The sequence below is a fragment of the Streptomyces sp. NPDC057743 genome (assembly GCF_042798755.1).
GTDB lineage: Bacteria > Actinomycetota > Actinomycetes > Streptomycetales > Streptomycetaceae > Streptomyces.
The window spans coordinates 282,031-339,114 of sequence record NZ_JBHVJX010000004.1; the positions used below are offsets into that span (position 1 = coordinate 282,031).

Below are 57,084 nucleotides of genomic sequence, written 5' to 3' on the forward strand. Positions count from 1 at the left end.
TGACCACCGGCAACGGGGAGCTTCGCGCCCGGACCGCGGGGAGCTGAGGCCGGCCGACTCGCCGCGCCGGCCTAAGAGTTGAGGGGTGACCGGGCCCATCTGGCGTGCGCGGGGCGGTGTTTCACGTGAAACGCCGACGGTTTCACGTGAAACACCGCCCCCTTGCCCCGCGTTGGGGCTTTACTCCTCGCCCTCCAGCTCGCCCTCGGTTTCCAGGAAGGCTTCCCGCAGCGCCGCCAGCGTCTCCGCGTCCGGCTTCTCCCACATGCCGCGGGACTCCGCCTCCAGCAGGCGCTCGGCGATGCCGTGCAGCGCCCAGGGGTTGGCCTCCTGGAGGAAGGCGCGGTTCTCCGGGTCCAGGACGTAGGTCTGGGCCAGCTTGTCGTACATCCAGTCGGCGACGACGCCGGTGGTGGCGTCGTAGCCGAACAAGTAGTCCACGGTGGCGGCGAGTTCGAAGGCGCCCTTGTAGCCGTGGCGGCGCATCGCCTCGATCCAGCGGGGGTTGACGACCCGGGCGCGGAAGACCCGGGAGGTCTCCTCCACCAGCGTCCGGGTGCGGACCGTCTCCGGACGGGTCGAGTCGCCGATGTACGCCTCGGGGGCCTTGCCCTTGAGCGCCTTGACGGTGGCGACCATCCCGCCGTGGTACTGGAAGTAGTCGTCGGAGTCGGCGATGTCGTGCTCGCGGGTGTCGGTGTTCTTGGCGGCCACCGCGATGCGCTTGTAGGCGGTCTCCATCTCCTCCCGGGCCGGACGGCCCTCCAGCCCGCGCCCGTAGGCGTAGCCGCCCCAGACGGTGTAGACCTCGGCGAGGTCGGCGTCGGTGCGCCAGTCGCGGGAGTCGATGAGCTGGAGCAGGCCCGCGCCGTAGGTACCGGGGCGGGAGCCGAAGATCCGGGTGGTGGCGCGGCGTTCGTCCCCGTGCGCCGCGAGGTCCGCCTGGGCGTGGGCCCGGACGAAGTTGCCCTCGGCGGGCTCGTCGAGGCCGGCGACGAGCCGCACCGCGTCGTCCAGCAGGCCGATCACGTGCGGGAACGCGTCGCGGAAGAAGCCGCTGATGCGCAGCGTGACATCGATGCGGGGGCGGCCGAGCTCGTCGAGCTCGATGGCCTCCAGGCCGGTGACCCGGCGCGAGGCGTCGTCCCACACGGGGCGGACGCCGAGCAGCGCCAGCGCCTCGGCGACGTCGTCGCCGGAGGTCCGCATCGCGCTGGTGCCCCACAGGGACAGGCCCACGGACTGCGGCCAGTCGCCGTTGTCGTCGCGGTAGCGGGCCAACAGCGAGTCGGCGAGCGCCTGTCCGGTCTCCCAGGCGAGCCGCGAGGGCACGGCCTTGGGGTCGACGGAGTAGAAGTTGCGGCCGGTCGGCAGGACGTTGACCAGGCCGCGCAGCGGCGAGCCGGACGGGCCGGCCGGGACGAAGCCGCCGTTCAACGCGTGCACCGCGTGATCGAGTTCGGCGGTGGTGGCGGCCAGTCGCGGGACGACCTCCCGGGCGGCGAAGTCGAGGATCGCGGCGACCGCCTCCGGGTGGCCCTCGGCGACCCGGGAGGCCGCGGCCGGCTCCCAGTCGGCGTCCTCCATGGCCTGGACCAGGCCGCGGGCGACGGCCTCGGCGTCGTCGGCCGCGGTCCGGGTGGCGGCCGACTCGTCCAGCCCGAGCGCCTCGCGGAGCCCGGGCAGCGCGGAGGTGCCGCCCCAGATCTGCCGGGCGCGCAGGATCGCCAGGACGAGGTTGACCCGGGCCTCGCCGGCCGGGGCGGCGCCCAGCACGTGCAGCCCGTCGCGGATCTGCGCGTCCTTGACCTCGCAGAGCCAGCCGTCGACGTGCAGCAGGAAGTCGTCGAACCCGTCGTCCTCCGGGCGCTCCTCCAGGCCCAGGTCGTGGTCCAACTTGGCGGCCTGGATCAGCGTCCAGATCTGCGCGCGGATGGCGGGCAGCTTGGCCGGGTCCATCGAGGAGATCGCGGCGTACTCGTCGAGCAGTTGCTCCAGGCGCGCGATGTCGCCGTAGGAGTCGGCGCGGGCCATCGGCGGGACGAGGTGGTCGACGAGGGTGGCGTGCACCCGGCGCTTGGCCTGGGTGCCCTCGCCCGGGTCGTTGACCAGGAACGGGTAGATCAGCGGCAGGTCGCCGAGGGCCGCGTCCGGGCCGCAGGCGGCGGACAGGCCGGCGTTCTTGCCGGGCAGCCACTCCAGGTTGCCGTGCTTGCCGAGGTGGACCATGGCGTCGGCGCCGAAGCCGCCGTCGGCGGCGGGCGTGGCGATCCAGCGGTAGGCCGCCAAGTAGTGGTGGGAGGGCGGCAGATCGGGGTCGTGGTAGATCGCGATCGGGTTCTCGCCGAAGCCGCGCGGCGGCTGGATGAGGATCAGCAGATTGCCGCGGCGCAGGGCGGCCAGCACGATGTCGCCCTCCGGGTTCCGGCTGCGGTCGACGAACATCTCGCCGGGCGGCGGGCCCCAGTGCTCCTCCACGGAGTCCCGGAGCTCCTGCGGCAGCGTGGCGTACCAGCGGCGGTAGTCGGCGGCCGGTATCCGGACCGGGTTGCGGGCCAACTGCTCCTCGGTCAGCCACTCCTGGTCGTGGCCGCCGGCCTCGATGAGGGCGTAGATCAGCTCGTCGCCGTCGCCGGACGCGAGCCCCGGGACCGGCTCGGTGCCGAAGTCGTAGCCCTCGGCCCCCAGGCGGCGCAGCAGCTCGACGGCGCTGGCCGGGGTGTCCAGGCCGACCGCGTTGCCGATCCGGGAGTGCTTGGTGGGGTACGCCGACAGCACCAGCGCCAGCCGCTTCTCGGCGGCCGGGATGTGCCGCAACCGGGCGTGCCGGACGGCGATCCCGGCGACCCGGGCGGCCCGTTCAGGGTCGGCGGCGTAGACCGGGAGGCCGTCCTCGTCGATCTCCTTGAACGAGAACGGCACGGTGATCAGCCGCCCGTCGAACTCGGGCACCGCGATCTGCGAGGCGGCGTCGAGCGGCGAGAGCCCCTCGTCGTTCGCCTCCCAGTCGGCCCGCGACCCGGTCAGGCAGAGCGCCTGGAGGATCGGCACGTCCAGGGCGGCCAGCGCGCCGGCGTCCCAGGACTCGTCGTCGCCGCCCGCGGACGCCCCGGCGGGCTTGGTGCCGCCGGCCGCCAGGACGGTGGTGACCAGGGCGTCGGCCGCGCGCAGCTCCTCGATCAACTCCGGCTCGGGGGCGCGCAACGAGGCGACGAAGAGCGGCATCGGGCGGCCGCCGGCCTCCTCGATCCGGTCGCAGAGGTCGTGGACGAAGCGGGTGTTGCCGCTCATGTGGTGGGCGCGGTAGTAGAGCACGGCCACCGTCGGGCCGGTCGCCTCCGAGGCGGGGCGCTCCAGCGGGCCCCAGGACGGCGCGGCCGCGGGCGGCTCGAAGCCGTGTCCGGTGAGCAGCACGGTGTCGCTGAGGAACCGGGCCAGTTGGTCGAGGTTGGCCGGACCGCCGTGCGCGAGGTAGGCGTGCGCCTCGGCAGCGATGCCGACCGGGACCGTGGACGCCTCCATCAGCTGGGCGTCGGGGGCCTGTTCGCCGGTGAGGACGACGACCGGGCGGTGCTGGTCCGCGGCCAGCAGCACGTCCAGGCCGTCCTCCCAGGCGCGGATGCCGCCGAGCAGGCGGACGACGACGAGGTCCGCGCCCTCCAACAGTCCCGGGAGGTCGGCGACGTCGAGGCGGGCGGGGTTGGCGAGCCGGTACGGCACGGGTCCCGTGGCCGCGCGGGCACTGAGCAGATCGGTGTCGGAGGTCGACAGCAGCAGGATCACGGCGCAGCCCTTCCTCGGGGATTCCACGCCCCGGGTGGTCGTATGGACGGCGGGAGTTCCTGGCTCACCCGGCGGTGGCCGGGTTCACAGTGGCGGGACCGCGCCGGATTCTCACCGGGCTTCCTCCCTTGGCGCCGTCGCTGGCGTCCGGCGGGTCAGCCGACCCGCCGACCTGCATAGTAAGGGCTGCGGCCGAGCCGCGGGAGCGCGCCTGGACGGGCCGCCCGTGCGCCCCCCTCGCCACGGTTCCGGGATCCGACGCGTAGGTATGCTCGCCGCCATGCCGCCCTCCCCCTCTCGACGCCCCGACCGGGCCGGACCGCCCGTGCGGGACCGCGGTGACGCCTGCCCGGGAGCGCTGCGGCTGCACTCCGCAGCCGACGGCGAACTGGCCCGAGTCCGGTTGCCGGCAGGGGACTTGACGGCATCGCAGGCCCGCGCGCTGGCGTACGCCGCAGAGCGCCTCGGCGACGGGCACCTCTCGCTCACCTCCCGCGGCAACGTCGAACTCCGCGGCCTGCCCGACGGGTGCGGCGGCCGCCTGGCCGCCCTCCTCGCCGACGCCGGACTGCTGCCGTCGGTACGTCATGAGCGGATCCGCAACGTGCTGGCCTCGCCGCTGGCCGGGCTGGACCACCACACCCCTTCCGACGTGCGGTTGTGGGCCCGGAGCCTGGATGCGCTGCTGTGCGCGAGCGAGCCGGCGACGGCCCTTTCGGGCCGTTTTCTGTTCGTCCTGGACGACGGGCGGGGCGATGTGGCGGGGCTCGGCGGCGATGTGACCTTGCTCGCAGAATCCGGCCGACGGGCCCCGGCGGGCACCGCGTTCGCGCCGGGGGCGGCGTCCGGGTACGGGGCGCTGCTCCGCGTCGGCGCGGACCCGGCGGCGCTGCGGATCGCGCCGGACGACGTCCCGCGGGCGGCGCTGATCGCCGCCGAAACCTTCCTGGCCGTCGCGGCGGAGAGCGGCAGCGGCGCCTGGCGGGTCACCGAACTCCCCGCCACGCGACCGCTCACCGCCCATGACGTGCGCGGCGCGCTGCGTGCCGCGGGCATCACCGCCGAGCCCGCCGAGCCCGCCGAGCCCGCCGAGCCCGTCGCGCACGCGAAGACGCCCGGCCCGCGGCCGACGGTGCCGTACGCCGATGCCACCGTCCCCGGCCCGGTCGAGGGCCCGGACGGCCGCCGCGCCCTGGTGGTCCTGGCGCCGCTCGGCCGGCTGACCGCGGCCCAGTGGCGGCTGTTGGCCGAGGTCGCCGCGGTGGACGGCTCCGGCGCGCTGCGCCTCACGCCCTGGCGCGGCATCGTCGTCCCCGGCCTGCCGGCGGACGCGGCGGAGGGACGGCTGGGCGAGCTCGCCGCCGCCGGTCTGGTCACCGACCCGGCCTCCCCGTGGCGCGGGGTCACCGCCTGCACCGGCCTCCCCGGCTGCGCCAAGTCCCTGACGGACGTGCGAAGCGACGCATCGGCCGCCCTCGCCGAGGGCCGGCCCGTCCCGGCGGACGCCCCCGCCCCGCCCGTCGGCCCGCCCGTCCACTGGTCGGGCTGCGCACGGCGCTGCGGCCATCCGCACGGCGCCTGGACCGACGTCCTGGCGACGCCCGACGGCTACCGCACCACCGCCGTGCACCCCAACTCCCCTGCCCCACAGGATGTTTCACGTGAAACGCCCCGGCAGGGCGCCGTTTCACGTGAAACACCTCCGCCGGGCCCGGCTTCCCACGAAGGGGCCGAACCCACCCCGGAATCACGGGACTTGGCACCCCCCTCCGACTCCCCACACCCCCCTTCCACCCCACAACCCACGACCCCGAGGCTCCAGTGACCGCGTTCGACTACGAAAAGGACGGGGCGGCCATCTACCGCCAGTCCTTCGCCACCATCCGCGCCGAGGCGGACCTGTCCGAACTGCCCGCCGACGTCAGCCGGGTCGCGGTCCGCATGATCCACGCCTGCGGCATGGTCGATCTCGTCCGCGATCTGGCCTTCACCCCGGGCGTCGTGGCCAGTGCCCGGGCCGCGCTGCGCGCCGGTGCGCCGATCCTGTGCGACGCCACCATGGTGGCCAGCGGCGTGACCCGCAAGCGACTGCCCGCGGACAACGAGGTGTTGTGCACCCTCGGCGATCCGGCCGTTGTGGAGCTGGCCGCCCGGATGGGCACCACGCGCAGCGCCGCCGCGCTCGAACTGTGGCGGGACAAGCTGGAGTGCGCCGTGGTCGCCTTCGGCAACGCCCCCACCGCCCTCTTCCGGTTCCTCGAAATGATCGAGGAGGGGGCGCCGCGCCCCGCCGCCGTCCTCGGCATACCGGTCGGCTTCATCGGCGCCGCCGAGTCCAAGGACGCGCTGATCGACCACCCGTCGAAGCTGGAGCACATCGTGGTGCGCGGGCGGCGCGGCGGCAGCGCCATGGCCGCGGCGGCGCTCAACGCCCTGGCGAGCGAGGAAGAGTGAGCGTGAGCGAGCAGCAGTCCCCCAGCGGTGCGCCGGACCAGCCGGCCGCGCAGCCCCCGCGGCACACCGGGCGCCTCTACGGCGTCGGCCTCGGCCCCGGCGACCCGTCCCTGATGACCGTGCGGGCGGTGGAGGTCATCGCCGAGGCCGATGTGGTGGCGTACCACAGCGCCCGGCACGGCCGTTCCATCGCGCGCTCCATCGCCGCCCGGCACCTCCGCCCGGACCACATCGAGGAGGCCCTGGTCTACCCGGTCACCACCGAGTCGACCGACCACCCCGGCGGCTACCGCGGCGCCCTGGACGAGTTCTACGAGGCGGCGGCGGCGCGGCTCGCGGCCCACCTCGACGCCGGCCGCACGGTCGCGGTGCTCTCCGAGGGCGACCCGCTCTTCTACGGCTCGTACCAGCACATGCACAAGCGGCTGGCGCACCGCTACCCGACCGAGGTCGTGCCCGGCGTCACCTCGATCAACGCCGCCGCGGCCCGGCTGGGCACCCCGCTCACCGAGGCCGACGAGGTGCTGACCGTCCTCCCCGGCACGCTGTCCGAGGAGGAGCTGACGGCCCGTCTGAGCGCCACCGACTCCGCGGTGGTGATGAAGCTGGGCCGCACCTTCCCCACCGTCCGCCGTGCTCTGGAGCGCTCCGGCCGGATGCCGGAGGCCCGCTATGTCGAGCGCGCCACGATGGCCGGGGAGCGCACCGGCGCGCTCTCCGACGTCGACGCCGACAGCGTCCCGTACTTCTCCGTCGCGGTCGTCCCCAGCCGCATCGCCACCGCGACCGAGGAGCCGGAGCCGGCCGCCACGGACGCCGGCGAGGTGGTCGTGGTGGGCACCGGCCCGGCCGGGCCGCGCTGGCTCACCCCGGAATCCCGCGGCGCCCTGGCCGCCGCCGACGACCTCGTCGGCTACGCCACCTACCTGGACCGCGTCCCGGTGCGCCCGGGCCAGCGCCGGCACGCCTCCGACAACAAGGTCGAGTCCGAGCGCGCCGAGTTCGCCCTGGACCTGGCCCGCCGGGGCCGCCGGGTGGCGGTGGTCTCCGGCGGCGACCCGGGCATCTTCGCGATGGCCACCGCGGTCCTCGAAGTGGCGTCCCAGGAGCCCTACCGCGCCATCCCGGTGCGGGTGTTGCCCGGTGTCACCGCCGCCAACGCCGCCGCCGCCCGCGCCGGCGCCCCCTTGGGCCACGACTACGCGGTGATCTCGCTCTCCGACCGGCTCAAGCCCTGGGAGGTGATCGCCGAACGGCTGCGCGCGGCAGCCGCCGCCGACCTGGCGCTGGCCCTCTACAACCCCGGTTCCCGCAGCCGCACTTGGCAGGTGGCCAAGGCCCGGGACGTCCTGCTGGAGCACCGCGCGCCGGACACCCCGGTCATGCTCGCCCGCGACATCGGCGGCCCCGAGGAGTCGCTGCGCACCGTCCCGCTCACCGACCTCGACCCCACCCAGGTCGACATGCGCACGATCCTGCTGATCGGCTCGTCACAGACCCGGCGGGTGCGGCGCGACGACGGTACGGAGGCGGTCTGGACGCCGCGGCGGTACCCGGAGCGCTGACCGCTCACGGGGCGTCAGCCGAGCAGCGCCCGCACCCACGCCACCGCCGCGTCCGGCTCCGCGGCCACCGGCACGCCCTCCGGGACCGGTGGCCGCTGGACGACCACCACCGGCACCCCGGCCTCCCGGGCGGCGGCCAGCTTGGGTGCGGTCGCCGCGGCGCCGCTGTCCTTCGTCACCAGGACGTCGATGCGGTGGCGGCGCAGCAACTCCCGTTCCCCGTCGAGGGTGAACGGGCCGCGGTCCAGGAGCGTGGTCATCCGGGGCGGGTGCGGGGGCTCGGGCGCCTCCACCGACCTGACCAGGAACCACTGGTCCGTGAGGTGGGCGAAGTGCGCCAGGCCCATCCGGCCTGTGGTCAGGAAGACCCGGCCGCCGAGCGCGGGCAAAACGGCGGCGGCCTCGGCGAGGGAGGCGACCGGGTGCCAGACGTCGCCGGCTTGCGCGCCCCAGCCGGGGCGGCGGAGCGCCAGCAGGGGAACATGGGCACAGGCGGCGGCCCGGGCCGCATGGAAACTGATCGTGCCGGCGAAAGGATGGGTGGCGTCGATGAGCGCGTCCACCGCGTGCTCCCGCAACCAGCGGGCCAGGCCCTCGGGGCCGCCGAACCCGCCGATGCGCACCTCCCCGACGGGCAGCCGCGGCGCCGCCACCCGCCCGGCCAGTGAACTCGTCACCCGCACCCCCGGCTCCACCGCCAACGCCGCGGCCAACCGACGGGCCTCCGTGGTGCCGCCGAGGACCAACACATGGCGGGCGGGGTCATGGACGGGTGTGGACGACATGAGCGGCGGGATCCTCCGTGGGTGAAACGCAACCGAAGGGTACGGGAGGCCGCAGCGCACAGCTCGCGCGCACCGGACTGCGGCACGGGTGGACCACCGGGTCGTGCGCCACCGCGGCCAGCACGGCCGCCTACACCGCGCTGCTGAGCGGCGAGTTCCCGGACCCGGTCACCATCACGCTGCCGAAGGGGCAGACGCCGGCCTTCGCGCTCGCCATCGAGGAGCTGACCGCCGCCGGGGTGGAACCGGCCACCGCCATGGCCGGGGTGGTGAAGGACGCCGGGGACGATCCCGATGTGACGCACGGGGCGCTGGTGCGCGCCACGGTGCGGGCGCTGCCGGCCGGCAGCGGCGTGGTCTACCGGGCGGGCCCCGGCGTGGGCACGGTCACCCGCCCCGGACTCCCGCTGGACGTCGGCGAGCCCGCCATCAATCCCGTACCGCGCCAATTGATCCAGGAGCATCTGACGCGCGTCGCACAGGCGCACCGGGGACCCGGCGCGAGGGCGGACGTCGAGGTCACGATCTCCGTCGACCACGGCGAGGAGATCGCGCGCAGCACCTGGAATCCGCGCCTGGGCATCCTGGGCGGGCTGTCGATCCTGGGCACGACCGGGATCGTCGTGCCGTACTCCTGCTCGGCGTGGATCGACTCGATCCGGCGCGGGGTGGACGTGGCCCGGGCCGCGGGCCGGCGGCACGTCGCCGGCTGCACCGGCTCGACATCGGAGAAGGTCGCCGTCGCCCTGCACCACCTGCCGGAGGACGCGCTGCTGGACATGGGGGACTTCGCGGGGGCGGTGCTCAAGTACATCCGCCGCCACCCCGTCGACCGGCTGACGATCTGCGGCGGCTTCGCCAAGCTCTCCAAGCTGGCTGCCGGGCACCTGGACCTGCACTCGGCGCGGTCCCAGGTGGACAAGGGCTTCCTGGCCGAACTGGCCCGGCGCGGCGGTGCCGACGAGGCGCTGGCGGAGGCGGTGGCCGACGCCAACACCGGCCTCGCCGCACTCCAGTTGTGCGCGGCGGCCGGTGTTCCGCTCGGCGACCTGGTGGCAGCCACGGCCCGGGACGAGTCGCTGGCCGTCCTGCGCGGCGCGCCGGTCGCGGTCGACGTCATCTGCATCGACCGGGCGGGGCTGGTGGTGGGCCGGGCAGAGCCGCGGGGGCCGGGGACCTAGCGCGGCCGGCGCGGGGTTTCACGTGAAACCCCGCGCCGGCCGACCAGGATCGATCCGGCCCCCGCTCCGCGCCCTCGTCACATCCGCGGCAGCGTCTCTCCGGTGCCCATACCGTCCTCGCGGCCGGTGCCGTTGGAACGGCCCATGTCGTCCGCGCGGCCGGCGCCGCGGCCGAACTCGTCGTTGCGCTGCCCCGTCCGGCGCTGGTCCTCGCGGGCACGGCCCATCCGGTCCCGCACGCAGTTGGCGTCCCCGCCGGTGAGCGCGCCCAGCACGGTCCCGAGGGCGCAGGCGGTCATCTGGATGGGGCTGTCCTTCATCCGGGGCGGGGTGTCCTTGCCGTTGGCGCTGGCGACGGTGCTACCGGTGAGGGTCAGTAGGGTCGCGGCGACGACCGCGCCGGCAGCCATTCTGGTACGCATCGTGGATGTGCTCCTTAGCGTCGATCCCCCTTGGGTGTCGACGCTTCCTTACCGGCGTCCGACGGCAGGAAAACGGACTTTCACCCCGATGCGGTCATACAATTCAGTCGGACAGGCCCGCGGCGCACGGCTCTTGACGCCGCCTCAGGCGCCCTCGGCACACGGCGCGTGCGGCCGCTCCCGCTCCGGCGAGTAGAGGTGACTGTCGCGGAACTGCTCGGCGCCCAACGTGCGACCGACCATGATCACCGCGGTCCGGACCACCCCGGCGGCCTTCACCTGCCCGGCGATGTCGCCGAGCGTGCCGCGCAGGACGAGTTCCTCGGGCCGGGAGGCCATCGCCACGACGGCGGCCGGGCAGTCCGCGCCGTAGTGCGGCAGCAGCTCGTCCACGATCCGGTCCACGTACATCGCCGCGAGGTGCAGCACCAGCAGCGCGCCGCTGCGCCCCAGGGTCGCCAGGTCCTCGCCGTCCGGCATGGGCGTGGCGCGCTGGGCGACGCGGGTGAGGATGACGGTCTGACCGACGGTGGGCACCGTCAGTTCGCGGTTGAGGGCGGCCGCCGCCGCGGCGAACGCCGGCACGCCCGGCACGACCTCGTAGGGCACCCCCGCCGCGTCCAGCCGGCGCATCTGCTCGGCCACCGCGCTGAAGACGGACGGGTCGCCGGAGTGCAGCCGGGCGACGTCGTGGCCCTCCTCGTGCGCGCGGACCAGCTCCGCGGTGATCGCGTCCAGGTCGAGCTGCGCGGTGTCGATCAGCCGCGCCCCGGGCGGGCATGCGGCGAGGAGTTCGCGCGGCACCAGGCTCCCCGCGTAGAGGCACACCCCGCAGGAGGCGAGGGTGCGGGCGCCGCGCAGGGTGATCAGGTCGGCGGCGCCGGGGCCCGCGCCGATGAAGTGAACGGTCATGCTGTCGGTCTCCTGGGGAGGTTACGAGGGGTCCTGGGGGCGGGACGGCGCGGCGGTCCCCTGCGGGCCGGGCTCCGGTGCGCCGGGGCGCGCGGGCTTCACCGCCGACCACTGGGTGACCGGCATCGCCTGCCGCCACCCCGTGAAGCCGCCGACCGGCACCGCGTGGGCGACCGCGAGCCGCACCAACTCGCCGCCGTGCCGCCGGTACCACTCGGTCAGCAGCGCCTCGGACTCCAGCGTCACGGTGTTCGCGACCAGCCGGCCCCCCGGGGGCAGCGCCTCCCAGCAGGCGTCCAGCAGCCCCGGCGCGGTCAGCCCGCCGCCGACGAACACCGCGTCCGGCACCGGCAGTTGGGCCAGCGCGGCGGGCGCCGGCCCGTGCACCACCTGGAGGTCCGGGACGCCGAGCGCCCGCGCATTGCGGCCGATCCGGGCCGCCCGCGCCGCGTCCCGCTCGACGCTGACCGCCCGGCAACTGCGGTGCGCGCGCAGCCATTCGACGGCGATGGAGCCGGAGCCGCCGCCGACGTCCCAGAGGAGTTCGCCGGGCGCGGGGGCGAGCGCGGCCAGCGTGGCCGCCCGGACATGACGCTTGGTCAACTGGCCGTCGTGCTCGTAGGCGTCGTCGGGGATCCCGGGCACGACCGGCAGCCGCGGGGCGTCCGGCTCCCGCGCGCAGTCCAGCGCGATCACATTGAGCGGATCGCCGGCGGGCGCGTCCCACGCCCGCGCGGTGCCCTCGACCAACCGCTCGCGCGCGCCGCCGAGTTGCTCCCACACCCGCATCCGGGTCGGGCCGAAGCCCCGCGCCCGCAGCAGCGCCGCGACCTCGCCGGGCGTCGTGGCCCCGGCCGACAGCACCAGCACCCGCCGCCCGTCGTGCAGCGCCCGCACCAGGTTCTCCGCGGGCCGCCCGACGAGCGTGACGACCTCGGTGTCCTCCACCGCCCAGCCCAACCGGGCGCAGGCGTACGCCACCGACGAGGGGTGCGGCACCACCCGCAGCGGCCGCCACACCGCCGGGTCCTGTGCCATCACCTCGGTCAGGGTCCGCCCGATCCCGTAGAACATCGGGTCCCCACTGGCCAGCACGCAGATCCGCCGCCCGGCATGCGCGGCGAGCAGCCCGGGGACCGCGGGCCGCAGCGGCGAGGGCCACGCCACCCGCTCGCCCGTGCACTCGGCCGGCAGCAACGCCAACTGCCGCGCCCCGCCGATCAACACCTCGGCCGCGCCCAACTCCCGCCGCGCGGCCGGCGCCAAACCGTCCCAGCCATCGGCCCCGATACCAACGACGGAGAGCGGAAGCGGGGGAGTCACGGCGGAGTACCTCGGGGCGCGAAGGGGGCGGGTCGGCGGGGCGGAGCCGTCGCGGGGGACGGGTGCCGAACTCTACTGACCGGCCGGGCCGCCGCGGTTTCGGGGGAGGCCCCATGCGCCCCGGCACGTCCCAGTGCGCCCACCCCGCGCCCTCTTGCACACGATGCGCAATAAGTTGCTATTACTGTCCGGGGGCCCGGAACGAGGCGGGCCCGACCATGGACCGGGCAGCGCGCGAGGGGGATCCGCGCGCTGTCCGCTTTTTCCCGCTTTCCCGCCCGCTCGACGGAAGCCAGCGCACCGCGAGCCGGTCGCCGATCCCGGGCACCACCTCGCGTGAAACCGCACGCATGTTTCACGTGAAACCGGGCGCCTCCCGCAACACGCCGGACGTCCCCTCCGTGACCGGATCGCGCCACCGCCCGCGCACTCCCGCAACACACCGCCCTGACCAGGCACGATAGCCCGTTCGACGGTAATGACAACGGTCACCGGTGCAGCCTTTGGATCTTTTGCCGAAGTGCGGTTTGCTTCGCAGCGAACGAGCAAGGTGGAGCCGAGAAGGAGCGCGCCATGACCGAGCACGCCCACAGTGGGCACAGCCATGCACACGGCCACGCCCACGGGGTCTCCCCCGACGCCGACCGGCGCTGGCTGCGCGCCGCTCTCATCCTGCTGACCGCCTACATGGCGATCGAGGTCGTCATCGGTTTCCTGGCGCAGTCGCTGGCGCTGATCTCGGACGCGGCCCACATGCTCACCGACGCGGTCTCGATCGTGCTGGCCCTGGTCGCGATGCGCCTGGCCGCGAAGCCCGCGCGGGGCGGCTACACCTACGGCCTCAAGCGCGCCGAGATCCTCTCCGCGCAGGCCAACGGCATCACCTTGCTGGTGCTCTCCCTGTGGCTGGCCTACGAGGCGGTCCAGCGGTTGATCTCGCCGCCCGAGGTCACCGGCGGCCTGGTGGTGATCACCGCACTGTCCGGTGTCGTGGTGAACCTGATCTGCACCTGGTTCCTGTCGAAGGCCAACCGCTCCAGCCTGAACGTCGAGGGCGCCTACCAGCACATCCTCACCGACCTGTTCGGCTTCATCGCCACCGCGATCTCCGGCCTGATCGTGCTGACCACGGGCTTCGCCCGGGCCGACGCGATCGCCTCGCTCGTCGTCGTCGCGCTGATGCTGAAGGCCGGCACGGGGCTGGTGCGGGAGTCGGGCCGGATCTTCATGGAGGCCGCCCCGGCCGGGATCGACCCGGACGCGCTGGGCGACCACCTCGTCGCCGCAGAGCAGGTCGTGGAGGTGCACGACCTGCACATCTGGCAGATCACCTCCGGACAGCCCGCGCTGTCCGCGCACATCCTCGTGGCCCCGGGCGGCGACTGCCACAAGGTCCGCCGCAGCCTCCAGCAGCTGCTGCACACCGAGTACGGCATCACCCACGCCACCCTCCAGGTCGACCACCTCGGCGAACAGGACGAGGACGAGCTGCTGACCCTGGGCCCCGGCCCCGGCCCCGTGCAGCCGTCCGGCAGCCACTGCGACGACTCCCACGGCCCCATCCACCGCCCCGGACCGCACCGGCACTGACCCCGCGCCCTCCCGGTCCGCCCCACTCGGGTGAACCCGGCCCGGGCACGGCCCACAAGCCGCCGACCGGCGCCACCGCGGTGCTCGGATGACGTCATGCGACCCGCCGCTGCCTGCGCGGTGCTGTGCGCCACCGCGCTCCCCGCACCGCCCGCCGCCGCACACGTTCCGCAGGACCCGCCGGCCCTGTCGGTCTCGGTGACCGACGGCGTCGACCGGGCGGAGCCCGGGCAGCGGCTCGACTACCGCATCACCGTGCACAACCTGGGCCCCGACGAGGTGCCCGGCGTCCGCGTCGAACAGGAGATGCCGGCCACCACGGTCTCGGCCACCGCCACCGACGGCACCGTCGAGGGGGAGGGCCCGGGCGAGCAGCGGGCCGTCTGGCACGTCGATCTGCCCGCGCACGACATCGCGGTCTTCACCTCCACCGCGGTGCTCGGCGACCACCGGCCCGCCGGCCCCAACCCGGCCCCCGGCACCCTGCGGGCCGCCACCACCGTCTGCGTCTACGTCGCCCCGTCCGCCGCACCCCTGGCCTGCTCCGGCGATCTGGACGAGCTCCCCGACTCGCGGCCCGAACCCGAGCGCGGGAGCGGACAGATGGGGTGGATGGTGACCGCCCTGGCCTGCGCGCTGTTCGCCCCCGGGGTGGTCCGGGCGGTCCGGCGCGGGAAGGCCCGACGGTCCGGCTGAGACACCGCGCGAGCGCCGTGCCAGAGCGCGTCCCCGCGATCACCCGTTGGCACCGGCCCCGCTCGCGACCGCCCCCCGCACCGACTTGCCTGGAGGATGGCAGCAACCGCCGGGGCAGGAAGGACTGCGACGCGATGTCAGCGAGTGCACCCGCACGCGCCGACGGCCGGGAGGCGGAGGCGCGTTGCCCACAAGGACGGCCGCGCCGGGTCCGCTCGCTGGCCGGCGGAGCGCTGCTGGTGCTCGGCACGCTGCTGCTGCCGCTGAGCCTGGCCGCCGTCTGGGCCCGCGCCGAACTCACCGACACCGACCGCTATGTGGCCACGGTCGCCCCGCTCGCCGGCAACCCCGCCATCCAGGACGCCCTCGTCCACGAGGTCACCAACGGCGTGATGCCCCACGTCCGGCTCGACGGGCTGCTCAAGGTCGTCCCCCGAGCCGAACGCCCCGCGCTGCGGCGGAAGTTCACCCTCGGCATCCGCGAGTTCGTCGACAAACAGGTGCGTCAGGCCGTCACCGACCGCGCGTTCCCCGCGCTCTGGGCCGGGGTGCACCGCACCGCCCACCGGACCCTGGACGGCACCCTCGCCGCCTCCGGCAACGGTCCCGTCACCCTCGACCTCGCACCGGTCCTCGCCCGCGTGCGGCACCAACTCGCCGGCAACGGCCTGGGCATCGACATCGTCCGCCGCGTGCCCCCCACCGGCACCTCGATCGTGCTGCTCAACTCCCCCGACGTGCCCCGCTTCCGGACCGGTTTCCGGGCCGCGCGCACCGGTGCCCGGCTGCTGCCCCCGGCCGCCGCGCTCTGCCTCCTGGCCGGACTGCTGCTCGTCCGCCACCGACGCCGCGCGCTGGTCGGCACCGCACTCGGCTGCGCGCTGGCCTGTGCCCTGCTGTCCGCAACGCTGGCGCTGCTCCGCACCCGGCTCCTGGACGCCCTGCCCACCGCGGTCTCCCGCCCCGCCGCCGACGCCTACACCGACGCCCTGACCGCCTCCCTGCGCACCGGCGTGTGGACGACGATCGGCACGGCCGCGCTCGTCATCGCCCTCGCCACGGCCGGCCCGCTGACCGCCCGCCTCCGCCGCACGACGGTGCCCCGGCACCGACCGCGGGCGGTGCCGGGCCCCGAGGCGATGTCCTAGCGGTCCGGCTCAGATCGCCAGGACGGTCTTGCCCTGCGCCCGCCCGGTGCGGCTGGCCGCCAGCGCCTCCGGGGCCTCCTCCAGGGGAACTTCGAGGCCCACCAGGACCGTGAGGCGCCCCGCGTCGAGGTGCCCGGCGAGGATCTCCAGGAGTTGGGGGGAGGGGCGGTTGACGAAGTTGAAGCCGCGCAGGTTGTGGTCAGTGAGGACATCGGCGTCGGCGGAGCCGATCAGCGAGACCGCCACCCCGCCGTCCCGCACCGCCCGGGTCATCTCGACGAAGCTCTTGGCGTCGCTGGCCATGTCGATCAGCACGTCCACCCCTTCCGGGTGGGACGCGAGGACCTGGTCGGCGATCGGGCCCGCCGTGTGGTCGACGGTCTCCGCGGCGCCCAGCGTGCGCATCAACTCCGCCTTCGCGGGGCGGGCGGTGGCGATGACCTCGGCGCCGCGACCGGCCGCGATCTGGGTGGCGAAGGTGCCGACCCCGCCGGTCGCACCGACGATCAGCACCCGCTTCCCCTCCCCGACCCGGGTCTCCTCGACGAGGTTGTACGCGGTCATCCCGGCCGTCGGCACGGCCGCCGAGGTCGCGTAGGTCACGCTGCGGGCGGCCAGCGCGATGTCGCCCTCCCGGGCCACGGCGAACTCGGCGTAGGATCCGCCGCCCCGCTCGGGCCGCTGGAACTGGCCGAACACCGGGTCCCCCACGGTGAACCGCCGTACGCCACTGCCCACCGCGACCACCTCCCCCGCCCCGTCCGCTCCCAGGACCAGGGGGAAGGTGGCCTGCACGGCTTTCCCGAAGTGGCCGTCGGCCAGCTTCCAGTCGATGGGGTTAAGGCCGGCCGCGGCCAACCGCACCAGGACCTCACCCGGTCCCGGCTCAGGCTGCGGCAGCTCCATCAGCTGCGGGTCCTCACCGAAGGCGTTGATTGCTACAGCTCTCATGTGGCGTTCCCTTCCACCCTTCCGAGGAGGCGGCCGAAGTGGATCGTAAGCACGCCGAACGGGCCGGGCGCGGGAGGACGAGAGGCGGTGCCTTTGAAGCACTCGTACGGCCCCCGTCGCCGTTCCGTTTCCCCACTCGATTGCCCGCATGACGGGAGCGGGGACGGGGCGCGGGATTCAATGGCGCAATGATCCGGTTCGAGTCGGTCACCAAGCGGTACCCCGACGGGACGACGGCCGTCGACGACCTCTCTTTCGATGTCGGCAAGGGCGAGTTGGTCACGCTGGTCGGCCCGTCCGGGTGCGGGAAGACGACGACCATGATGATGGTGAACCGGCTCATCGACCCCACCGAGGGCCGGATCTTCGTCGACGGTGCGGACGTCTCCGGGGTCGACCCGGTACGGCTCCGCCGCCGGATCGGCTACGTCATCCAACAGACCGGCCTCTTCCCGCACCGGACCGTCCTCGACAACACCGCGACGGTGCCGGTGCTGACCGGCTGGAAGCGGGCCAGGGCGCGGGAGCGGGCCGCCGAACTCCTGGACCTGGTCGGCCTGGACCCGGCCGTCTACGGACCGCGCTACCCCGACCAACTGTCCGGCGGGCAGCGCCAGCGGGTGGGGGTGGCCCGCGCGTTGGCGGCCGATCCGCCCGTGCTGCTGATGGACGAACCGTTCGGCGCCGTCGACCCGGTCGTCCGGGACCGCCTCCAGAAGGAATTCCTGCGGCTCCAGGCCGATATGCACAAGACGGTGCTGCTGGTCACGCACGACATCGAGGAGGCCATCCGGCTCGGCGACCGGATCGCGGTCTACGGTGCCGGCCGCATCGAGCAGTTCGACACCCCGGCGCGGGTGCTCGGCGCGCCCGCGACGCCCTATGTCGCCGAATTCGTGGGCGCGGACCGGGCGTTGAAGCAGCTCTCGGTGACCTCCATCGACCGCGACGACCTCGAACGACCGCCGTTCGCCCGGCTCGCCGAGCCGGCCGCACAGGCGGTGACCCGGCTGCGGGGCGAGGGCGCCCGCTGGGCCGTGGTGTTGGACGCCGACGGTGCGCTCCACGGCTGGGTGGGCACGGAGCGCCTGGCGGGCGCGGGCGGGACCGTCGCGGACCACGCCCGCCGCATGGAGGCGTGGATCCCGGTGACCGGGACGCTCAAGGACGCGTTCAGCGAGATGCTGAAGCACGACGCCGGGTGGATCGCGGTCCTGGACGGCCCGCGGCTGGTGGGCGTCCTGACCCCGACGACCCTGCACGAGGCACTGCGCCGCACCATCGCCCCGGAGGTGCGGGGAGTGTCGCGGGGGCGGCCGGAGGTGGACTCCGTCCCGACGGAGTGATGCGGGGTGCGGGGCGGCTGCGATGTTTCACGTGAAACGGCTTTCGCAGCACGGTGTTTCACGTGAAACACCGCCTCGGGAGTCGTCATCCCTTCCTCAACAGCCCCTTTTTCATGAGGTAGTTGTGGGCGACATCGGCGGGGAGCCGGCGCCAGCTGTCGACCTGTTCGTTGAGTTGGGCCAAATCCTCGGTGGTCAGCGCCGTGTTGAGGCGGTTCAGAGCGGCGGCCGGACGGGCGCCGCCGGCCCGTGCGCGGTTGACGACGGGGACGAGGTAGTCGGCGTTCTGGAGCTTCCGGTCGTCGGCGAGGACGACGAGTCCGAACTGGTCGAGGGTGGCGTCCGTGCTGGTGGTCAGCACCATCTGGTCCTGACCGTTCTGCACGGCCTGCTTCGCCGGCGTGGTGCCGACGCCCTTCGGGTCCACGGCGGTGATGTCGATGCCGTAGGTCTTCCGCAACCCGGGGGCGCAAAAGGGCCGTTGGACGCACTCGTCACCGGCCGCCAGCCGCACCGGCAGCTTGGCGCGACCCAGGTCGCTGAGGGTCCGGAGGCGGTGCTCGGCGGCGTAGGAGGCGCGCACCGCGAAGGCGTTCTGGTCGACGGCGCGGCCCGGCGGGAGCACGGTCAGGCCGCGCGGTGCGGCGAGCCGGCGCAGCGCGGCCATGGTGGTGTCCAGGTCGGGGGAGGCGACCGGGGCCGCCTCGGGCCCGTGCTCCTTGGCGTTGAGCCAGTTGGCGAAGGTGGCGGCGTATTCGGGGACGACGTCGATCTGGCCGGCCTCCAGCGCCGGTTCGTACAGCTCGCGGTTGCCGACGGTGAGCAGGTGGGTGCGGTAGCCGGCCTGCTGGAGCAGCGTCGCGTACATCTGGGCGAGCAGCTCGCTCTCGGTGAAGCCGGCCGAGCCGATGGACAGTTCACGGCTGTCGCCGGGCGCCGCGGTGATCGCCCCGCGGTGCTCCAGCGACGGCCCGCCGACGCAGGAGACCAGCCCGGCTAGCCCGGCCAGCGCCGCCAGGGCCGCCGACGCGGTCCGTGGACCGCGGTACGGGCGGCGCGGGGTCGGCGTCGGGCGGACCGCCCTCATGGGGTCCGCCCGCGCGCCCGTGCCGGGGCGTACCGCTGCACCAGCTCGAACACTCCCTCCATCAGCAGCGCGAACACCGCCACCACCACCGCACCGGCCACCACCTGCGGGGTGCTGGCGAGGTTGAAGCCCGCGGTGATGATCCGGCCGAGCCCGCCGCCGCCCACCAGCGCGGCCAGCGTGGCGGTGGCGACGAGCTGCACGGCGGCGATCCGCACGCCGGTCAGCACCAGCGGCAGCGCCAACGGCGCCTCCACCCGCCACACCAGTTGGGCCCCGGTCATCCCCATGCCCCGCGCGGCCCGGACCACGTCCTGGTCCACCCCGCGCATTCCGACGTAGGCGTTGGTGAGCAGCGGCGGGATGGCGAAGAGCACCAGCGCGATGATCGTCGGCCACTGCCCGTGCCGACCGATCGGGGTCAGCAGGAGCAGGACGAGGACCGCGAAGGTCGGCACCGCGCGGCCGACGTTGGCCAGGTTGACCGCGAGCGCGCCGCCGCGCCCCAGGTGTCCCAGCGTCAGCGCCACCGGCAGCGCGATCAGGGCACTGAGGGCGAGGCAGGCGAAGGTGAGGACGACGTGCTGGGTGAGGCGGTGCCAAATGCCGTTCTCCCCGGACCAGTTGGCGGCGGTGGTCAGCCAGGACCAGACCGCGGCGAGGGTGCTCATGCCCGCCGCCCGGAGGCGGCCGACAGCGCGCGTCCGCGGGCCGGCCGGGCGCTTCGGCCGGCCCGCCGCCAGGGCGTGAGCAGCCGTTCCGCGCCGAGCAGCAGCAGGTCGAAGGCGACCGCGATAAGCACGCAGAGCACGGACGCGGTCAGCACCTGCGCCTTGAAGTAGGCGTTCATCCCGGCGTAGATGAGGTTGCCCAGCCCGCCGTACCCGACGATCGCGCCGACGGTGGTGAGCGCGACCGCGGAGACCGTGGCGATGCGCAGCCCGGCCATCGCGGCGGGCACCGCCAACGGCAGCTCCACGGTGAGCAGTTGCCGCATCGGCCCGTAACCCATGCCCCGGGCGGCCTCCTTGGCCTCGACGGGGACGCCGTTCAGCCCCGCCAGGATGTTCCGGACGAGCAGGGTGAGGGAGTAGAGCGCGAGGCCGACCACGACGAGGGTGGCGGAGAGCCCGTAGACCGGCAGCAGCAGGGAGAACATCGCCAGCGACGGGATCGTGTAGAGCACGGTGGTGAGGCCGAGCACCGGGCCGGCCGTCCAGCGCCGGCGGCGGGCCAGCAGCGCCAGGGGGAGGGCGATCACCAACCCGAGCCCGACCGAAACGACCGTCAGCTGAAGGTGCTGGCCGACCGCGTCGAGCAGGATCTGGCGGCGGGAGGTCAGGTAGTCGCCGCAGATCCAGTCGTTGTGGGCCAGGCAGTCGTCCGGCGGGGCGGTCACAGCAAGAAGTCCACCGCGGGTGCGACGGGGTGTCGCGCCCAGTGCGCCCGATCGGGCTGTCGCGAGGGTCACACGGCCCCTCCCACACCTCTATACACATGGTGTGTACCTGGTCTGTATAGTCGCTGAAGTCCGTTCGATAGGACGGTCGGCGCGCCGGGCCACGACTCCGTCTGCGCCCGCTTCGTCGCGCCCGGAAATCGGGTCGCGAGCGCTCCCGGCCACCGCCGGCGAGCACCGGGCTACGCGTAAGAGCGCCGAAAACTCCACAGCCAGCGAACGACTCCAGGAAAGATCCCGCATGCCGAAGCAGATATCCGCGGCCCGCCGCTCGTCCATAGCCGGGCTGCTGACGGCCGCCTCCCTGGCCCTGGCCCTCAGCGGCTGCGCCTCCTACGACGTCACCGCGCCCGCCGACGCGCGGGCCGAGGCCACCTCGGCCGACGCCAAGAACGCCAAGGCCCAGGACGCCGGCAGCGGCGACGTCGACTGTCGCAAGGCCAAGTGCGTGGCCCTGACCTTCGACGCGGGCCCGAGCGAGAACACCAACCGGCTGCTGGACATCCTCAAGGAGAACAAGGCCCACGCCACGTTCTTCATGCTCGGCAAGAACCACATCGCCGAGCGCCCCGCCGAGGTGAAGCGGATCGCCGCCGAGGGCCATGAGCTGGCCAACCACACCTGGTCCCACCAGATCCTCACCGACATCAAGCCGGACGAGGCCAAGCGCGAGATCTCCCGCGTCCAGGACGAGGTCCACAAGATCACCGGCAAGACGCCCACGCTGATGCGCCCGCCGCAGGGCCGGACCGACGAAGAGGTCTCCAAGATCAGCAAGGAGCTCGGCGTCGCCCAGGTCCTGTGGAGCGTGACCGCCAAGGACTACCAGACCACCGACTCGGACCTGATCACCAAGCGGGTGCTCGACCAGACCAAGCGCGACGGCATCATCCTGCTGCACGACATCTACAAGGGCACCGTGCCGGCCGTCCCCGGCATCCTCAAGGAGCTGAAGAACCGCGGCTACACGGTCGTCACCGTGTCCCAGCTGCTCTCGCCCGCGAAGCCGGAACCGGGGATGGTCTACCGCCCGTAAGCCGGGGCCCGAGGGGCGGGCCGGGGCCCGTTGGGGCGGGATCCCGATGACGGGGGCGGGCGGCCGGGGGCCGGGAACGGCATCCCGGCCCGCGGCCGCACGACGAAGGGGGCGCCGGACCATCCCGGCGCCCCCTTCCGCGCACCGCCGTCGCCGGCGGCGCTCACCTCACCGCTGGGGGTGCTCCGCCTCGACCCGCTTGTGGGACCGGTCCTCGGCGGGCGTCTGCGCCTTGGACACGCCCTTCGCCTGACCCGGCGTCGGCTGCGGCTTGTTCGGCTCGGTGTCCTGCGGGAACGTCAGCTGCTGGCTCTGCCACTCCAGGGCCGGGACGACCTCCCGCCGCCAGGTCCCGAACTGGTGGCTGCCGCGGGGCAGGATGATCGAGTCGACCCGCATCGGCGGTTTCACCGCGTGAATGAAGTCCATGGTGGCGCCGTAGTCCGACTCGCCCTGGCGGCTGCTGGCCACCAGCGCGGAGACCTGCGGCGCGGGCAGGTGCTTCAGCCGCCACTGGAGGTCGTGCTCGCGCTGGTGCTGGGCGCCGGTCGGGCCGGGGCCGAAGAGGCTGCCGGTGGTGAGGTCGTCCTTGATTGCATAGTCGCCGGAGAGCGAGACCGCCGAGGTGTACGCCGTCGGGTTGCGCATCGCCAACTGGAGCGAGCAGGTGCCGCCCGAGGAGTACCCGAACGCGCCCCAGGCGCTGGGGTCGTGGCCCACCCGGTAGGCCGACTTCATGGCGTCCGGCAGGTCCTTGGTGAAGAACGTCTCGGCCTTCGGACCGCCCGGCACATCGACGCACTCGGTGTCGCGCGGCGGTGCGATGGTCGGCCGCACCATCACCAGCACGGTCGGCTGCATCTTGCCCTGCGCGATCAACTGGCCCGCGTTCTGCGGGATCTGGAGATGTTGCGCGAGGTTCATGATCCCGCCCGGGTAGCCGCTGATGACGACCATGACGGGGAACCGCTGGCGGTGGAACTGCTGTTGGAAGTACTGCGGCGGCAGATACACGAAGGCCGGGTTGATGGCCCGGGTCCGCCGACCGATGATCCGTACGGACTCGACCTTGCCCACCTTGTCGGCGGGCCCCTTCGGCAGTCCGGTCACCCGGTCGAGCCCCTGCGGGCCGGCGGGTTGGATCAGCCCGCCCTTGATGTTGCCGACCGTGGCGTACTGCCCGTCCCCCTGGCTCACCGCGGCCGGGGCCTGCTCGTTGTTGCCCAGCAACTCGTCCCAGTTGCCGTAGAACTCGAAGTTCGCGTTCACGGCGAGGGCGAGCGCGGACACGATCGACAGCTGGGTGACCACGATGGCCCCCAGCCTCCCCAGCACGTGGCGCCAGCCGTTGCGCGACAGCCGGGGCCAGAGCCACACCGTCGCGGCAACACAGACCACCGCCAGCACGATCACCGTGAATTCGAGCGACTGACTGGTCAGCCCCATGCGCCCACATCTCCCGTCACCCTCGAAAGGGTTCTTGCCTTCTCGCCGGCCACCCCCGAGGCACAACGGGCGGCTCAGGACAATGGTCACCGGAGAAGACGGGCTCATCCGCGAATCGGATACCTGAGCGACTTACTTCTTACCGAGCTCTTGCCTGTTTGTTTCCGCCACGTGATGTGCGCGGGCGGGGCCGGCAGATCCCGCTCAACTGACGGAACCACGCGCGCGTTTCACGTGAAACGACGGGCCGGTGAACACCCGGCGACAAGACGCCCACGCAACCGCCAGAACGCCCCAGGGGTCGGGCGACCTCCGACCCCTCCGTCATGAACTGGCCACCGCACCACGCAAGTTGGAGCCGTCGGGACACACACCCCACACCACCCCAACGACATCCCCGACATAGTCACTATCCCGCGCCTTGGCTGCCCCATAGGGCACTTCTGCACCACCTATGAGGGCAAGACCTGCCATACCCGCGGCCAAGTAGCCCCGCACACAGAAGCAATCGGGATTTTCCGCAAAGACCGCGCGCACACTTTCCGGCAGCGGAAGGTCCCTTTCCGGACCGACGAGGAACCGGGCGAAACCACCTCCCCGCTCAACACCCCCGTATGGACCAACCATCCGGGGCGCGGGTTCCCACGATCAGGCCGGTTCAGGCCGCTACCCTTACGTATCCGTCCTGGTCAGGGACATGTCCGCGCTTCACGGACATTCGCCGCACCCACCACACGCAAGAGAGGTCAGCCGATGGGCATTCGAAGTCTGCTGCGCAACGCTTTCGGTCGTTCAAAGGCGGCCCGCAACGAATCCCGCGACGCCCGGAAGGACGCCGACAAGCCGGAGGCGGCGACGATCCCGGAGGCCCGCGAGGAATCCACCCCGACTCCGGTCGCCCCGCCCGCGCCCCCGGAAGCCGAGGTGCCGGCCGCCCGTACGGCGCCCGCCGAGCCGGCGCCCGCGGCGGCCCCGAAGACCGCCTCGCTTCCCGCCCAGAGCAGCCCGGTTGACCGTGCACCGGAGCCCGCGGCGACGGCGGCGGACGAGGCTCCCGTACGGGACGAGCCGACGGCCGCGGTCGACGCGACGGTCGAGCCGCCGGCCGCCGCCGAGGCACCGAAGCCGGCGGACGAGCCGACCGACGCGGCCGCGCCCAAGGAAGAGACCGCCGCCGAGGACGCCAAGGAGCCCGGGCCGAGCGCCGCGGCCGATGCGCCCGCCACCGCCCCCGTCGTCCCTGACTCCGCCGCCGACCTGGTCAGCCAGGCATTCGACAACCCGGCCCCCGCCACGGCGACCACCACGGAGGACGACTCCGAGCCGAAGCCGACGCCCCAGCCGGAGCAGAAGGAGGAGGAGGCGAAGGAGAAGGAGGAGACGGTAGCGGCGGCGCTGAGGCCGGAGAAGGTGGCGGACGAGACCCCGGCCGCGGCCGACGAAGCGGCCGCGGCGGTGACCGAGGCGCCGGCCCCCGAGGCCGCACCGGCCGACCAAGCCGACGAGCCCGCCGCCGAGACCCCGGTCCCCGCCCCCGCCAGCCCGGTCGCGGCGACCGCGCCCGCGCTCCTCCCGCTCCACGACGCCGCCCGCGCCACGTTGGAGAAGCACGGCCTCGCCGCCCAGCGCGCGACCGTCTACCTCGTGCTCGACCGCTCCGGCTCGATGCGCAACTACTACAAGGACGGCACGGTCCAGCACCTCGCCGAGCAGGCCCTCGGTCTCTCCACGCACCTCGACGAGAAGGCCACCGTCCCGGTCGTCTTCTTCTCCACCGACGTGGACGGCACCGCCGATCTGGACCTCGCCAGCTACGAGGGCCGCATCGACGAACTGCACTCCGGCCTCGGTCACATGGGCCGGACCAACTACCACTGGGCCATCGAGGCCGTCGTCGCGCACTACAAGAAGTCGGGCTCCACCGACCCCGCCTTCGTCATCTTCCAGACCGACGGCGCGCCGACCTCCAAGCCCGCCGCCGAGCGGGCCCTGTGCCAGGCCGCCCAACTCCCCATCTTCTGGCAGTTCATCGGCTTCGGTGACCCCGACGCCAAGGGCTTCGACTTCCTGCGCAAGCTGGACGACCTGACCATCCCGGAGAAGCGCGTCGTCGACAACGCCGGCTTCTTCCACGCCGGTCGCGACCCCCGGGGCCTGACCCACGAGGAGTTCTACCAGCAGCTGATGGTCGAGTTCCCGGAGTGGCTCAGCGAGGCCCGCGCCGCCAAGGTCCTCAAGGACAGCTGAGCACCGCCGCACCCCGCAGGCACAGGCCGCGGCCGGACCCGCATCGGGTCCGGCCGCGGCCTGTGGCACGCAGGGGCTTTTCCCCGCAAACGAGGGGAGGCGGGGGCCGCGTGCGTGATGATGGACGGGAGCGGGCGGGGCCCGTTTCACGGGCAACGAGCGGGGCGCAGAGGCCCTCATCCGCCCCTTGTGGGCCGGAAAATACCCGCGCGGAGCCCCCCACCCCGTCCAGTACGATATTGACGTTGCGTAAAGCAAATCATCACTCACCGTAGCGACTTGGGAGCAGCCGGCAATGGCTCGACACCTCATCACCAGCGCCCTTCCGTACATCAACGGGATCAAGCACCTGGGCAACATGGTGGGGTCCATGCTCCCGGCCGATGTGTACGCCCGGTACCTGCGGCAGCGCGGTCACGACGTCCTCTACATCTGCGCCACCGACGAGCACGGCACGCCCGCCGAGCTGGCGGCGAAGGACGCCGGGCAGTCCGTCGCCGAGTTCTGCGCCGAGCAGCACGACAAGCAGAAGGCGATCTACGACGGCTTCGGGTTGCAGTTCGACCACTTCGGTCGGAGCTCCTCGCAGCAGAACGTCGCGCTGACCCAGCACTTCGCGCGCAAGCTGCACGAGAACGGCTTCATCGAGCAGCGGGCCATCCGCCAGGTCTACTCCAACGCCGACGGCCGCTTCCTGCCGGACCGCTACATCGTCGGCACCTGCCCGCACTGCGGCTACGACAAGGCGCGCGGCGACCAGTGCGAGAACTGCACCCGCGTCCTGGACCCGACCGACCTGATCGACGCCCGCTCGGCGATCAGCGGCAGCGGCGACCTGGAGGTGCGCGAGACCAAGCACCTCTTCCTGCTCCAGTCCAAGCTCCAGCACGAGGTCGAGGGTTGGCTGGAGGGCAACGGCAGCAAGGAGTGGCCGACGCTGGCGTCGTCCATCGCCCACAAGTGGCTGACCGAGGGCCTCCAGGACCGGGCGATCACCCGCGACCTGGACTGGGGCGTGCCGGTGCCGGCCGACGTGTGGCCGGAGTTGGCCGCCGAGGGCAAGGTCTTCTACGTCTGGTTCGACGCCCCGATCGAGTACATCGGCTCGACGAAGGAGTGGGCGGACCTGGCGCCCCAGGAGCGCGACTGGAAGTCGTGGTGGTACGAGGCCGACGACGTCCGGTACACGGAGTTCATGGCCAAGGACAACGTGCCGTTCCACAGCGTGATGTTCCCGGCGACGCAGCTGGGCACCCGCGAGCCGTGGAAGCGGGTCGACTTCCTCAAGGCGTTCAACTGGCTCAACTACTACGGCGGGAAGTTCTCCACGTCGCAGCAGCGCGGCATCTTCACCGACGCGGCGCTGGAGCTGCTGCCGGCCGACTACTGGCGCTACTTCCTGATGGCGCACGCCCCGGAGTCCGACGACACCTCCTTCACCTGGGAGCTCTTCTCCTCCTCGGTCAACAAGGACCTGGCCGACACCCTCGGCAACTTCGTCAACCGCGTGCTCTCCTTCTCGCGGAAGCGGTTCGGCGACGAGGTGCCGGCCGGCGCCGAGGCCGGCGCCGCCGAGCAGAAGCTGGGCGAGGAGATCGCCGGGCTGCTCACCGAGTACGAGGGCCACATGGAGGCGCTCCAGTTCCGCAAGGCCGCGGCCTCGCTGCGCGCCCTGTGGAGCGCGGGCAACTCCTACCTGGAGGAGAAGGCCCCCTGGCTGGAGATCAAGACGGACAAGGACGCGGCGGCGCTGACGCTGCGGACCGCGATGAACCTCATCCACCTCTACGCGGTGGTCTCCGAGCCGTTCATCCCGGCGTCGGCGAAGGCCATGCGGGGCGCGTTCGCGCTGGACGGCGACACCGCCACCTGGGTCTCGCCCCAGGAGGCGCGGGCGCTGGCCTCGGTGCCCGCCGGCACGTCGTTCACGGTCCCGCCGGTGCTCTTCGCGAAGATCACGGAGGACGACCTTGCGGCGTACCGCGAGCGGTTCGGGGGCGAAGAGGGCTGACCCCCGGCGCGTAAGGAAGCACGAGGGCGCCCCCGGACCGGATCGGTCCGGGGGCGCCCTCGTGCGTGGTGCGGGAGCGGCGGTGCAACGGCCGCTCCCGGATTGCCGGATGGGCCAGAGCCCGGGACCGCGGCTGCGGTCCCGGGCCCCGGTGCGCCTTACTTGGTCGGCTTGTAGGGCGTCGGCTTCGCCGGGCCGGTGCGGATGCTCAGGTGGAGCTCCTTGAGGCGGGCCTCGTCGACCTCGGACGGGGCGCCCATCAGGAGGTCCTGGGCGTTGCCGTTGAGCGGGAAGGCAATGGTCTCGCGGATGTTGGGCTCGTCGGCGAGCAGCATCACGATCCGGTCGACGCCCGGGGCGATGCCACCGTGCGGCGGGGCGCCGAACTTGAAGGCGCGGAGCATGCCGCCGAACTCGGCCTCGACGGTCTCCTTGTCGTAACCGGCGATCGCGAACGCCTTGTACATGACGTCCGGTTCGTGGTTCCGGATCGCGCCGGAGGAGAGCTCGGTGCCGTTGCAGACGATGTCGTACTGCCAGGCGAGGATGTCCAGCGGGTCCTTGGTCTCCAGCGCCTCCAGGCCACCCTGCGGCATGGAGAACGGGTTGTGGGAGAACTCGATCTTGCCGGTGTCCGCGTCGCGCTCGAACATCGGGAAGTCGACGATCCAGCAGAAGCGGAACTCGTCCTCGACGAAGTGGCCGGCGCGCTTGGCGGCCTCGACGCGGACCGCGCCCATGATCTTGGAGACCTCGTCGAAGTCGCCGGCGCCGAAGAAGACGGCGTGGCCGGGCTTGAGGTCGAGGGCGGCGACCAGCGCCTTGACGTCGTCCTCGGTGAGGAACTTGGCGATCGGGCCGGCGAGCGCGTTCTCCTCGCCGACGCGGACCCAGGCCAGGCCCTTGGCGCCCTGGGAGACGGCGAAGTCGCCGAGCTGGTCGAAGAACTTCCGCGGCTGGTCGGCGGTGTCCGGCACGGCCAGGGCCCGGACGTGCTTGCCGGCGAACGCCTTGAAGCCGGAGTTCGCGAAGACGTCGGAGACGTCCACCAGCTCCAGCTCGGCGCGCAGGTCCGGCTTGTCGGAGCCGTACTTGAGCATCGCCTCGCGGAACGGGATGCGCGGGAACGGGGAGGTGACCGTGCGGCCGTTGCCGAACTCGGTGAAGAGCTCGGTCATCAGCTTCTCGACGGGCTGGAAGACGTCCTCCTGCTCGACGAAGCTCATCTCGATGTCGAGCTGGTAGAACTCGCCCGGCGAGCGGTCCGCGCGGGCGTCCTCGTCGCGGAAGCAGGGCGCGATCTGGAAGTAGCGGTCGAAGCCGGCGATCATCAGCAGCTGCTTGAACTGCTGCGGGGCCTGCGGCAGCGCGTAGAACTTGCCGGCGTGCAGACGGGACGGGACCAGGAAGTCGCGGGCGCCCTCGGGGGAGGTCGCGGACAGGATCGGGGTCGCCATCTCGTTGAAGCCGAGGGCCACCATCTTGTGCCGGATCGCGGAGATCACGGCGGTGCGCAGCATGATGTTGCGGTGCATGCGCTCGCGGCGCAGGTCGAGGAAGCGGAACTCCAGGCGCTTCTCCTCGTTGACCCCGTCCTCGGCGTTGATGGTGAAGGGGATCTGCTCGGCGGCACCGAGCACCTCGACCTCGGTGACCTCGATCTCGATCTCGCCGGTCGGCAGGTCCGGGTTGACGTTGTCGGCACCGCGGGCGCTGACCTTGCCGTCGATGCGGACGACGGTCTCCTTGGTCAGCGAGCCGAGGGCCTCGTTGGCCGGGGTGCCGGGGCGGGCGACGAGCTGCACCAGGCCGTAGTGGTCGCGCAGATCGATGAAGAGGATGCCGCCCAGGTCACGTCGATTGTGCAGCCAGCCGCTGAGGCGGACGTCGGTGTTGACGTCCGCGGCTCGGAGCTCGCCGCAGTTATGGGACCGGTACCGATGCATCGCTCATCCAAGTCGTCGCGAGTCGAGGTGGGGAGCCGTCGGGCGAGAAGGGGGACACCGGGCCCGCTGGCCCGATCACCGCGTGGATCGCCCGAAAGACCACCCCGGGAATGGCATAACCGCTCCAGGTTACCGTCCGGCCCCGACCTCCTGGTTGACATATCCCCATCAGGATCCCCCGACGCGGGAGCGGGCCCCCGGGCTGGGACGATGGTCACGTCCGGCTCGCTGGTCGAGCCACTTCAAATCCACCTAAAGTGATGCAATGCGCACCAAGGACCTCCTGGCCGCCCTCGCGACCGGCCTGTGGCGCTGGGACAACGCATCGGGCCGGGTGACCCTCGACGCCGAGGCGGCCCGGCTGCTGGGACTTCCCGCCGAACCGGTCGAACTGACCGAGGCCGCCGTGCGCTCCCGTTTCCACCCCGTCGACTTCGCCGAGATCAACGGCGTGGTCCAGCTCGCGGTCTCCGAGGGGACGGTCGCCGAGGCCCGGCTGCGCATCGTCGACGAGCGCGGGCGGGTGCAGCGCATCGTCCGCTCCCGCACCCGGCCGCGGGTCGTGGACGGCGACTTCGAGCTGGTCGGCACCCTTCAGGAGGTGCCCGAGCCGCAGCCCGGCACGGCGGCGGCCGTGACCCCGGTCACCGGCGACTGGCGCCGCTCGCGCGAGGCGTTCCTGCTGGACGCGGGCCGGGCGTTGGCCGAGGCGCGCTCCACGGCCGAGGTGCTGCGGGTCGCGGCCGGGCTGTCCATGCCGGGCTTCATGCCGGACGGTCTGGCGGTCTTCGACATCCAGGGCGACCGGCTCTCGGTGATCGGCCACCACGGCCACCGCCCCGGCGACGAACTGCCGTTCTCCGAGATGACGCTGGACACCGACTACCCGGCCGCCGAGGTGGTGCGGACCGGCCGGGCCATCTACCTCCCCACGCCGGAGGAGTACCAGCGCCGCTACCCCGCCACCTGGCCGCTGGCCGCCCCCTTCGCGCGCGCGTCCTGGGCGTTTCTGCCGCTGGTCAACGCCGGCCGGACGATCGGCGCCTGGATGGCGGGCTTCGCACAGCCGGTGGCCTTCACCCCGGACGAGCGCTCGGTGCTGACCACGGTCGCGCGGATGCTGGCCCAGGCGCTGGCCAGGGCCGGGATGCAGGAGTCCCAGCAGGAGCTGGCGGTGGGGCTGCAGCGGAGCATGATGCCGACGGTGCAGCCGGACATCCCGGGGATGGCGGTCGCCGCCCGTTATGTGCCGACCGGCGGCGGGCTGGAGGTCGGCGGCGACTGGTACGACATGATCCCGCTGCCGTCCGGGCGGATCGCGCTGGTCATCGGCGACGTCCAGGGCCATGACGTGCGGGCCGCGGGCCTGATGGGGCAGCTGCGGATCGCGCTGCGCGCCTACGCCTCCGAGGGTCACCACCCCGATGCGGTGCTCTCCCGCGCCTCCCGTTTCCTGGCCGGGATCAACGAGACCGAGTCCCGCGGGCACGGCGAGGACCAGCGCTTCGCGACCTGTCTGTACGTCGAGGTGGACCCGGCGACCGGCCTGCTGGACGTGGCGCGGGCCGGCCACCCCGACCCGGCGATCCGGATGGCCGACGGCGCGGTGATGGTCCGACCCACCGCCGGCGGGCTGCCGTTGGGCATCGACCCGGACACCGACTACCCCACCACCCGGATCGTGTTGGAGCCCGGCGAGACCATGCTGGTGTGCACCGACGGGCTGATCGAGACCGGCGGGCACGACCTGGAGACCGGCTGGGGGCGGCTGCGCGGGGTCTTCGAGGCGCACGGCGCCGCGGTGGACGGGGGCAGCGCGGAGAACCTGGAGTTGCTGGCCGACGCCCTGGTCCAGGCCGTGCACGGGCCCTCGTCGCACCACACCACCGGTCCGCTGGTGGACCGCCGCGAGGACGACATCGCCCTGCTGCTGCTCTCCCGCGAGGCCGCCAGTTGCGGGCTGGGCGCCGGCGACCGGCTCGCCCGACGGCCCGGGCGGCGCACGGTGTTCTCCGTCGCGCAGGCCGAGCCGGAGCGGATCGCCGCGGCGCGCCGCCAGATACGCGATGTGCTGCACGACTGGACCGACCCGGACCAGGTGGACTCCGCCGTCCTGTTGGTCTCCGAGATCGTCACCAATGTGCTGATGCACACCGACGGGGACGCGCTGCTGGTGGCGGAGGTCTCCGGCGAGCGCGGCTCCCGGCAGCTGCGGGTCGAAGTGGCCGACGCCAGCGACGAGTTGCCGCACCGCCGCAGACCCGGCGAGCTGGCGTCCTCGGGGCGCGGCCTGGTGCTGATGGAGCTGCTGGCCGGGGCGTGGGGCGTGGACCCGCGCGGCGACGGCAAGTCGACGTGGTTCGAGCTCTACGAGGACGCCGGGGCGGCGGGGGAGTCGCCCCCGGTGTCCTCGGGGCCGGAGGAGTCCCTGTCCGAGCCCGCCGCGTAATGCCTGCGCAGTTCGTGGAGGACGCCGGAGGCGGCCGCGGTCAGCGGGACGGAGAGCAGCATGCCGAGGATCCCGGCGACGCTCGCGCCCGCCGTGATCGCCAGCATCACGACGGCCGGGTGCATCTGCACGGTGCGGCTCTGGATCATCGGCTGGAGCACATGACCCTCCAGCACCTGGACGGCGACGACCACCGCGAGCGCCCAGAGCGCGATCACCACGCCGCGGTCCGCGAAGGCCACCAGGATCGCCACCGCACCGGAGATGAACGCGCCCAGGTAGGGGATGTAGGCCCCGACGAAGACCAGGGCGCCCAGTCCGAAGGCCCCCGGGACGTCCAGGATCACCAGGCCGACGGTGATGCAGAGGGCGTCGATCAGCGCGATGAAGGTGGTGCCGCGCATAAAGCCCTCGATGGACTGGAAGCCGCGGCGGGCCATCCGTTCCAGGCGCGGCGCCGAGTCACCGGGGGCCCAGTCGTGCAGGGCGCGGACCGCCTTGTCCGCGTCGCGCAGGAAGAAGAACGTCAGCAGCAGGGCCAGCACCGCGGCGGCGATGAACTGCCCCACGATGCTCACCCCGGCGAGGACCCCGGAGGCCGCGGTGCTGCCGAACTTGGTGACCAACGTCTTGGCGTGGCTGGCCAGATCGGTGAGCGAGTTGCCGGCCACCCCGAAGCGCCGGGAGAGGTCCGTGGCCGCGTCCTTGAGGGAGGCGATGATCTGGTCGCCGGTGTCGACCAGCGCGCTGACCACGACGTACCCGGCCCCGCCGACCACGACCACCAAGACGGCGCAGGTCAGTCCGGCCGCCAGTGAGCGGTTGAACCGCATCGCCACCAGCCGCCGGTACATCGGCCCGAGCAGCGCGCTACCGAGCAGGGCCAGCAGGACGGGCGTGACCGCGGCGCTCAACTCGACGCAGAGCCAGATGCCAAGGGCCACCACCGTGGCGACCAGCAGCCCGACCGCGCACCAGGCCGCGGCACGGCGCGCCTCGATCGGCAGCAGCGGCGCGGTATGCGGCGGCCGGCCGGGCTCGGCACCGCTTGGGTCGTGATCCGAGTCGTTTCGCACCGGCACAGTCCACCACGGCAGAGCGGCAGTTGAGGGGTATTGGACGGGCGCGGCCGCCGCACGCGACCCGCCCGCCGACCCCGTGTTTCACGTGAAACACGTGTGCGGGGGCGGCGTTTCACCACAACCGCCGCCCCCGCGGTCCCGCCATCGGCGGCCGCTCAGAGCGCGTCGGCGGGAATCGTGCCCAGGCGGCCGGCCTGGAAGTCGTCGAAGGCCTGGGCCAGTTCGGCGTGGGTGTTCATCACGAACGGGCCGTAATGCCTCATCGGCTCGCGGATCGGCAGCCCACCCAGCAGCACCACCTCGAAGTTGGGGCTGCGCGACTCCTGGCTCTCGTCGGCCCGGATCGTCAGCGCGTCCCCCGCTCCGAAGACGACGGTCTGGCCCATGTGGAACGGGCGGCCCTCGTCGCCCGCCGTGCCGCTCCCGGCCAGGGCGTAGGCGAGGCCGTTGAAGTCCGCGCGCCAGGGCAGCGTGACCTGGGCGCCCGGGTTCACGGTCAGGTGCATCATCGTGATCGGGGTGTGGGTGATGCCGGGCCCCTCGTGGCCGTCGAGGTCACCGGCGATCAGCCGCAGCAGCGCACCGCCGTCCGCCGAGGTGAGCAGCTTGACCTGGCCGCCGCCGATGTCCTGGTAGCGCGGCGCCATCATCTTGTCGCTCTTGGGGAGGTTCACCCAGAGCTGAAGGCCGTGGAAGAGGCCGCCGGACATGACCAGCGACTCCGGCGGCGCCTCGATGTGCAGCAGCCCGGAACCCGCCGTCATCCACTGGGTGTCGCCGTCGTGGATGACCCCGCCGCCCCCGTGCGAGTCGCGGTGCACGAAGGTCCCGTCGAGCAGGTACGTCACGGTCTCGAAGCCGCGGTGCGGGTGCCACGGGGTGCCCTTGGGCTCTCCCGGCGCGTACTCCACCTCGCCCATCTGATCCATCATGATGAACGGGTCGAGGTGCTTGTAGTCGATGCCGGCGAAGGCGCGGCGCACCGGGAAGCCCTCGCCCTCGAAACCGCTGGGGGCGGTGGTGACGGCCAGCACCGGACGGCTGCGCGCCCCGGCGGACGCGGCCACCTTCGGCAGGGCCAGCGGGTTCTCAACGGTCACAGCGGGCATGACGCCTCCTCGGTCGTTCGCGTTTCAATAAGTTAGTTGAAAGCTGAACAACTGACAAGGTGTGCGGCATTCCCTACCGCGCCCCACCCGCATCAGCGCAGGTCAGCGCAGGATTCTTAGTTCTTGAGGGAGAGGAAAGAAAGAAGGGGCGGTCGCGGACCGCCCCGGGGGAGGCGTCAGCCGTACATCCGGCGCATCGCGAAGTCGACCATCTGCTCCACGGCCTTGGCGTCGAAGACCATCCGGTGGTCGCCCTCCATGTCGAGGACGAATCCGTAGCCGGTGGGCAGCAGGTCGAGCACCTCGGCGCCGGTGATCACGAAGTACTTGGACTCCTTGCCGGCGTACCGGCGCAGTTCCTTGAGCGAGGTGAACATCGGGATGACCGGCTGCTGGGTGTTGTGCAGCGCCAGGAAACCGGGGTTGTCGCCGCGCGGGCAGTAGATCTTGGATGTCGAGAAGATGCCCTGGAAGTCCTCGGCCGACATCGAGCCGGTGGTGAAGGCGCGCACCGCGTCGGCGAGGGAGGGCGGCGACGGCTCGGGATACAGCGGCTGCTCGCCATAGCCCCCGGGGGCCGGTTGCTGCGGCGGGGGCGGCGCTCCGTACTGCTGCCCGGCACCCGCGTTCTGGTCGTAGCCGTACATGCGGCACAGCGTACTGAGTCGAGCAGGGCGCGGGGGACGCTCGTCACAGATCGGCCGTAGGGGGTTGCCCTTTATTACCGATGGGTAGCATCATCGTAGCTACTTGCTGGTATTGCGTATCGAGGTCCCTTCTTCGCGTCCAGGTCTTCCTCGGACAGAGGTCCTCCCGAACCCTTAACGGAGCCGTACCCATGGGGCACTACAAGTCGAATCTCCGCGACATCGAGTTCAACCTCTTCGAGGTGTTCGGCCGTGACAGCGTGTACGGCACCGGACCGTTCGCGGAGATGGACGTCGACACCGCCAAGAGCGTGCTGTCCGAGATCGCCCGGCTGTCGGAGAACGAGCTGGCCGATTCCTACGCCGACGCCGACCGGAACCCCCCGGTCTTCGACCCGGACACCAACACCGCACCGGTGCCGGACACCTTCAAGAAGAGCTACCAGGCGTACATGGACGCCGAGTGGTGGCGCCTGGGCATCCCGGAGGAGATCGGCGGCACCACCTCGCCGCGCTCGCTCCTGTGGGCCTTCGCCGAGACCATCCTGGGGTCGAACCCGGCCGTGTGGATGTACGCCTCCGGCCCGGCCTTCGCCGGCGTGCTCTTCGAGGAGGGCACCGAGCAGCAGAAGCACATCGCCAAGATCGCGGTGGACAAGGGCTGGGGCTCCACCATGGTGCTGACCGAGCCCGACGCCGGCTCGGACGTCGGCGCCGGCCGCACCAAGGCGGTCCAGCAGGAGGACGGCTCCTGGCATATCGAGGGCGTCAAGCGCTTCATCACGTCCGGCGAGCACGACATGGCGGACAACATCCTCCACTACGTCCTCGCCCGCCCCGAGGGCCACGGCCCGGGCACCAAGGGCCTGTCGCTCTTCCTCGTGCCGAAGTACGAGTTCGACTTCGAGACCGGCGAGTTGGGCGAGCGCAACGGCGTCTACGCCACCAACGTCGAGCACAAGATGGGCCTGAAGGCGTCCAACACCTGCGAGATGACCTTCGGCGACCGCCACCCGGCCAAGGGCTGGCTCATCGGCGAGAAGCACGACGGCATCCGCCAGATGTTCCGGATCATCGAGTTCGCGCGGATGATGGTCGGCACCAAGGCGATAGCCACCCTCTCCACCGGCTACCTCAACGCCCTGGAGTACGCCAAGGAGCGCGTGCAGGGCGCGGACCTGGCGGCGTTCACCGACAAGTCCGCCCCGCGCGTGACGATCACCCACCACCCCGACGTGCGCCGCTCGCTGATGACGCAGAAGGCGTACGCCGAGGGCATGCGCGCCCTGGTGCTCTACACCGCGACCGTCCAGGACGAGATCCTCATCAAGGAGGCCGCCGGCGAGGACGCCTCCGCCGAGCACGCGCTGAACGACCTGCTGCTGCCGATCGTCAAGGGCTACGGCTCGGAGAAGTCCTACGAGCAGCTGACGCAGTCGCTGCAGACCTTCGGTGGCTCCGGCTACCTCCAGGAGTACCCGATCGAGCAGTACATCCGGGACTCCAAGATCGACACCCTCTACGAGGGCACCACCGCCATCCAGGGCCAGGACTTCTTCTTCCGGAAGATCGTCCGCAACCAGGGCGCGGCGCTGACCGGTCTCGCGGAGACCATCAAGAAGTTCCTGGCCGACGCCGAGGGCGGCGCCGAACTGGAGGGCGCGCGCGGCGAACTGGCGAAGGCCGCCGAGGCCCTGGAGGCGATCGTCGGCACCATGCTGACCGACCTCGCCGCCACCGAGAAGGACGTCAAGTCCATCTACAAGGTCGGGCTGAACACCACCCGCCTCCTGATGGCCTCCGGTGACGTCGTCGTCGGCTACCTCCTCCTCAAGGGCGCCGCGGTGGCCACCGAGAAGCTGGCCGGCGCCTCGTCCAAGGACAAGGCGTTTTACGCGGGCAAGATCGCCGCCGCGAAGTTCTTCGCGCACGACGTCCTGCCGGGCGTCGCGGTCCAGCGCGCGCTGGCCGAGTCCGTCGACCAGTCCCTGATGGAGCTCGACGAGGCCGCGTTCTGAGGGTGCGTCGGGGCGTGACGGTCCGGGCCCGTTCCCGGACCGTCCTCCGGTTCTCACAAACCTCTCAGAATCAGCGCACACACTGACAACTGCCCGCCTCCTCCTCCCCCGGGGAGGCGGGCATCGCTGTGTCGGGACGGCCGGTGCGGACGAGCCCACCGGTGCACCTGTGACCGGTCGGGTCGGGATCCGGCCGGCGCCGACGGCGGTTCCGCTCCGGAATGCGAAAATCGTGGCCGGAAGGCAATGGAGTCGCGCCCTAGGACCACACGGAAGTGCGGAGTTGGCTCCTTATGCTGAATCCATGACCAACTCCGCCCGCTTCGACCGCGGCCACACCGACGACCTGATGTCCTTCCTCGCCGCCAGCCCCTCGCCGTACCACGCGGTGGCGAACGCGGCGGAGCGGCTGGAGAAGGCCGGCTTCCGTCAGGTGGCGGAGACCGACGCGTGGGACGGCCGGAGCGGCGGCGCCTACGTCCTGCGGGGCGGCGCGATCATCGCCTGGTACGTCCCCGAGGGCGCGACCGCCGCGACGCCGTACCGCATCGTCGGGGCGCACACCGACTCCCCCAACCTCCGCGTCAAGCCGATCCCGGACACCGGTGCCCACGGCTGGCGGCAGATCGCCGTCGAGATCTACGGCGGGACGCTGCTCAACACCTGGCTCGACCGCGACCTGGGGCTCAGCGGCCGGGTGACGTTGAGCGACGGCAGCCACCGGCTCGTCCACGTGGACCGCCCGCTGCTGCGCGTGCCGCAACTGGCCGTGCATCTGGACCGGTCGGTGAACGTCGAGGGCCTCAAGCTGGACAAGCAGCGCCATATGACGCCGATTTGGGGGCTGGGCGAGGTCGCGGAGGGCGATCTGATCGCGTTCGTCGCCGATGAACTCGGGGTTCCGGCCGGGGACATCAAGGGCTGGGACCTGATGGTGCACAGCGTGGAGGCGCCCGCCTACCTCGGCCGCGACCGTGAACTGGTCGCCGGGCCGCGGATGGACAACCTGCTGTCCGTGCACGCCGGTACGGCCGCGCTGATCGCCGCGGCCACCGCCGGCGACGAGCTGACCGCCATCCCGGTGCTGGCCGCCTTCGACCACGAGGAGAACGGCAGCCAGTCGGACACCGGCGCGGACGGCCCGCTGCTCGGCACGGTGCTGGAGCGTTCGGTCTTCGCCCGCGGCGGCACCTACGAGGACCGCGCGCGGGCCTTCGCCGGCACCATCTGCCTGTCGTCGGACACCGGGCACGCGGTCCACCCCAACTACGGTGACCGGCACGAGCCGGGGCACCACCCGCTGCCCAACGGCGGGCCGATCCTGAAGGTCAACGTCAACCAGCGGTACGCCACCGACGGCAGCGGGCGGGCGGTGTTCGCCGCGGCCTGCGAACGGGCCGGGGTGCCCTGGCAGACCTTCGTCTCGCACAACGCGATGCCGTGCGGCACCACGATCGGCCCGATCACCGCGGCCCGGCACGGCATCCACACCGTCGACATCGGCGTCGCGATCCTGTCCATGCACTCGGCCCGCGAACTGTGCGGTGCCCAGGACCCGTATCTGCTCGCGAACGCCCTCACGGCCTTCCTGGAGAGCTGAGTTGGAATTCTCACTGCTCGGCCCGATCTCCGTGCTGAGCGGCTCCGAGGAGCTGCCGCTCGGGCCCGCCAAACGGCGCAGTGTGCTGGCGCTGCTGCTTCTCCAGCCCAACACCACCGTCCCGCTTGAGCAGTTGATCGACTCTCTATGGGAGGACGAGCCGCCCGAACACGCCCGCACCGTCGTGCAGGGGCACGTCTCGCGGCTGCGCGCCACGCTCGCCGCGGGTGGCGCCGAGGCGTACGGCATCGAGTTGGCCACCCACGGCTCGGCCTATCTGCTGCGGCTGCCGGAGGAGTTGATCGACGCCCATCGGTTCGGTGAACTGGTCGCGCTGGCCCGCCCGGAGGCCGCGCCGTCCGACGCGGTGCCGCTGCTGCGAGAGGCGCTGGGGCTGTGGCGCGGGCCCGCGCTGACCGGCACGGTCACCAGCCCGCCCTTCGCGGCCGCCGCGCACGCCCTGGAGGAGCGCAGGCTCTCCGCCGTGGAGGCGCTGGCCCGGGCGCACGGGGCGCTCGGCGACCACGAACAGGCCGCGGCCGTCCTGTACTCGGCGGCCGTCAACCACCCCCTGCGGGAGGGGCTGATCGCCGCGCTGATGCGGGCGTTGTTCCGGACGGGACGGCAGTCCGATGCGCTGGAGTGGTACCACCGCACCCGGCGGTTGCTCAGCGAGGAGTTGGGGGTCGATCCGGGGGAGCGGTTGCGCACGGCGTACGAGGAGATCCTCCGGGCCGAGGCGGACGGGGGCCGGAAGGCCAGCGCACCGACGGCCACCCCGGTCGACCCGCGCACGTTTCACGTGAAACACGACGGCGACGCGCCAACTCCCGCCAGGGGGAACGCGACTGGGGCCGGCGGCGCCGGTCCGACAGCGGGTGCGGAGGCCGGCCGGCGGGCCGGTGCCGCCCCGCGGCTGCTGCCCAGGCCGCCCGCCCGCTTCCTGGGACGCGAGGGCCAACTGGGCGCGCTGTCCGAGGCATTGGCGGACCGCACGACCGGGGAGAGCCCGCTGGCGGTGGTCGTGGGCCCGGCCGGGGTCGGCAAGACCGCCTGCGCGGTGCAGTGGGCGCATCTGCATGCCGGCGCCTTCCCCGACGGCCAACTCTTCGCCGATCTCCGCGGGTTCGGGGAGGGCGACGAGGCCGCGCCGGCCGAGGTCCTGCGCGACTTCCTGCTGGCGCTCGGCACTCCGCCGGAGCGGGTTCCCGGCTCCGCGCAGGCCGCCTCGGCGCTGTTCCGCTCGCTGGTCGCCGAGCGCCGGCTGCTGGTCGTCCTGGACAACGCGCGGAGCTCGGCGCAGGTGCGCACGCTGCTGCCCGGCGGCCCGCACTGCGCCACGGTCGTCACCAGCCGCAGCCGGCTCGACGGGCTGGTCGCCACCGACTGCGCCCGACCGGTGGGCCTCCAGGCCATGGGGCACGAGGAGGGCGCGGCGCTGCTCGGCGCCATGCTCGGGCCGGATCGGGTCGCGGAGGATCCGGCCGCGGCCCGCGAACTGGTGGATCTGTGCGACGGGTTGCCGCTGGCGCTGCGGGCCGCGGCCGCCCAGTTGACCGCCCGGCCGCGCTGGCGGCTGGCCCGGCTGGCCTCGGCGCTGCGCGACGAACGGCGGCGGCTGGCGCTGCTGTCGGCGGAGGACACCGGCATCGCGGCGGCGCTGCGGATGTCCGTCGCCCGGCTGTCCGCGGACGACGCCCGGCTGCTGCGGGCGCTGGCGAACAGCCCCGACGGCCACCTCAACGCGTCGGCGGCCGCGGCGCTCGCCGGGTACGACCAGGAGCGGACCCAGGACGGGCTCGAACGGCTCGCGGAGATGCACCTGGTGGACGAGGAGGCCACCGACGTCTACACGATCAGTACCCTGACCCAGCTCTTCGCCCGGGAGGCGAACGGGGAGGGCGGACGGCGGCGGGAGAGGGACGACGGGCCGGAGCCCGGCGGGCCGGGTGGCCGTCCGGGCGGCGGGGTCGGCTGACCCCGGCCGCCACGGGGGACGGGCGTTAGGCAGGCGTTAGCCGCACGGCAGCGGCGCTGGGCAGTCTTGTGGACAGACCACAGGACCGACCAGGCCGGGCCGCACCGGCAGGGCCACACCGCGGGGCGCGCCACCGCCCCGCCGACCGGGGGAGACCGGACATGCCTCGCACCGACGCCACCACCGCCGCCCGCGCGCCCCGTGCCGCCCGCCGCCGTACGCTGCGGATCGCCGCGGCCGGGCTGACCGCGGTCGCCGCGCTCACCCTCACGGCCTGTGGCCAGGACAACCCGCTGAAGACCAGCGACGCCAAGCCGTTCGACCCGGCTCCGCAGGACTCCAAGGACCCGGCGGCCAACGGCACGCGGGGTGGGCAGGACGCCAACGCCTCGGTGGAGAGCGCCAACGGCGGCACGACGGGCAAGGGCGGCGACCACGGCGGGGACGGTGCGGCGGGCGCCGGGAAGCAGAAGGCGTCGGGCGGTGCCGCGCCGTCCGCCGCCGAGCCGGGCAGGGGCCCCGGCGGCCGGCGGACCAGCTGCGACGCCACGAAGATCCGCATCGTCGCGAGGCCGCTGACCCGCCCGATCAACCACCTGATGCTCCAGGCCACCAACACCTCCAACGCCGCCTGCGACCTCTACTCCGCGCCCGTCCTGCAGTTCGACGCGGACCAGGCGGCGGTGGCCGAACTGCCGGACAGCAAGCCGCAGTCGGTGGTCACGCTGGCGCCGGGCGAGTCCGGCTACGCCGCCGTGCTGCTGTCGGGTGCCGACGGTGCCGGGCACGGCCGCAAGGCGACCTCGCTCTCCGTCAGCCTCGCCCGCCGCGACGGCCAGGGGAGCTTCGGTGGTGCCGCGAAGGTGGCGCTGCCGGGCGGCTCGTCGTACCTCGACGACGGTGCGCGGGTGACGTACTGGCAGGCGGACCCGAACACGGCGGCCTCCTGGTGATCCCGGCCGCCGGCCGGCAGACCATCCGCCGCCCCTGAAGCAGGGCGCCCGCGACTCCCCCAGCGGGCGCCCTTTTCCTTCTCCTCGCTCCCCGGGCGGCCTCCTCGTCCGCCCGCGGCCGTCCCTTCAGGTGTCCCGTCATGTCCCATCCGACCCCGCGCGGTGTCCCGAAGTCGCTTGTCCCGCGCCATGTCTTGGCAGGTCAGGGCCTTGTGGGAGGCGAAGTGCGTCCCACGGTCGGGTGGTTGGCGGCCGACGGCCGGCATCCCCGCCCCACCATGGTCTCCGTCGCGGCGAACGGAACACCCGGGCCGCACGGCGACCGACGTTTCGAAGGGACACCGGCATGGACGGACACGGCACCACGCAACCGGGGAACGGCACAACCCCCGCGGCGGGCGCGGCCGGTGCGCCGCGTCGGCCGCTGCTGTGCCGGGTGGTTCCCACGGTCGTCGCGGCCGGTCTGACGGTCACCGGGATCGCCGGGGTCGCGCACGGCACCGAGGAGGGGACACCGCGGGCCGCGGCGGACACCTTCCCGACCTGGGGCACGCGTTGGGTGGTGCACACCGCCGCCGACACCGGGTCCCCCGCCGTCGGGATGCTCAACACCTCGGGGCCGGGCCGGGACCGGATCACCGTCGACTACCAGGTCGACACCGGCCACCGGGTCTGCGAGGGCGACGCCTGCTCGACGTACATGGCGCACCTCACCGGGCCGGTGAACGGCTTCGTCACCGTGGTCGCGGTGGCCATACCCCAGGACCGGCTGCCCGGCATACCGGTCCAAGGGGGCCCGCCGCCACAGCCCGGCCGCTCCCGTCAGGAGATGCTGGCGCGCGCCGCGACCTGGCTGACCGCCGCCCACGGCGCACAGGTCCCGTACAGCCAGTCCGAGGTCTGGCAGGACGGCTACCGACAGGACTGCTCCGGCTATGTGTCGATGGCCCTCGGGCTGCCGACGCCGGGCACCAACACCGTGGGGCTGGCCACCGACCGCGGCCTCACCCGACCCATTGCGCTGGGCGCGTTGCAGGGCGGCGACCTCCTCATCGACGCGACCGGCGACAGCGACCACCGGCACGTCGTCATCTTCGAGAAGTGGAACGACGCCGCGCACACCTCGTACACGGCCTTCGAGCAACGCGGCGGCCGGGGCACCGACCACCGGAGCCTGACCTACGGACTGCCGGGTGGTGACACCGAGTTCAAGCCCTACCGGCCGGTGGTCTTCGGCGACTGAAGGCGTCGAAGACCACCGGCCCATCCCTCGCATCCGGGCCGCGGCAACCGCGGTCAACGGCGCGCTGTTTCACGTGAAACGTCACTGAACGGTCCGCGTTCGTTCCGGATCGCGTAACGAGGGGCACTTCCGTCACAGGGGAGCGGAAGTGCCCCTCGCGCGCGCATGTCCGCTGTGCTGGAATGCCAGACGTGCCTGGCCACGAAAAACGCGTCACGAACATCCGCCGCAAGCCCCTGGCCCCGCTCCCCGCAGAACTCGCCGGTCCCATACGGGACTTCGTCGCCGCTCTCCGCCGCATGCACGGGGAACTCGGCTACAGCCTCCAGGAGTTGGCGAGCCGCCTGCCGGCCAGCAGATCGTCCCTCTCGCGCTACCTCCGCGGCCAGAGCCTGCCCGACGAGCGGCTGCTGGTGCAGTGGTGCAAGCTCTCGTTCACGGGCGAGGACCGGCTGCCCGGGCTGGTGGAGCTGCTGCACCGCGCCCAGGAGGCGGCGGACGAGGCGCCGGAGCCCGCCTCGGTGTCCGGCGCCGAGGACGCCCCGAGCGCCGACGACGCCCGGGGCGTTGCGGAGCCGGAGCGGGCGGATCCGGCGGAGGCGGCGCCCGGGCGGCGTCGGCTGCGGCTGGTGCTCGCCGGGCTCGGCACCGCCGCCGTGCTGGCCGGGGCCGCGTTCGCCGTGCTGGCGCTGACCGGCCCGGACACCGGCGGACAGGTGGACGCCGCCGGGGGCCCGGCCACCGGCTCCGCCCGGATCACCGTCAACAACGTCGAGCGGGCCTGCCAGCACAGCCGTACCGACTACTGCGCGCTCGGGCTGGCCCGCGATCCCTATGCGCCGTATCTGCGGCCCAACATCGTGGGCCATGTGTGGCACGGCGATGCGCTGCACGCGGTCTGCAAGATCGCCGACGGGCTCACCGTCACCGACGAGGCGGGCGGGCACAGCAGCATCTGGTTCCGGGTCGACCACGACGGCGGCCCGGCCTGGATGCCGGGCATCCGCGTCCGGCCGGAACAACTGGACAACGGGCTGCCGCGGTGCCGGAACTAGGGCCTGTCCGATGGGTCGGCCCCCGGCCGCGGGCGCCAGGGAAAGGCGGACCCGAGCCGCGCGGACCGCATCCCCGGCCCGGGGAGCGATGGTCGCTATCGTGTCCGTGCCATGACATCTCCGCCTCGCTGGGGCCCGTCCAACGGGACAGGGTCGGAAAGACCCTCGGACAGGCCCCAGCCGCAGGAACTCACTGGGGGAACTCCATGACCGCACGCCCCGCCCGCCGCCGCTCCGCGTACGCCGCGCTGGCCCTCGGACTGGCCGGCTCGCTGGCCCTGACCGGCTGCCACAGCGGCTCCGCGAAGTCGCGGAAGAGCTCGTCCTCCAGCAACTCCCGGAGCAAGAAGCGCAAGATCATCGGCGGTGCGGCCGCCGCCGGAGTGGGCGCGGGGGCCGCGCGCCGGCGCTCCACGATCACCTGCTCCCCTGACACCTCCCGGCTCGGCTTCTCCCAGCAGGCGGGGCCGAAGGGGTATGTGACGGTGCGGTACACCAACCGCTCCAGCACCCTCAACTGCCGGCTCTACGGCGGCCCGTTGCTGTCCTTCGACGGCGCGAAGACCCCGCTGCCGATGCTCCGGGCCGGCCAGGGCAACGGCGTCCGGCTCCGCCCCGGCGCCACCGCCTATGCGGTCATCCCCACCAACACGCCGGCCGCCCTGGGCACCCCGCAGAAGACCGTGAACGTCCAGTTCGCCGGCTCCTCCCAGGGCTCCACCACCGGCTCGCCGGTGACATACGACCTGGTGGCGAAGCACACCACGCTCTCCGTAGGCCAGGGCAAGGTCAGCTTCTGGAACCCCACCCTCTCCTCGGCCAGGACCGAGGCCGGCGTCGGCAGTTGATGCCGCGCGCCGGCCTCGGGGCGTCGCTCCGCAGTGGCTCCGGCCGCTCCGGTCGGGGCTACTGCGCGTCGAGCCCCGCCAGGACGAGCCCCAGCCGGGCCGCGCCGTCCTCGGTGACCCTGACCGGAACGCCCCAGTCCTGCTGGTGCACATGGCAGGCCGGGTACTCGACGTCCGGGGCGTCGTCGCAGGACGCGGCCATCGCCGAGACGTGCAGCACGCCCTCGGTCACGCCGTCCGCGAGAACCAGGTCCCGCGCGAGGTCGGTGCCCGCGCCGGCGCCGTCGGCGAGCAGCTCCGGCGGGGTGGCACTGACCAGCAGCCGCGTCGAGGGGCCGTAGCGGGTGTCCAGCTTCTGGCCGGCCGGGGCCTGGAAGACCACGTCCAGCCGGAGCGTGCCGGGGGCGATGTCGGTGGCGGCGCGCTGGGTGCGGTGGGCCACCGAGGCGACCCGCACCGCCTCCTCGGGGAGCCGCAACCGGGTCAGCCGGTGCCGCGCGGACTCCACCACCACGATGTCGTCGTCGACGAGGACCGCCGCGGAGGGTTCCCGCAGATCGGTCGCGAGCGTGGTCACCTCGCCGCTGGCCGGGTCGACGCGGCGCAGCGCGTGGTTGTAGGTGTCGGCGACGGCGACCGAGCCGTCGGGCAGCGCGGTCACGCCCAACGGGTGCTGGAGCAGCGCCTGTTCGGCGGCGCCGTCCCGGTGCCCGAAGTCGAAGAGCCCGGTGCCGACGGCGGTTCGGACCACATAGCCGTCGCCCGGGGCGTCGGCGTCCCGCTCGATCCAACGCACCGCGCTGGTCTCCGAGTCGGCGATCCACAGCCTCCCGCCGGCCGCCGCGAGCCCGGAGGGCTGGGCGAACCACGCGTCCGCCGCCGGGCCGTCGACCAGCCCCTCGTTGGTGGTGCCGGCCGCCACCGCGACCGTTCCGTCGGCCGGGTCGTAGGTCCAGATCTGGTGGACCCCGGCCATCGCGATCCACAGCCGGTCCTGCCACCAGGCGAGGTCCCACGGCGAGGAGAGGTCCACCTCGCGGGCCGGGCCGGAGGTCGGCGAGCCCTGCCACCACTGCTTGCCCGTACCGGCCACGGTCTCCAGGGCGCCGGTCGCGGGGTCGAGGACCCGGATGGCGTGGTTGACGGTGTCCGCGACGGCGACCCGGCCGTCGGGCAGCAGCGCCAGCCCCTGCGGCTCGTTGAAGGAGTCCGGGCCCAGCCCGCGCTCACCGGACCCGATCCGCCGCACCACCTGCTCGCCGTCGGCCGCCAGTTCCACCAGTTGGTGCCGGGTGGTGTCGGACACCAGGAAGGTGCCGCCGGGCAGCCGCACGGCCTTGCCGGGGAAGCGGAGGTCGGTGGCGACCGGCTCCGGGGGGACGTAGGGGCCGTCGCCGCGGCGCAGCGTGCCCTTCTCGGAGTGCTCGGCGATCAGCTCCTCGACCAGCCGCTCGATGGCGTGCGCATGGCCCTCGCCCGCGTGCTGGGCCACGACATAGCCCTCGGGGTCGATCACCACCAGCGTCGGCCACGCTCGCACCGCGTACTGCTTCCAAGTCGCGAGGTCGGGGTCGTCGAGCACGGGGTGCTCCACGCCGTACCGCTCGACGGCGTCCACCACCGCCTGGTGCTCGGCCTCGTGCACGAACTTCGGGGAGTGCACGCCGATGATCACGACCGCGTCGCGATGGCGTTCCTCCAGCTCGCGCAGCTCGTCCAGCACGTGCAGACAGTTCACACAGCAGAACGTCCAGAAATCGAGGATGACAATGCGTCCTCGCAGGTCAGAGAGGGTGAGATCGTTTCCGCCGGTGTTGAGCCAGCCGCCCTTGCCGATCAGCTCGGGGGCCCGGACGCGCGCACGTGAAGCCATGTGGACATTCAACGTCACTCCGCCGCACCCGCATTCCGCAGGGGCCGTGGGGAATGCGTCACCCCATGTCGCACTCCCACGGGGACCACTCCCCGCGCTCCCGCAAGTACTTCGTGCACGACCGGATCTTCGGCATCGGCGACGACTACTGGGTCGACGACGATCACGGCCGGCACGCCTTCCTCGTGGACGGGAAGGCGATGCGACTGCGGGAGACCTTCGAGCTCAAGGACACCGAGCGGCGGGTGTTGATCACCATCCGCAAGAAGATGTTCAGCCTGCGCGATGCGATGACCATCGAGCGCGAGGACCAGCCGCTGGCCACGATCAAGCGCAAGCGACTGTCGCTGCTGCGCCACCACTACCGCGTCGAACTGGTCGACGGCACCGAGCTGGACGTCAGCGGCAAGATCCTGGACCGGGAGTTCGCGGTCGAGTACGACGGCGAACTCCTCGCCGAGATCTCCCGCCGCTGGCTGACCGTCCGCCACACCTACGCGGTCAACGTCGTTCGGGAGGACGCGGACCCGGCACTGTTGATCGCGGTGGCGGTGTCCGTGATCAGGATGGCGGAGCGGGAGCGCGAGGGCGATTGAGGGCGCGTCCACGGCCGGCCAAGCCCCTTGCGCCGAGAGCGAATTGACCGTTTTCGCCGGCTCCGCACCCATCAGGATCAGCGAATCGCGCACAGTACCAGCGGCAGCACTTTCGAACGGCCCCGTCGTCAAACATCGGCCTACGATGGTCACCCGAAAGCACTGCAGGGGTGCGCGTGCGCAGCGTAACTTAACTGCCAGACAGCAGCCCGCGTACGAACCGTTCGAGGGGTCCCGTGACCGTCCATCCCAGCCTTCAGTCCTCCATCGACGCCTGGACGCATTCCATAGAAGCGATAACCGAGTTGGTGACGCCGCTCGTCGAGGGTGAGTGGAGCCGGGCGACGGACCTGCCAGGGTGGTCCGTGCGCGACATCGTCTCCCACGTCATCGGCCTGGAATGCGAGATGCTGGGCGACCCCCGGCCGATCCATACGCTGCCCCGCGACCTGTACCACGTGCGCAGCGAGTCGGCCCGTCGGATGGAGGTCCAGGTCGACGTCCGCCGGCACCACACCGCGCCGGAGATGCTCAGCGAGCTGGAGTACACCGTCATTCGCCGCTCCCGACAGCTGCGGAACGAGACCCGTCAGCCGGACACCGTGGTGCGCAGCGCGCTCGGCGAGGAACGCACCCTGGAATTCGTCCTGGAGCAGCGGGCGTTCGACGTCTGGGCGCACGAACAGGACCTGCGCCGGGCGCTCGGCAAGCCGGGCAACCTCGACTCGCCCGGTGCGCTGGTGACGCGCGATCTGCTGGTGCGGGTGCTGCCCGGCATCGTCACCAACCGCGCCCAGGCGCCGGCCCGTTCGACGGTGGTCTTCGACGTCAGCGGCCTGGTGGAGTTCATGCGCACGGTCCGGGTGGACGCCGAGGGGAAGGCCACCGTCGACGGCAGCGTCTCGCTGGGCCCGACGGTGACGCTGACGATGGACTGGGACGCCTTCCACCGGCTGGCCTGCGGTCGGATCCGGCCGTCCGCCCTCGGCGACCAGATCAAGATCGACGGCGACCATGAGCTGGCCCAGGCCATCCTCGACAACTTCGCGGTGACGCCGTAACGGACCGCACGGCGGCGCAAGGCGCACGGAGCGCGGAGCACGGAGCACGGAGCGCAGACTCCCGCCGCTCAACTCTCCGGCGCCGAACAGAAGTTAGCCGTTTCACGTGAAACGGTCCTTGGTTTCACGTGAAACACCCCGTTGTTTCACGTGAAACCGCGCACCCCGGCCTCCCCCGCCAACTGGCCGGTGAATGCGGGGAGATGACCTCCCCGCCCTCGGATGCGGTGGCGGGGAGGCCGCGAACGACACCGGTGGCGGCCGCCTCAGGCCGGAACGTGAACGGCCTCGACCCGGCTGACGACCAGCCGTTCCTGCTCGCGCTGCACCGCCCGTCGATGCAGCCGGAGGATCTGCGAGACCCCGAGCGCCTCCAGCACGAAGACCGAGGCGAAGGCGATCCGGTAGTTGTCGCCGGTGGCGTCGAGCAGGACGCCGATGGCGAGCAGCGTGGTCATCGAGGCGGTGAAGCCGCCCATGTTGACGATGCCGGACGCGGTGCCCTGGCGCTCCGCCGGGTTGGCCGGCCGGGCGAAGTCGAAGCCGATCATCGAGGCGGGGCCGCAGGCGCCCAGCACCAGGCAGAGCACGACCAGCAGCGCCATGGGCGCATGGGTGGTGGGCCAGCACAGGGTGAGCGCCCACAGCAGGGCGGTGACCGCGACGGTGCCCAGCGCCAGCGGCAGCCGGGCCGCGTGGTGGCGGGCGATGATCTGCCCGTAGACCAGGCCCACGGCCATGTTGGAGAGCACGACGAGGGTGAGCAGTTCACCGGCGGTGCCGCGGGAGAGCCCCTGGGCCTCCACGAGGAACGGCAGGCCCCACAGCAACAGGAAGACCATCGCCGGGAACTGGGTGGTGAAGTGCACCCACATGCCCAGCCGGGTGCCGGGTTCGCGCCAGGCGTCCAGGATCTGCCGGCGCACGAATGCGGCACCGTTGTGCTCGCGGGGCGCGGGCGGCGGGGCGAAGCCCTCGGGGTGGTCCTTGAGGAAGAGCAGCAGCAGGACCAGCACGGCGACGCCGCCCAGCGCACTGCTGGCGAACGTCGTGCTCCAGCCGAAGGTGTGCAGCAGCCGCGCCAGGACGAGCGTGGAGACCAGGTTGCCGGCCATCCCGACCAGGGCCGCGATCTGCGCGATCATCGGGCCGCGACGGGCCGGGAACCACCGGGAGCCCAGCCGCAGCACGCTGATGAAGGTCATCGCGTCACCGCAGCCCAGCAGCGCCCGCGAACCGAGCGCCATGCCGTACGAATCCGAGAACGCGAAGCCGAACTGGCCCAGGGTGTAGAGGATCGCGCCGAGGGCGAGGACCTTCTTCGCGCCCAGCCGGTCGACCAGCAGGCCGACGGGTATCTGCATGCCCGCGTAGACCAGCAGTTGCAGGATCGAGAAGGTGGACAGCGCCGAGGCGTTGATGTGGAAGCGGTGCGCGGCGTCCAGGCCGGCCACGCCGAGGCTGGTGCGGTAGGTGATCGCGACGAAGTAGACGGCGACGCCGATGCCCCAGACGGCAATGGCCCTGCGGCCGCCGGGCGGGTCCGAGGGCAGCAGTCGGGCGCCGCCGCCCCCTATGCCGCCGCCGGTGGAACTGTCGCCTCCGGCGGCGCCATCGGTACGGCCACTCATCGCTCGTCCCCTCGCGCGAGATTGCGGACCCAACTGACGTGTCGCTGCACGGCGTCGGTGGCCGCCTCGGCGTCACCGGCCCGCAGCGCATCGAGGATTTCGGTGTGCTCGGTGATGTTCTTGGCGATCCGGTCGGGGTGGGAGTGCATCACCGCGACGCCCATCCGCAGTTGCCGGTCGCGCAGTTGCTCGTAGAGCCGGTCCAGGATCTGGTTGCCGGCGCTGCGCACGATGGCCGCGTGGAACGCCCGGTCGGTGACCGACAGGGCGGCCAGGTCGCCCGCGGCGGCCTGCTCCCGCATCGTCTCCACCAGCGCGTTCAGCTCGTCGATCAGCGCCCCGCCGGCGGGTACGGCCTTGGCCGCCGCGTGCTTCTCCACCAGCAGCCGAGTCTCGACGACATCGGCGATCTCCTGCGCGGAGACCGGCAGGACCAGCGCGCCCTTCTTCGGGTAGAGCTTGATCAGCCCCTCGACCTCCAGGCGCAGCAGCGCCTCGCGCACCGGGGTCCGGGAGACCCCGACGGCGTCCGCGAGCTCCCCCTCGGTGAGCAGCATCCCGCCCTCGTAGCGGCGGTCCAGTACGGCGTCCTTGATGTGGGTGTAGACCCGCTCGGCGGCGGGCGGCGGTTTGGCGGTACCGGATTCCCTCACGGGGGCGGTGGGCATGGACGCTGATGGCATGCACACAGGATAGATACAACAGAAAAGCGAACGCTGAACCCTTCCGCGATGCGGACGATCAACGGGGCGTTTGTCCTGGTAGAGGCGTTATGCGGGCCGGCCGCCACCCACCGTAGGGGCGGCCGGCCGTCGCTCAGCCCCGCATCCGCCCCTGCGCGATCAGCCGGTTCACCACCTGCCGGTGGGCCGGCGCGCAGCGCGCAAAGGACTCCGCGCGGTCGAACCACGCGTACTCGGCGATCTCCCGGCCCGGGGCGGGCTCGATGTCCTGCGGTCCACCGACGAAGCAGGTCATGTGCAGCCGGCGGCCGTTCTTGCCGTGCGCGACGTCGTGGATGACGAACTCCTCCGACAGCTCCCCGGCGGGGATGCGCAGGCCGAGCTCCTCGGAGAGCTCCCGCGAGAGCGCCTCGCGTGCGGTCTCCCCCGGTTCGTACTTGCCGCCCGGGAGGTAGAAGGTGTCGTTCCCCCGCGTCCGTACGCTCAGCAGCCGCCCGTCGCGCACATGCAGCCAGGACACCGACCGCAGCGGTGCCTCGCGGGCCGCGGCGATCAACGGGTGGCCGGTCAGCTCGTCGATCCGCCGCCCGCGCTCCGTGAAGCCCAGGTGCGCATAGAACCTTCGGGCGCTGGCGTTCTCCTCGAAGACCTCCAGGCTCAGCGCCCCGTACCGGGCGGCCGCGTGCTCCACCAGATCCCGGCCGATGCCCGCCCCCTGCGCCTCCGGCGCCACGAACAGCCCGCCGATCTCGGCACCGTCCCGGCCTTCGTCGCCGGCCAGGATCCCGAGCAGCCCGACGACCGCCCCGTCGCGCTCGGCGACCCAGTTCTCGGCCCGGACCAGGTACACCTCGCGGAGGAGCCGGGCCCGTTCTCCCTCGCCCTCCCCCTCGATGAACGGATGCGCCTGCCGCACCGCCCGGGACCACAGGTCGCACACCGCGTCCTGATCCTCGCCCCGGTAGCGACGGATGATCGTGTGACTCCTCATTCCGCCGACCGTAAACAGCCCGGCCGACGGCGGCAAACCCTTTCCGACCGATGCGCGGCGCTAACGAAAGAGGGACCTCCGGGGGACTCGGGTCCGCCTCAAGGCGTACGCGGATCCGTACCTGACGCGTAGGGAACGGCCCGGATTCCATGGGTGAATGGAGACAGGGAACCGAGAGGGCCCGTCGGACAAGGGGAGTTGACATGCAGACCAGGACGCACACCGGCCGCCGCACCCGCAACGCCACCGTGCTGGCGCTGATCGTCGCCGCCGTGTGGGCGGGCGCCGCGCTGACCCGTGGCGCCACGCAGGTCGACCCGTCCGCCCCGACCGGACCGTTGGCGCACCTCAGCCGCGCGGTCGAGCTCATCCGGGGCTGAGCGACCGATCGGAGGCGGCCGCCAACGACCAAGAACGGGGCGCCGTTTCACGTGAAACTCACCGACGGTTTCACGTGAAACGGCGCCCCTGCTGCCGTCGTTGGGGCTCAGCCCCAGGTGATCAGGCGCTTGGGCCGCTCCAGGATCGCCGCGATGTCCGCGAGCAGCTTGGAGCCCAACTCGCCGTCGATCAGGCGGTGATCGAAGGAAAGCGCGAGCGTGGTGACCTGCCGCGGCTTGACCTTGCCCTTGTGGACCCACGGCTGGAGCTTGATCGCACCGAAGGCCAGGATCGCCGACTCCCCGGGGTTGAGGATCGGGGTGCCGGTGTCGACGCCGAAGACGCCGACGTTGGTGATGGTGACCGTGCCGCCGGACATCGCCGCCGGCGAGGTCTTGCCCTCGCGCGCGGTGGCCACCAACTCGCCCAGTTCCGCGGCGAGCTGGGGCAGCGCCTTCGCGCCCGCGTCCTTGATGTTCGGGACGATCAGGCCGCGCGGGGTGGCCGCCGCGATCCCGAGGTTGATGTAGTCCTTGTAGACGATCTCCTGATGCGCCTCGTCCCAGGCGGCGTTGGCCTCCGGGTGGCGCTTGAGGGCGACCAGGAACGCCTTGGCGAGCAGCAGCAGCGGGTTGACCCGCAGCCCGGCCATGTCCGGGTCCTGCTTGAGCTCCTGGACGAGCTTCATCGTGCGGGTCACATCGACGGTGATGAACTCCGTGACGTGCGGCGCGGTGAAGGCGCTGGCGACCATCGCCTGCGCGGTGGCCTTGCGCACGCCCTTGACGGGCACCCGGCGCTCGCGGGCCGCGTCGAAGCCACCGACCGCGGCCGCTGCCGGAGCGCCCACCGCGGGCGCGGCCGGCGCGACGACCGGCGCCGCCTGCGCCTCCGCCGCCGCGGCGTGAACGTCGTCGCGGGTGATGACGCCACCCGGCCCACTCGGGACGACCATCGCCAGATCGATGCCCAGGTCCTTGGCCAGCTTGCGGACCGGGGGCTTGGCCAGCGGCCGTCCGGCGGTCGGCACCGCGGCGGCGGGCGCTGAGGACGGCGGCGCGACGGCCACCGTGGCGGCGGCCGGAGCGGACGCGCTCCGGCCGTTCAGCTCCGCCTGGAGCCCGGCGGTCACCGGCTCCGACGGGGCCCCAACGGGCGCCTGCGGAACGCGCGTTGCGGGCTGCGCACCCGCGCCCGGCTGCGCCTTGCGCGCCCGGCGCTTGGTCGAGGACGGCGCGGCGCCGTAGCCGACCAGCACCGCCTGCCGGCCCTGCGGCTCGGCGTCCTCCTCCGCGGCCTCGGCGGGCGCCTCGCCCGCACCGGGCTGGCCCTGGACGGGGCCGGCACCCGGGTCGGTGTCCACGGCGATGATCACGGTGCCGACGTCGACGGTGGTGCCCTCGTCGAAGTTCACCGCGTGCACCACCCCGTCGTAGGGAATGGGCAGTTCGACGGCGGCCTTGGCGGTCTCCACCTCGCAGACGACCTGGCCGTCGGTGACGGTGTCACCGGGCCCGACGTACCACTTGAGGATCTCGGCCTCGGTGAGGCCCTCGCCCACGTCGGGCATCTTGAACTCGCGGATGCGCTGCGCGTTCGCGGCGCCGGCGGTACCTGTAGTCATGGTCACGACTCCCCTCAACCCTCAGTACGCCAACGCGCGGTCAACGGCGTCGAGCACCCGGTCCAGTCCCGGAAGGTACTCGTCTTCCAGCCTGGACGGCGGATAAGGGGCGTGGAAGCCGCCGACCCGCAGCACCGGAGCCTCCAGGTGGTAGAAGCAGCGCTCGGTGATCCGGGCGGCGATCTCCGCACCCGAACCGAAGAAGACCGGTGCCTCGTGGACGACGACCAGCCGGCCGGTCTTCTCCACCGAGGACTGCACGGTGTCGAAGTCGATCGGCGAGATCGAGCGCAGGTCGACGACCTCGACCGACTTGCCCTCCTCGGCCGCGACCTTGGCGACGTCCTCGCAGACCTTCACCATCGGGCCGTAGGCGGCCAGCGTGAGGTCGGAGCCGGGCCGGGTGATCCGCGCCTTGTGCAGCGGGTCCGGGATCGACTCGGTGTCCAGGCGCGACTTGTCGTGGTAGCGGCGCTTGGGCTCGAAGTAGATGACCGGGTCGTCGCCGGCGATGGCCTGCTGGAGCATCCAGTAGGCGTCGGAGGAGTTCGACGGAGAGACGATCTTGAGCCCCGCGACGTGCGCGAACAGCGCCTCGGGCGACTCGGAGTGGTGCTCGACGGCGCCGATGCCGCCCGCGTACGGGATGCGGATGACGACCGGCACCTTGACCTTGCCCAGCGCCCGGGCGTGCATCTTCGCGAGCTGGGTGACGATCTGGTCGTAGGCGGGGAAGACGAAGCCGTCGAACTGGATCTCCACGACCGGACGGTAGCCGCGCAGGGCCAGACCGATCGCGGTGCCGACGATGCCGGACTCGGCGAGCGGGGTGTCGATCACCCGCTCGTCGCCGAAGTCCTTCTGCAGGCCGTCGGTGACGCGGAAGACGCCGCCCAACTTGCCGACGTCCTCACCCATGACGAGGACCTTGGGGTCGGCCTCCATGGAGGCCCGCAGCGACGCGTTGATCGCCTTGGCGATGGTGATCTTCTCGTGGACGGCCATGGTCAGTTCCCCTCCGCGGCGGCGTCGGCGTCGGCGAAGGACGCCTGGTAGGCGGCGAACTGCGCGCGCTCCTCATCGACGAGCGCATGCCCGTCGGCGTAGACGTTCTCGAAGATCGCCAGGTGATCCGGGTCGGGCATCGCCCGTACGGCGTCGCGGACCCGCTTGCCCAGGACGTCGCTCTCCTCCTCGATCGCGGCGAGGTAGGCGTCGTCGACGAACCCGGAAGCCTCCAGGTACTTCCGCAGCCGCAGGATCGGGTCCTTGGCCTCCCAGGCCAGCGTCTCCTCGTCGGGGCGGTACCGCGTCGGGTCGTCGGAGGTGGTGTGGGCACCCATCCGATAGGTGAACGCCTCGATGAGCATGGGGCCTTGGCCGGTGCGCGCCCGCTCCAGCGCCGCCTTGGTCACCGCGAGACAGGCCAGCACGTCGTTGCCGTCGACCCGGACGCCGGGGAAGCCGAAGCCGCGGGCGCGCTGGTAGAGGGGGACGCGGGTCTGCTTCTCGGTGCGCTCGGAGATCGCCCACTGGTTGTTCTGGCAGAAGAAGACGACCGGGGCGTTGTAGACCGCGGAGAAGGTGAAGGACTCGGCGACGTCGCCCTGGCTGGAGGCGCCGTCACCGAAGTACGCGATGACCGCGGAATCGGCGCCGTCCTTCTGCACACCCATCGCATAGCCGGTCGCGTGCAGCGTCTGCGAACCGATGACGATGGTGTAGAGGTGGAAGTTGTTGCTGTTGGGGTCCCAGCCGCCGTGGTTGACGCCGCGGAACATCCCCAGCAGGTTGGTCGGGTCGACGCCGCGGCACCAGGCCACGCCGTGCTCCCGGTAGGTGGGGAAGACGTAGTCGTCGTCGCGCAGCGCGCGGCCGGAGCCGATCTGGGCGGCCTCCTGGCCCAGCAGCGAGGCCCACAGGCCCAGTTCGCCCTGGCGCTGGAGGGTGGTCGCCTCGGCGTCGAACCGCCGGGTGAGCACCATGTCGCGGTAGAGCCCGCGCAGTTCCTCGGCGGTGAGGTCGATCGCGTAATCCGGGTGCTCGACCCGGATTCCTTCCGGGGTCAGGAGTTGTACGAGCTCGTCCTGCTCCGCCTGGTCCGGCCCGGCGCTGTTCCTGACCTTGGACGGCGACGCCTTTTTCGTCGTCGCCTTTTTGGCGGTGGTGCGCTTGCTGCCGCCGCGGGCGGTTTTCCGCTCGGCAGTGCCTTCCACGGTCACGTGCTGCTCCTCCGTCTGTCCGGCCCCCGGGGTCCGCCGGTGGCCGTTTGCGGCTCACCCGGTATCCGATACGGCGCACGGGGTGTGTGCGAACGCGGCCGGATCCGGGTGGAACAAAGCGCCCCGGAGTGGCCTGCTCATTGCACGTTACCCATTGTCAAAGCCGAAGTGGAAATGGCGCTGACCTGCGATTTTGCTTGGATTTCCAAGTAAATCGCGAAGGGGTGGAACAACTCCTGGTCACAGCGTTGCAGGCCGCCGGGACAACGGCACGTTATATCGGTGACCTGGAGCACGGGAAGAGTTGATGTGTGAGACTGGGAAGGTGCGCGAAGACGGAAAAATCACTGTTTTCCTGCTCGATGACCACGAAGTGGTCCGGCGGGGTGTCCACGAAATGCTGTCGGTCGAGGAAGACATCGAGGTGGTCGGCGAGGCCGGCACCGCGGCCGATGCGCTGGTCAGGATCCCGGCGACGCGTCCGGACGTGGCCGTGCTGGACGTCCGGCTCCCGGACGGCAGCGGCGTCGAGGTCTGCCGCGAGGTCCGTTCGCAGGACGAGGACATCAAGTGCCTGATGCTCACCTCGTTCGCCGATGACGAGGCCCTCTTCGACGCGATCATGGCCGGTGCGTCCGGTTATGTCCTCAAGGCGATCCGGGGCAGCGAACTCCTCTCCGCCGTACGGGACGTGGCGGCCGGAAAGTCGCTGCTCGACCCGGTGGCCACCGCCCGCGTCCTGGAACGGCTTCGCGACGGCAACGCCACCAAGAGCGACGACCGGCTGGCGAGCCTCACCGAACAGGAACGCAAGATCCTCGACCTGATCGGCGAGGGACTGACCAATCGCGCAATCGGCGAACGCCTTCACCTCGCCGAAAAGACGATCAAGAATTACGTTTCCAGCCTGCTTTCCAAGCTGGGTATGGAACGCCGTTCACAGGCCGCCGCCTATGTCGCGCGGCGGCAGGCGGAAAGGCGCTGAGCAGCGCATACACCCCTCGGGCAGGGCCGCGGAGCCGATGATTCCGCGGCCGCCGACAGGGACCAACGTCCCGTCGATCGGGGGCGGCCGTCCCTATTCGACGCCCCATCGGGCGGGCACCCTGGAGGCCATGCCCACCGACGTCTTCCGTGCCATCGAGCTGCTCAGCACGGTCCCCTACGGTCGGGTGTCGGCCAGCCGGCGGGCGCTGCCCTTCACCACCGTGACCCGACACCTCGTCGTCGACGGCCGGCTGCTCCTGCGGCTGCACCGCGGCTACGACTACCACCGGGCGCTGGACGGCACCGTCGTCGCGTACGAGGCGGACAACGTCGGCGGGGCCCGCGACACCTGGTCCGTGCAGTGCACCGGGACCGCCCGGGTCATCGAACCGACCGCGGGGGAACGGGAGTTGTTCGGCCGCACCCCGCGGCTGGCCGACGGGGTACCGTACGATCCGGTCTACCTGCGGGTCGCGCCGGAGTTCGTGACGCTGCATCACCTCACGGACGTCCCGGTCTTCGGATTTGCACACCCTCTGTAAGGCTTTCCGGAACACCCACTCCACTGGGCGAAGTTGATCTAACATCTGGCGCGTGCTGCGCTCATCTGTAGTCCGGTCGGCGGCGACGCCCGACCGCGACACCCTCGGATCCCTGTTGCGCCA

The 57,084-nt window shown here is 72.4% G+C and carries 47 protein-coding genes and 1 riboswitch (2 of these 48 cut by a window edge); of the genes, 26 read left to right on the forward strand and 21 right to left on the reverse strand.

The features are described 5' to 3' along the window. Positions 1–47 carry the final stretch of a DUF4097 domain-containing protein gene (locus tag ACFVFQ_RS06600; RefSeq protein WP_383409710.1) on the forward strand. It extends 691 nt beyond the left edge of the window, so 47 of the gene's 738 nt are visible here — the last part of the coding sequence; its start codon lies beyond the left edge, outside the window; its stop codon occupies positions 45–47. 133 nt (positions 48–180) lie between these two features. Here the strand turns inward: ACFVFQ_RS06600 and cobN are convergent, their stop codons facing one another. Next, on the reverse strand, positions 181–3,783 hold the full coding sequence (gene cobN, locus ACFVFQ_RS06605; protein ID WP_383409902.1) for a cobaltochelatase subunit CobN: 3,603 nt from the start codon (positions 3,781–3,783) through the stop codon (positions 181–183). Between the two features lie 32 nt (positions 3,784–3,815). After that, positions 3,816–3,968, reverse strand: a riboswitch (cobalamin riboswitch). Between the two features lie 83 nt (positions 3,969–4,051). Between cobN and cobG the strand changes: the two genes are divergently transcribed. Genes cobG through ACFVFQ_RS06620 form a run of 3 tightly spaced genes read left to right on the forward strand, consistent with a single transcriptional unit; the run spans position 4,052 to position 7,802 of the window. Next, positions 4,052–5,608 carry a precorrin-3B synthase gene (cobG, locus tag ACFVFQ_RS06610; RefSeq protein ID WP_383409713.1) on the forward strand — a complete coding sequence of 519 codons (1,557 nt, stop codon included), beginning with the start codon at positions 4,052–4,054 and terminating at the stop codon, positions 5,606–5,608. Then, positions 5,605–6,237 (forward strand): precorrin-8X methylmutase, encoded by a 633-nt coding sequence (locus ACFVFQ_RS06615; protein WP_383409716.1) that lies wholly within the window; start codon positions 5,605–5,607, stop codon positions 6,235–6,237. Before cobG ends, ACFVFQ_RS06615 begins: the two co-directional genes overlap by 4 nt. Then, the gene (locus ACFVFQ_RS06620) at positions 6,234–7,802 is read left to right on the forward strand and encodes a precorrin-2 C(20)-methyltransferase (protein WP_383409719.1); all 1,569 of its coding nucleotides are present in this window, start codon (positions 6,234–6,236) and stop codon (positions 7,800–7,802) included. The genes ACFVFQ_RS06615 and ACFVFQ_RS06620 overlap by 4 nt, the downstream gene beginning before the upstream one ends. Before the next feature lie 14 nt (positions 7,803–7,816). Here ACFVFQ_RS06620 and ACFVFQ_RS06625 read toward each other — a convergent pair whose 3' ends face one another. Next, positions 7,817–8,587 (reverse strand): cobalt-precorrin-6A reductase, encoded by a 771-nt coding sequence (locus ACFVFQ_RS06625; protein WP_383409722.1) that lies wholly within the window; start codon positions 8,585–8,587, stop codon positions 7,817–7,819. 17 nt (positions 8,588–8,604) lie between these two features. Between ACFVFQ_RS06625 and ACFVFQ_RS06630 the strand changes: the two genes are divergently transcribed. Continuing rightward, positions 8,605–9,768, forward strand: a complete 1,164-nt coding sequence (locus tag ACFVFQ_RS06630; RefSeq protein WP_383409725.1) for a cobalt-precorrin-5B (C(1))-methyltransferase — start codon at positions 8,605–8,607, stop codon at positions 9,766–9,768. Positions 9,769–9,845: 77 nt separating this feature from the next. Here the strand turns inward: ACFVFQ_RS06630 and ACFVFQ_RS06635 are convergent, their stop codons facing one another. From ACFVFQ_RS06635 to cbiE, 3 genes are all read right to left on the reverse strand, one after another. After that, positions 9,846–10,190, reverse strand: coding sequence for a hypothetical protein (locus ACFVFQ_RS06635; protein ID WP_383409728.1), 345 nt, complete (start codon positions 10,188–10,190; stop codon positions 9,846–9,848). 144 nt (positions 10,191–10,334) lie between these two features. Further along, a complete protein-coding gene (cobM, locus tag ACFVFQ_RS06640) occupies positions 10,335–11,102 on the reverse strand; it encodes a precorrin-4 C(11)-methyltransferase (protein ID WP_383409731.1) in 768 nt (255 codons plus the stop codon). A gap of 21 nt (positions 11,103–11,123) precedes the next feature. Then, complete coding sequence (gene cbiE / locus ACFVFQ_RS06645; RefSeq protein WP_383409734.1) at positions 11,124–12,425, reverse strand: precorrin-6y C5,15-methyltransferase (decarboxylating) subunit CbiE; 1,302 nt, start codon at positions 12,423–12,425, stop codon at positions 11,124–11,126. 573 nt (positions 12,426–12,998) lie between these two features. On the opposite strand from cbiE, the gene ACFVFQ_RS06650 reads away from it, so the two are divergent. The 3 genes from ACFVFQ_RS06650 (at position 12,999) to ACFVFQ_RS06660 (ending at position 15,859) form a co-directional block, all read left to right on the forward strand. After that, entirely contained in the window at positions 12,999–14,015 is a 1,017-nt protein-coding gene (locus ACFVFQ_RS06650; RefSeq protein WP_383409737.1) for a cation diffusion facilitator family transporter, read from the forward strand. A gap of 96 nt (positions 14,016–14,111) precedes the next feature. Continuing rightward, positions 14,112–14,711 (forward strand): hypothetical protein, encoded by a 600-nt coding sequence (locus ACFVFQ_RS06655; RefSeq protein WP_383409740.1) that lies wholly within the window; start codon positions 14,112–14,114, stop codon positions 14,709–14,711. Positions 14,712–14,845: 134 nt separating this feature from the next. Next, positions 14,846–15,859 carry a hypothetical protein gene (locus ACFVFQ_RS06660; RefSeq protein ID WP_383409743.1) on the forward strand — a complete coding sequence of 338 codons (1,014 nt, stop codon included), beginning with the start codon at positions 14,846–14,848 and terminating at the stop codon, positions 15,857–15,859. 9 nt (positions 15,860–15,868) lie between these two features. On the opposite strand, the gene ACFVFQ_RS06665 is transcribed toward ACFVFQ_RS06660, so the two are convergent. Beyond that, positions 15,869–16,810 (reverse strand): NADP-dependent oxidoreductase, encoded by a 942-nt coding sequence (locus ACFVFQ_RS06665; RefSeq protein ID WP_383409746.1) that lies wholly within the window; start codon positions 16,808–16,810, stop codon positions 15,869–15,871. A 188-nt stretch (positions 16,811–16,998) separates the two neighbouring features. Here ACFVFQ_RS06665 and ACFVFQ_RS06670 point away from each other — a divergent pair, with 188 nt between their 5' ends. Then, positions 16,999–18,156 (forward strand): betaine/proline/choline family ABC transporter ATP-binding protein, encoded by a 1,158-nt coding sequence (locus ACFVFQ_RS06670; protein WP_383409749.1) that lies wholly within the window; start codon positions 16,999–17,001, stop codon positions 18,154–18,156. Between the two features lie 85 nt (positions 18,157–18,241). Here ACFVFQ_RS06670 and ACFVFQ_RS06675 read toward each other — a convergent pair whose 3' ends face one another. From ACFVFQ_RS06675 to ACFVFQ_RS06685, 3 genes are read right to left on the reverse strand one after another with little or no spacing between them, the layout of a single operon-like run. Further along, positions 18,242–19,243: an ABC transporter substrate-binding protein gene (locus tag ACFVFQ_RS06675; protein WP_383409752.1), complete on the reverse strand. Its 1,002-nt coding sequence runs from the start codon at positions 19,241–19,243 to the stop codon at positions 18,242–18,244. Further along, entirely contained in the window at positions 19,240–19,914 is a 675-nt protein-coding gene (locus ACFVFQ_RS06680; RefSeq protein ID WP_383409755.1) for an ABC transporter permease, read from the reverse strand. Before ACFVFQ_RS06680 ends, ACFVFQ_RS06675 begins: the two co-directional genes overlap by 4 nt. Beyond that, the gene (locus ACFVFQ_RS06685) at positions 19,911–20,642 is read right to left on the reverse strand and encodes an ABC transporter permease (protein WP_383409760.1); all 732 of its coding nucleotides are present in this window, start codon (positions 20,640–20,642) and stop codon (positions 19,911–19,913) included. Before ACFVFQ_RS06685 ends, ACFVFQ_RS06680 begins: the two co-directional genes overlap by 4 nt. Before the next feature lie 301 nt (positions 20,643–20,943). On the opposite strand from ACFVFQ_RS06685, the gene ACFVFQ_RS06690 reads away from it, so the two are divergent. Further along, entirely contained in the window at positions 20,944–21,738 is a 795-nt protein-coding gene (locus tag ACFVFQ_RS06690; RefSeq protein ID WP_383409765.1) for a polysaccharide deacetylase family protein, read from the forward strand. A 168-nt stretch (positions 21,739–21,906) separates the two neighbouring features. Here ACFVFQ_RS06690 and ACFVFQ_RS06695 read toward each other — a convergent pair whose 3' ends face one another. After that, positions 21,907–23,184 (reverse strand): alpha/beta hydrolase, encoded by a 1,278-nt coding sequence (locus ACFVFQ_RS06695; protein ID WP_383409768.1) that lies wholly within the window; start codon positions 23,182–23,184, stop codon positions 21,907–21,909. A 753-nt stretch (positions 23,185–23,937) separates the two neighbouring features. Between ACFVFQ_RS06695 and ACFVFQ_RS06700 the strand changes: the two genes are divergently transcribed. Together ACFVFQ_RS06700 and metG are read left to right on the forward strand one after the other, a co-directional pair. After that, positions 23,938–25,431: a VWA domain-containing protein gene (locus ACFVFQ_RS06700; RefSeq protein ID WP_383409770.1), complete on the forward strand. Its 1,494-nt coding sequence runs from the start codon at positions 23,938–23,940 to the stop codon at positions 25,429–25,431. 295 nt (positions 25,432–25,726) lie between these two features. Continuing rightward, positions 25,727–27,442, forward strand: a complete 1,716-nt coding sequence (gene metG / locus ACFVFQ_RS06705; protein ID WP_383409773.1) for a methionine--tRNA ligase — start codon at positions 25,727–25,729, stop codon at positions 27,440–27,442. A 158-nt stretch (positions 27,443–27,600) separates the two neighbouring features. Here the strand turns inward: metG and aspS are convergent, their stop codons facing one another. Continuing rightward, positions 27,601–29,388 (reverse strand): aspartate--tRNA ligase, encoded by a 1,788-nt coding sequence (gene aspS / locus ACFVFQ_RS06710; protein ID WP_383409776.1) that lies wholly within the window; start codon positions 29,386–29,388, stop codon positions 27,601–27,603. Positions 29,389–29,653: 265 nt separating this feature from the next. Between aspS and ACFVFQ_RS06715 the strand changes: the two genes are divergently transcribed. Next, positions 29,654–31,837 carry a SpoIIE family protein phosphatase gene (locus ACFVFQ_RS06715; RefSeq protein WP_383409778.1) on the forward strand — a complete coding sequence of 728 codons (2,184 nt, stop codon included), beginning with the start codon at positions 29,654–29,656 and terminating at the stop codon, positions 31,835–31,837. On the opposite strand, the gene ACFVFQ_RS06720 is transcribed toward ACFVFQ_RS06715, so the two are convergent. The 3 genes from ACFVFQ_RS06720 to ACFVFQ_RS06730 all read right to left on the reverse strand — a co-directional run bounded on the left by ACFVFQ_RS06720 (position 31,756) and on the right by ACFVFQ_RS06730 (position 34,675). Next, the gene (locus ACFVFQ_RS06720) at positions 31,756–32,913 is read right to left on the reverse strand and encodes an AI-2E family transporter (RefSeq protein ID WP_383409781.1); all 1,158 of its coding nucleotides are present in this window, start codon (positions 32,911–32,913) and stop codon (positions 31,756–31,758) included. The two genes, ACFVFQ_RS06715 and ACFVFQ_RS06720, sit on opposite strands and share 82 nt — an antisense overlap. A gap of 161 nt (positions 32,914–33,074) precedes the next feature. After that, a complete protein-coding gene (locus ACFVFQ_RS06725) occupies positions 33,075–34,028 on the reverse strand; it encodes a pirin family protein (RefSeq protein ID WP_383409784.1) in 954 nt (317 codons plus the stop codon). Between the two features lie 176 nt (positions 34,029–34,204). Then, positions 34,205–34,675, reverse strand: a complete 471-nt coding sequence (locus ACFVFQ_RS06730; protein ID WP_274914726.1) for an SseB family protein — start codon at positions 34,673–34,675, stop codon at positions 34,205–34,207. Between the two features lie 191 nt (positions 34,676–34,866). On the opposite strand from ACFVFQ_RS06730, the gene ACFVFQ_RS06735 reads away from it, so the two are divergent. The 7 genes from ACFVFQ_RS06735 (at position 34,867) to ACFVFQ_RS06765 (ending at position 44,370) form a co-directional block, all read left to right on the forward strand. After that, entirely contained in the window at positions 34,867–36,693 is a 1,827-nt protein-coding gene (locus tag ACFVFQ_RS06735; protein WP_383409787.1) for an acyl-CoA dehydrogenase, read from the forward strand. A gap of 304 nt (positions 36,694–36,997) precedes the next feature. Then, positions 36,998–38,293 carry a M18 family aminopeptidase gene (locus ACFVFQ_RS06740; RefSeq protein ID WP_383409790.1) on the forward strand — a complete coding sequence of 432 codons (1,296 nt, stop codon included), beginning with the start codon at positions 36,998–37,000 and terminating at the stop codon, positions 38,291–38,293. Position 38,294: 1 nt separating this feature from the next. Beyond that, complete coding sequence (locus ACFVFQ_RS06745) at positions 38,295–40,271, forward strand: BTAD domain-containing putative transcriptional regulator (RefSeq protein WP_383409793.1); 1,977 nt, start codon at positions 38,295–38,297, stop codon at positions 40,269–40,271. 161 nt (positions 40,272–40,432) lie between these two features. After that, entirely contained in the window at positions 40,433–41,224 is a 792-nt protein-coding gene (locus tag ACFVFQ_RS06750; RefSeq protein ID WP_383409796.1) for a DUF4232 domain-containing protein, read from the forward strand. A 346-nt stretch (positions 41,225–41,570) separates the two neighbouring features. Continuing rightward, positions 41,571–42,467 carry a hypothetical protein gene (locus tag ACFVFQ_RS06755; RefSeq protein ID WP_383409800.1) on the forward strand — a complete coding sequence of 299 codons (897 nt, stop codon included), beginning with the start codon at positions 41,571–41,573 and terminating at the stop codon, positions 42,465–42,467. A 182-nt stretch (positions 42,468–42,649) separates the two neighbouring features. Further along, a complete protein-coding gene (locus tag ACFVFQ_RS06760; RefSeq protein ID WP_383409806.1) occupies positions 42,650–43,522 on the forward strand; it encodes a helix-turn-helix domain-containing protein in 873 nt (290 codons plus the stop codon). Between the two features lie 206 nt (positions 43,523–43,728). After that, a complete protein-coding gene (locus tag ACFVFQ_RS06765; RefSeq protein WP_383409809.1) occupies positions 43,729–44,370 on the forward strand; it encodes a DUF4232 domain-containing protein in 642 nt (213 codons plus the stop codon). A gap of 58 nt (positions 44,371–44,428) precedes the next feature. On the opposite strand, the gene ACFVFQ_RS06770 is transcribed toward ACFVFQ_RS06765, so the two are convergent. Continuing rightward, complete coding sequence (locus ACFVFQ_RS06770; protein WP_383409812.1) at positions 44,429–46,243, reverse strand: NHL domain-containing thioredoxin family protein; 1,815 nt, start codon at positions 46,241–46,243, stop codon at positions 44,429–44,431. A gap of 65 nt (positions 46,244–46,308) precedes the next feature. Between ACFVFQ_RS06770 and ACFVFQ_RS06775 the strand changes: the two genes are divergently transcribed. Next, entirely contained in the window at positions 46,309–46,839 is a 531-nt protein-coding gene (locus ACFVFQ_RS06775) for an LURP-one-related/scramblase family protein (RefSeq protein ID WP_383409815.1), read from the forward strand. 236 nt (positions 46,840–47,075) lie between these two features. Then, the gene (locus tag ACFVFQ_RS06780) at positions 47,076–47,900 is read left to right on the forward strand and encodes a maleylpyruvate isomerase family mycothiol-dependent enzyme (protein ID WP_383409818.1); all 825 of its coding nucleotides are present in this window, start codon (positions 47,076–47,078) and stop codon (positions 47,898–47,900) included. 266 nt (positions 47,901–48,166) lie between these two features. Here ACFVFQ_RS06780 and ACFVFQ_RS06785 read toward each other — a convergent pair whose 3' ends face one another. The 3 genes from ACFVFQ_RS06785 to ACFVFQ_RS06795 form a co-directional block, all read right to left on the reverse strand. After that, positions 48,167–49,420: a nitrate/nitrite transporter gene (locus ACFVFQ_RS06785; RefSeq protein ID WP_383409905.1), complete on the reverse strand. Its 1,254-nt coding sequence runs from the start codon at positions 49,418–49,420 to the stop codon at positions 48,167–48,169. Positions 49,421–49,527: 107 nt separating this feature from the next. Then, positions 49,528–50,214, reverse strand: coding sequence for a GntR family transcriptional regulator (locus tag ACFVFQ_RS06790; protein ID WP_383409821.1), 687 nt, complete (start codon positions 50,212–50,214; stop codon positions 49,528–49,530). Between the two features lie 133 nt (positions 50,215–50,347). Beyond that, on the reverse strand, positions 50,348–51,205 hold the full coding sequence (locus ACFVFQ_RS06795) for a GNAT family N-acetyltransferase (RefSeq protein ID WP_383409824.1): 858 nt from the start codon (positions 51,203–51,205) through the stop codon (positions 50,348–50,350). 203 nt (positions 51,206–51,408) lie between these two features. Here ACFVFQ_RS06795 and ACFVFQ_RS06800 point away from each other — a divergent pair, with 203 nt between their 5' ends. Next, complete coding sequence (locus ACFVFQ_RS06800; RefSeq protein WP_383409827.1) at positions 51,409–51,585, forward strand: hypothetical protein; 177 nt, start codon at positions 51,409–51,411, stop codon at positions 51,583–51,585. A gap of 107 nt (positions 51,586–51,692) precedes the next feature. Here the strand turns inward: ACFVFQ_RS06800 and ACFVFQ_RS06805 are convergent, their stop codons facing one another. Genes ACFVFQ_RS06805 through pdhA form a run of 3 tightly spaced genes read right to left on the reverse strand, consistent with a single transcriptional unit; the run spans position 51,693 to position 55,432 of the window. Then, complete coding sequence (locus tag ACFVFQ_RS06805) at positions 51,693–53,210, reverse strand: dihydrolipoamide acetyltransferase family protein (protein WP_383409830.1); 1,518 nt, start codon at positions 53,208–53,210, stop codon at positions 51,693–51,695. Positions 53,211–53,231: 21 nt separating this feature from the next. Next, complete coding sequence (locus tag ACFVFQ_RS06810) at positions 53,232–54,215, reverse strand: alpha-ketoacid dehydrogenase subunit beta (protein WP_274914712.1); 984 nt, start codon at positions 54,213–54,215, stop codon at positions 53,232–53,234. Positions 54,216–54,217: 2 nt separating this feature from the next. Further along, positions 54,218–55,432 (reverse strand): pyruvate dehydrogenase (acetyl-transferring) E1 component subunit alpha, encoded by a 1,215-nt coding sequence (gene pdhA / locus ACFVFQ_RS06815; RefSeq protein WP_383409834.1) that lies wholly within the window; start codon positions 55,430–55,432, stop codon positions 54,218–54,220. 325 nt (positions 55,433–55,757) lie between these two features. Here pdhA and ACFVFQ_RS06820 point away from each other — a divergent pair, with 325 nt between their 5' ends. The 3 genes from ACFVFQ_RS06820 to ACFVFQ_RS06830 all read left to right on the forward strand — a co-directional run. Then, positions 55,758–56,417, forward strand: a complete 660-nt coding sequence (locus tag ACFVFQ_RS06820) for a response regulator (RefSeq protein WP_383409838.1) — start codon at positions 55,758–55,760, stop codon at positions 56,415–56,417. Between the two features lie 130 nt (positions 56,418–56,547). Then, entirely contained in the window at positions 56,548–56,961 is a 414-nt protein-coding gene (locus ACFVFQ_RS06825) for a pyridoxamine 5'-phosphate oxidase family protein (RefSeq protein WP_383409843.1), read from the forward strand. A 52-nt stretch (positions 56,962–57,013) separates the two neighbouring features. Continuing rightward, a protein-coding gene (locus tag ACFVFQ_RS06830; protein ID WP_383409846.1) for a phosphotransferase crosses the window boundary here: on the forward strand, positions 57,014–57,084 show its beginning. Its footprint extends 973 nt past the window's final position; the window shows 71 of its 1,044 coding nt (coding positions 1–71); its start codon is at positions 57,014–57,016; its stop codon lies beyond the right edge, outside the window.

Bases quoted from the DNA above. Each gene is read 5' to 3' on its own strand.
- cobG (WP_383409713.1), top strand. From the start codon at position 4,052: ATGCTCGCCGCCATGCCGCCCTCCCCCTCTCGACGCCCCGACCGGGCC.
- ACFVFQ_RS06625 (WP_383409722.1), bottom strand. From the start codon at position 8,587: ATGTCGTCCACACCCGTCCATGACCCCGCCCGCCATGTGTTGGTCCTC.
- ACFVFQ_RS06635 (WP_383409728.1), bottom strand. From the start codon at position 10,190: ATGCGTACCAGAATGGCTGCCGGCGCGGTCGTCGCCGCGACCCTACTG.
- cobM (WP_383409731.1), bottom strand. From the start codon at position 11,102: ATGACCGTTCACTTCATCGGCGCGGGCCCCGGCGCCGCCGACCTGATC.
- ACFVFQ_RS06650 (WP_383409737.1), top strand. From the start codon at position 12,999: ATGACCGAGCACGCCCACAGTGGGCACAGCCATGCACACGGCCACGCC.
- ACFVFQ_RS06655 (WP_383409740.1), top strand. From the start codon at position 14,112: ATGCGACCCGCCGCTGCCTGCGCGGTGCTGTGCGCCACCGCGCTCCCC.
- ACFVFQ_RS06660 (WP_383409743.1), top strand. From the start codon at position 14,846: ATGTCAGCGAGTGCACCCGCACGCGCCGACGGCCGGGAGGCGGAGGCG.
- ACFVFQ_RS06665 (WP_383409746.1), bottom strand. From the start codon at position 16,810: ATGAGAGCTGTAGCAATCAACGCCTTCGGTGAGGACCCGCAGCTGATG.
- ACFVFQ_RS06670 (WP_383409749.1), top strand. From the start codon at position 16,999: ATGATCCGGTTCGAGTCGGTCACCAAGCGGTACCCCGACGGGACGACG.
- ACFVFQ_RS06675 (WP_383409752.1), bottom strand. From the start codon at position 19,243: ATGAGGGCGGTCCGCCCGACGCCGACCCCGCGCCGCCCGTACCGCGGT.
- ACFVFQ_RS06680 (WP_383409755.1), bottom strand. From the start codon at position 19,914: ATGAGCACCCTCGCCGCGGTCTGGTCCTGGCTGACCACCGCCGCCAAC.
- ACFVFQ_RS06690 (WP_383409765.1), top strand. From the start codon at position 20,944: ATGCCGAAGCAGATATCCGCGGCCCGCCGCTCGTCCATAGCCGGGCTG.
- ACFVFQ_RS06695 (WP_383409768.1), bottom strand. From the start codon at position 23,184: ATGGGGCTGACCAGTCAGTCGCTCGAATTCACGGTGATCGTGCTGGCG.
- ACFVFQ_RS06700 (WP_383409770.1), top strand. From the start codon at position 23,938: ATGGGCATTCGAAGTCTGCTGCGCAACGCTTTCGGTCGTTCAAAGGCG.
- metG (WP_383409773.1), top strand. From the start codon at position 25,727: ATGGCTCGACACCTCATCACCAGCGCCCTTCCGTACATCAACGGGATC.
- aspS (WP_383409776.1), bottom strand. From the start codon at position 29,388: ATGCATCGGTACCGGTCCCATAACTGCGGCGAGCTCCGAGCCGCGGAC.
- ACFVFQ_RS06715 (WP_383409778.1), top strand. From the start codon at position 29,654: ATGCGCACCAAGGACCTCCTGGCCGCCCTCGCGACCGGCCTGTGGCGC.
- ACFVFQ_RS06725 (WP_383409784.1), bottom strand. From the start codon at position 34,028: ATGCCCGCTGTGACCGTTGAGAACCCGCTGGCCCTGCCGAAGGTGGCC.
- ACFVFQ_RS06730 (WP_274914726.1), bottom strand. From the start codon at position 34,675: ATGTACGGCTACGACCAGAACGCGGGTGCCGGGCAGCAGTACGGAGCG.
- ACFVFQ_RS06735 (WP_383409787.1), top strand. From the start codon at position 34,867: ATGGGGCACTACAAGTCGAATCTCCGCGACATCGAGTTCAACCTCTTC.
- ACFVFQ_RS06740 (WP_383409790.1), top strand. From the start codon at position 36,998: ATGACCAACTCCGCCCGCTTCGACCGCGGCCACACCGACGACCTGATG.
- ACFVFQ_RS06750 (WP_383409796.1), top strand. From the start codon at position 40,433: ATGCCTCGCACCGACGCCACCACCGCCGCCCGCGCGCCCCGTGCCGCC.
- ACFVFQ_RS06755 (WP_383409800.1), top strand. From the start codon at position 41,571: ATGGACGGACACGGCACCACGCAACCGGGGAACGGCACAACCCCCGCG.
- ACFVFQ_RS06760 (WP_383409806.1), top strand. From the start codon at position 42,650: ATGCCAGACGTGCCTGGCCACGAAAAACGCGTCACGAACATCCGCCGC.
- ACFVFQ_RS06765 (WP_383409809.1), top strand. From the start codon at position 43,729: ATGACCGCACGCCCCGCCCGCCGCCGCTCCGCGTACGCCGCGCTGGCC.
- ACFVFQ_RS06770 (WP_383409812.1), bottom strand. From the start codon at position 46,243: ATGGCTTCACGTGCGCGCGTCCGGGCCCCCGAGCTGATCGGCAAGGGC.
- ACFVFQ_RS06775 (WP_383409815.1), top strand. From the start codon at position 46,309: ATGTCGCACTCCCACGGGGACCACTCCCCGCGCTCCCGCAAGTACTTC.
- ACFVFQ_RS06790 (WP_383409821.1), bottom strand. From the start codon at position 50,214: ATGCCATCAGCGTCCATGCCCACCGCCCCCGTGAGGGAATCCGGTACC.
- ACFVFQ_RS06795 (WP_383409824.1), bottom strand. From the start codon at position 51,205: ATGAGGAGTCACACGATCATCCGTCGCTACCGGGGCGAGGATCAGGAC.
- ACFVFQ_RS06800 (WP_383409827.1), top strand. From the start codon at position 51,409: ATGCAGACCAGGACGCACACCGGCCGCCGCACCCGCAACGCCACCGTG.
- ACFVFQ_RS06805 (WP_383409830.1), bottom strand. From the start codon at position 53,210: ATGACTACAGGTACCGCCGGCGCCGCGAACGCGCAGCGCATCCGCGAG.
- ACFVFQ_RS06810 (WP_274914712.1), bottom strand. From the start codon at position 54,215: ATGGCCGTCCACGAGAAGATCACCATCGCCAAGGCGATCAACGCGTCG.
- ACFVFQ_RS06825 (WP_383409843.1), top strand. From the start codon at position 56,548: ATGCCCACCGACGTCTTCCGTGCCATCGAGCTGCTCAGCACGGTCCCC.